Origin of the sequence: Streptomyces sp. NPDC015345 (genome assembly GCF_043078805.1) — a bacterium.
GTDB lineage: Bacteria > Actinomycetota > Actinomycetes > Streptomycetales > Streptomycetaceae > Streptomyces.
In genome coordinates this window covers 119494-175237 of record NZ_JBIBTX010000001.1, presented here as the reverse complement: position 1 = coordinate 175237, position 55744 = coordinate 119494, and the positions used below count along the sequence as shown (strand labels likewise).

At 71.1% G+C, this 55744-nt stretch carries 55 protein-coding genes (1 of these 55 cut by a window edge); 41 read left to right on the top strand and 14 right to left on the bottom strand.

Annotation, left to right across the window (positions count from 1 at the left end):
- On the bottom strand, positions 1-894 hold the 5' portion of the coding sequence (locus ACF062_RS00870; RefSeq protein WP_392133964.1) for a hypothetical protein. The gene continues 180 nt to the left of window position 1, outside the view; 894 of the gene's 1074 nt are visible here — the first part of the coding sequence; it begins with the start codon at positions 892-894; its stop codon lies beyond the left edge, outside the window.
- Between the two features lie 225 nt (positions 895-1119).
- On the opposite strand from ACF062_RS00870, the gene ACF062_RS00865 reads away from it, so the two are divergent.
- The 14 genes from ACF062_RS00865 (at position 1120) to ACF062_RS00800 (ending at position 17618) form a co-directional block, all read left to right on the top strand.
- Positions 1120-1785 (top strand): papain-like cysteine protease family protein, encoded by a 666-nt coding sequence (locus ACF062_RS00865; RefSeq protein WP_392133961.1) that lies wholly within the window; start codon positions 1120-1122, stop codon positions 1783-1785.
- Between the two features lie 5 nt (positions 1786-1790).
- A complete protein-coding gene (locus ACF062_RS00860) occupies positions 1791-2615 on the top strand; it encodes a hypothetical protein (protein ID WP_392136399.1) in 825 nt (274 codons plus the stop codon).
- A gap of 138 nt (positions 2616-2753) precedes the next feature.
- Entirely contained in the window at positions 2754-4985 is a 2232-nt protein-coding gene (gene uvrC / locus ACF062_RS00855; protein WP_392133959.1) for an excinuclease ABC subunit UvrC, read from the top strand.
- Positions 4982-5917, top strand: coding sequence for an RNase adapter RapZ (gene rapZ / locus ACF062_RS00850; protein ID WP_223773985.1), 936 nt, complete (start codon positions 4982-4984; stop codon positions 5915-5917). The genes uvrC and rapZ overlap by 4 nt, the downstream gene beginning before the upstream one ends.
- Complete coding sequence (gene yvcK / locus ACF062_RS00845; protein WP_356577551.1) at positions 5914-6936, top strand: uridine diphosphate-N-acetylglucosamine-binding protein YvcK; 1023 nt, start codon at positions 5914-5916, stop codon at positions 6934-6936. The genes rapZ and yvcK overlap by 4 nt, the downstream gene beginning before the upstream one ends.
- Positions 6927-7916 (top strand): DNA-binding protein WhiA, encoded by a 990-nt coding sequence (whiA, locus tag ACF062_RS00840; protein WP_030784145.1) that lies wholly within the window; start codon positions 6927-6929, stop codon positions 7914-7916. The genes yvcK and whiA overlap by 10 nt, the downstream gene beginning before the upstream one ends.
- A 194-nt stretch (positions 7917-8110) precedes the next feature.
- Positions 8111-11071 (top strand): M14 family zinc carboxypeptidase, encoded by a 2961-nt coding sequence (locus tag ACF062_RS00835; RefSeq protein ID WP_392133955.1) that lies wholly within the window; start codon positions 8111-8113, stop codon positions 11069-11071.
- Between the two features lie 188 nt (positions 11072-11259).
- Positions 11260-12270 carry a type I glyceraldehyde-3-phosphate dehydrogenase gene (gene gap / locus ACF062_RS00830; RefSeq protein WP_392133952.1) on the top strand — a complete coding sequence of 337 codons (1011 nt, stop codon included), beginning with the start codon at positions 11260-11262 and terminating at the stop codon, positions 12268-12270.
- A 106-nt stretch (positions 12271-12376) separates the two neighbouring features.
- Positions 12377-13588 (top strand): phosphoglycerate kinase, encoded by a 1212-nt coding sequence (locus ACF062_RS00825; protein WP_356577556.1) that lies wholly within the window; start codon positions 12377-12379, stop codon positions 13586-13588.
- A gap of 6 nt (positions 13589-13594) precedes the next feature.
- Positions 13595-14371, top strand: a complete 777-nt coding sequence (gene tpiA, locus ACF062_RS00820) for a triose-phosphate isomerase (protein WP_392133949.1) — start codon at positions 13595-13597, stop codon at positions 14369-14371.
- Positions 14372-14495: 124 nt separating this feature from the next.
- Positions 14496-14726: a preprotein translocase subunit SecG gene (gene secG, locus ACF062_RS00815; protein ID WP_030784160.1), complete on the top strand. Its 231-nt coding sequence runs from the start codon at positions 14496-14498 to the stop codon at positions 14724-14726.
- Between the two features lie 159 nt (positions 14727-14885).
- Positions 14886-15221, top strand: coding sequence for an RNA polymerase-binding protein RbpA (locus ACF062_RS00810; RefSeq protein ID WP_003957010.1), 336 nt, complete (start codon positions 14886-14888; stop codon positions 15219-15221).
- 168 nt (positions 15222-15389) lie between these two features.
- Entirely contained in the window at positions 15390-17042 is a 1653-nt protein-coding gene (gene pgi, locus ACF062_RS00805) for a glucose-6-phosphate isomerase (protein ID WP_392133947.1), read from the top strand.
- A gap of 312 nt (positions 17043-17354) precedes the next feature.
- Positions 17355-17618: a DUF2087 domain-containing protein gene (locus tag ACF062_RS00800; RefSeq protein ID WP_356577802.1), complete on the top strand. Its 264-nt coding sequence runs from the start codon at positions 17355-17357 to the stop codon at positions 17616-17618.
- A 53-nt stretch (positions 17619-17671) separates the two neighbouring features.
- Here ACF062_RS00800 and pgl read toward each other — a convergent pair whose 3' ends face one another.
- The 5 genes from pgl to tkt are packed head-to-tail and all read right to left on the bottom strand — an operon-like array spanning position 17672 to position 24263.
- Positions 17672-18451: a 6-phosphogluconolactonase gene (gene pgl / locus ACF062_RS00795; RefSeq protein ID WP_392133944.1), complete on the bottom strand. Its 780-nt coding sequence runs from the start codon at positions 18449-18451 to the stop codon at positions 17672-17674.
- Complete coding sequence (gene opcA, locus ACF062_RS00790; RefSeq protein WP_392133941.1) at positions 18448-19497, bottom strand: glucose-6-phosphate dehydrogenase assembly protein OpcA; 1050 nt, start codon at positions 19495-19497, stop codon at positions 18448-18450. The genes pgl and opcA overlap by 4 nt, the downstream gene beginning before the upstream one ends.
- Positions 19494-21026, bottom strand: a complete 1533-nt coding sequence (zwf, locus tag ACF062_RS00785; protein WP_223778969.1) for a glucose-6-phosphate dehydrogenase — start codon at positions 21024-21026, stop codon at positions 19494-19496. Before zwf ends, opcA begins: the two co-directional genes overlap by 4 nt.
- Positions 21023-22141, bottom strand: a complete 1119-nt coding sequence (gene tal, locus ACF062_RS00780; protein WP_223773976.1) for a transaldolase — start codon at positions 22139-22141, stop codon at positions 21023-21025. Before tal ends, zwf begins: the two co-directional genes overlap by 4 nt.
- Positions 22142-22175: 34 nt before the next feature.
- Entirely contained in the window at positions 22176-24263 is a 2088-nt protein-coding gene (gene tkt, locus ACF062_RS00775) for a transketolase (protein ID WP_320591300.1), read from the bottom strand.
- A gap of 419 nt (positions 24264-24682) precedes the next feature.
- On the opposite strand from tkt, the gene ACF062_RS00770 reads away from it, so the two are divergent.
- From ACF062_RS00770 to ACF062_RS00760, 3 genes are all read left to right on the top strand, one after another.
- Entirely contained in the window at positions 24683-25636 is a 954-nt protein-coding gene (locus ACF062_RS00770) for a heme o synthase (RefSeq protein WP_356577805.1), read from the top strand.
- Positions 25637-25726: 90 nt separating this feature from the next.
- Positions 25727-26074 (top strand): hypothetical protein, encoded by a 348-nt coding sequence (locus tag ACF062_RS00765; RefSeq protein ID WP_392133937.1) that lies wholly within the window; start codon positions 25727-25729, stop codon positions 26072-26074.
- Positions 26075-26198: 124 nt separating this feature from the next.
- Positions 26199-27278 (top strand): amidohydrolase, encoded by a 1080-nt coding sequence (locus tag ACF062_RS00760; RefSeq protein ID WP_392133934.1) that lies wholly within the window; start codon positions 26199-26201, stop codon positions 27276-27278.
- Between the two features lie 6 nt (positions 27279-27284).
- Here ACF062_RS00760 and ACF062_RS00755 read toward each other — a convergent pair whose 3' ends face one another.
- From ACF062_RS00755 to ACF062_RS00745, 3 genes are read right to left on the bottom strand one after another with little or no spacing between them, the layout of a single operon-like run.
- On the bottom strand, positions 27285-28307 hold the full coding sequence (locus ACF062_RS00755) for a heme A synthase (RefSeq protein ID WP_392133931.1): 1023 nt from the start codon (positions 28305-28307) through the stop codon (positions 27285-27287).
- Between the two features lie 53 nt (positions 28308-28360).
- The gene (locus tag ACF062_RS00750; protein WP_392133929.1) at positions 28361-29131 is read right to left on the bottom strand and encodes an ABC transporter permease; all 771 of its coding nucleotides are present in this window, start codon (positions 29129-29131) and stop codon (positions 28361-28363) included.
- Positions 29128-30051, bottom strand: a complete 924-nt coding sequence (locus ACF062_RS00745; RefSeq protein ID WP_392133926.1) for an ABC transporter ATP-binding protein — start codon at positions 30049-30051, stop codon at positions 29128-29130. Before ACF062_RS00745 ends, ACF062_RS00750 begins: the two co-directional genes overlap by 4 nt.
- Before the next feature lie 186 nt (positions 30052-30237).
- On the opposite strand from ACF062_RS00745, the gene ACF062_RS00740 reads away from it, so the two are divergent.
- From ACF062_RS00740 to ACF062_RS00705, 8 genes are all read left to right on the top strand, one after another.
- Complete coding sequence (locus ACF062_RS00740) at positions 30238-30984, top strand: helix-turn-helix transcriptional regulator (protein ID WP_392133923.1); 747 nt, start codon at positions 30238-30240, stop codon at positions 30982-30984.
- A complete protein-coding gene (gene sufB, locus ACF062_RS00735) occupies positions 30981-32402 on the top strand; it encodes a Fe-S cluster assembly protein SufB (RefSeq protein ID WP_219690164.1) in 1422 nt (473 codons plus the stop codon). The genes ACF062_RS00740 and sufB overlap by 4 nt, the downstream gene beginning before the upstream one ends.
- A 68-nt stretch (positions 32403-32470) precedes the next feature.
- A complete protein-coding gene (gene sufD, locus ACF062_RS00730; RefSeq protein ID WP_392133919.1) occupies positions 32471-33652 on the top strand; it encodes a Fe-S cluster assembly protein SufD in 1182 nt (393 codons plus the stop codon).
- Positions 33649-33978: a non-heme iron oxygenase ferredoxin subunit gene (locus ACF062_RS00725; RefSeq protein ID WP_127910318.1), complete on the top strand. Its 330-nt coding sequence runs from the start codon at positions 33649-33651 to the stop codon at positions 33976-33978. Before sufD ends, ACF062_RS00725 begins: the two co-directional genes overlap by 4 nt.
- Positions 33979-33985: 7 nt before the next feature.
- A complete protein-coding gene (gene sufC / locus ACF062_RS00720) occupies positions 33986-34750 on the top strand; it encodes a Fe-S cluster assembly ATPase SufC (RefSeq protein ID WP_125512037.1) in 765 nt (254 codons plus the stop codon).
- Positions 34747-36015, top strand: coding sequence for a cysteine desulfurase (locus ACF062_RS00715; RefSeq protein ID WP_392133916.1), 1269 nt, complete (start codon positions 34747-34749; stop codon positions 36013-36015). Before sufC ends, ACF062_RS00715 begins: the two co-directional genes overlap by 4 nt.
- Positions 36016-36031: 16 nt before the next feature.
- Positions 36032-36529, top strand: a complete 498-nt coding sequence (gene sufU, locus ACF062_RS00710) for a Fe-S cluster assembly sulfur transfer protein SufU (protein ID WP_392133913.1) — start codon at positions 36032-36034, stop codon at positions 36527-36529.
- Positions 36526-36873 (top strand): metal-sulfur cluster assembly factor, encoded by a 348-nt coding sequence (locus tag ACF062_RS00705; protein WP_392133910.1) that lies wholly within the window; start codon positions 36526-36528, stop codon positions 36871-36873. Before sufU ends, ACF062_RS00705 begins: the two co-directional genes overlap by 4 nt.
- Before the next feature lie 138 nt (positions 36874-37011).
- Here the strand turns inward: ACF062_RS00705 and ACF062_RS00700 are convergent, their stop codons facing one another.
- Both ACF062_RS00700 and ACF062_RS00695 read right to left on the bottom strand, forming a co-directional pair.
- Positions 37012-37248, bottom strand: coding sequence for a hypothetical protein (locus tag ACF062_RS00700; RefSeq protein ID WP_392133907.1), 237 nt, complete (start codon positions 37246-37248; stop codon positions 37012-37014).
- A 1-nt stretch (position 37249) separates the two neighbouring features.
- Positions 37250-38404 carry an oxidoreductase gene (locus ACF062_RS00695; RefSeq protein WP_392133904.1) on the bottom strand — a complete coding sequence of 385 codons (1155 nt, stop codon included), beginning with the start codon at positions 38402-38404 and terminating at the stop codon, positions 37250-37252.
- A 118-nt stretch (positions 38405-38522) separates the two neighbouring features.
- On the opposite strand from ACF062_RS00695, the gene ACF062_RS00690 reads away from it, so the two are divergent.
- From ACF062_RS00690 to ACF062_RS00670, 5 genes are all read left to right on the top strand, one after another.
- Complete coding sequence (locus ACF062_RS00690) at positions 38523-38843, top strand: multidrug efflux SMR transporter (RefSeq protein ID WP_223773962.1); 321 nt, start codon at positions 38523-38525, stop codon at positions 38841-38843.
- A complete protein-coding gene (locus ACF062_RS00685; protein WP_223773961.1) occupies positions 38843-39388 on the top strand; it encodes a TetR/AcrR family transcriptional regulator in 546 nt (181 codons plus the stop codon). The genes ACF062_RS00690 and ACF062_RS00685 overlap by 1 nt, the downstream gene beginning before the upstream one ends.
- A gap of 158 nt (positions 39389-39546) precedes the next feature.
- On the top strand, positions 39547-40548 hold the full coding sequence (dapD, locus tag ACF062_RS00680; RefSeq protein WP_223773960.1) for a 2,3,4,5-tetrahydropyridine-2,6-dicarboxylate N-succinyltransferase: 1002 nt from the start codon (positions 39547-39549) through the stop codon (positions 40546-40548).
- A 164-nt stretch (positions 40549-40712) separates the two neighbouring features.
- Entirely contained in the window at positions 40713-41273 is a 561-nt protein-coding gene (locus ACF062_RS00675; protein ID WP_392136393.1) for a SigE family RNA polymerase sigma factor, read from the top strand.
- On the top strand, positions 41270-42496 hold the full coding sequence (locus ACF062_RS00670) for a WD40 repeat domain-containing protein (protein ID WP_392133899.1): 1227 nt from the start codon (positions 41270-41272) through the stop codon (positions 42494-42496). The genes ACF062_RS00675 and ACF062_RS00670 overlap by 4 nt, the downstream gene beginning before the upstream one ends.
- On the opposite strand, the gene dapA is transcribed toward ACF062_RS00670, so the two are convergent.
- Positions 42436-43389, bottom strand: a complete 954-nt coding sequence (dapA, locus tag ACF062_RS00665; protein ID WP_392133896.1) for a 4-hydroxy-tetrahydrodipicolinate synthase — start codon at positions 43387-43389, stop codon at positions 42436-42438. The genes ACF062_RS00670 and dapA overlap by 61 nt on opposite strands.
- Positions 43390-43625: 236 nt before the next feature.
- On the opposite strand from dapA, the gene ACF062_RS00660 reads away from it, so the two are divergent.
- The 8 genes from ACF062_RS00660 (at position 43626) to ACF062_RS00625 (ending at position 48560) form a co-directional block, all read left to right on the top strand.
- A complete protein-coding gene (locus tag ACF062_RS00660; protein ID WP_392133894.1) occupies positions 43626-43787 on the top strand; it encodes a hypothetical protein in 162 nt (53 codons plus the stop codon).
- Positions 43784-44449, top strand: a complete 666-nt coding sequence (locus ACF062_RS00655) for a hypothetical protein (RefSeq protein ID WP_392133892.1) — start codon at positions 43784-43786, stop codon at positions 44447-44449. The genes ACF062_RS00660 and ACF062_RS00655 overlap by 4 nt, the downstream gene beginning before the upstream one ends.
- Positions 44450-44501: 52 nt before the next feature.
- Positions 44502-44942 carry a phage holin family protein gene (locus ACF062_RS00650; RefSeq protein ID WP_392133889.1) on the top strand — a complete coding sequence of 147 codons (441 nt, stop codon included), beginning with the start codon at positions 44502-44504 and terminating at the stop codon, positions 44940-44942.
- A complete protein-coding gene (locus ACF062_RS00645) occupies positions 44939-45610 on the top strand; it encodes a DUF3618 domain-containing protein (protein WP_392133886.1) in 672 nt (223 codons plus the stop codon). The genes ACF062_RS00650 and ACF062_RS00645 overlap by 4 nt, the downstream gene beginning before the upstream one ends.
- A complete protein-coding gene (locus tag ACF062_RS00640; protein WP_223773953.1) occupies positions 45607-45873 on the top strand; it encodes a DUF4235 domain-containing protein in 267 nt (88 codons plus the stop codon). Before ACF062_RS00645 ends, ACF062_RS00640 begins: the two co-directional genes overlap by 4 nt.
- Before the next feature lie 156 nt (positions 45874-46029).
- Positions 46030-46833 (top strand): SGNH/GDSL hydrolase family protein, encoded by an 804-nt coding sequence (locus ACF062_RS00635; RefSeq protein ID WP_392133882.1) that lies wholly within the window; start codon positions 46030-46032, stop codon positions 46831-46833.
- A 93-nt stretch (positions 46834-46926) separates the two neighbouring features.
- Positions 46927-47718: an antibiotic biosynthesis monooxygenase gene (locus ACF062_RS00630; RefSeq protein ID WP_392133879.1), complete on the top strand. Its 792-nt coding sequence runs from the start codon at positions 46927-46929 to the stop codon at positions 47716-47718.
- Between the two features lie 71 nt (positions 47719-47789).
- Positions 47790-48560 carry an SRPBCC domain-containing protein gene (locus tag ACF062_RS00625; protein WP_392133876.1) on the top strand — a complete coding sequence of 257 codons (771 nt, stop codon included), beginning with the start codon at positions 47790-47792 and terminating at the stop codon, positions 48558-48560.
- A gap of 30 nt (positions 48561-48590) precedes the next feature.
- On the opposite strand, the gene ACF062_RS00620 is transcribed toward ACF062_RS00625, so the two are convergent.
- Positions 48591-50429: an endonuclease/exonuclease/phosphatase family protein gene (locus ACF062_RS00620; protein ID WP_392133873.1), complete on the bottom strand. Its 1839-nt coding sequence runs from the start codon at positions 50427-50429 to the stop codon at positions 48591-48593.
- 295 nt (positions 50430-50724) lie between these two features.
- On the opposite strand from ACF062_RS00620, the gene ACF062_RS00615 reads away from it, so the two are divergent.
- Positions 50725-52185, top strand: coding sequence for a hypothetical protein (locus ACF062_RS00615; protein ID WP_392133871.1), 1461 nt, complete (start codon positions 50725-50727; stop codon positions 52183-52185).
- Between the two features lie 353 nt (positions 52186-52538).
- Complete coding sequence (locus ACF062_RS00610) at positions 52539-54047, top strand: alkaline phosphatase PhoX (protein WP_392133868.1); 1509 nt, start codon at positions 52539-52541, stop codon at positions 54045-54047.
- Between the two features lie 19 nt (positions 54048-54066).
- Here the strand turns inward: ACF062_RS00610 and ACF062_RS00605 are convergent, their stop codons facing one another.
- On the bottom strand, positions 54067-55062 hold the full coding sequence (locus tag ACF062_RS00605; RefSeq protein WP_392133865.1) for a protein kinase: 996 nt from the start codon (positions 55060-55062) through the stop codon (positions 54067-54069).
- 288 nt (positions 55063-55350) lie between these two features.
- Here ACF062_RS00605 and ACF062_RS00600 point away from each other — a divergent pair, with 288 nt between their 5' ends.
- On the top strand, positions 55351-55578 hold the full coding sequence (locus tag ACF062_RS00600) for a CarD family transcriptional regulator (protein ID WP_030784272.1): 228 nt from the start codon (positions 55351-55353) through the stop codon (positions 55576-55578).
- Positions 55579-55744 lie beyond the last annotated feature (166 nt).

The following is a 55744-nucleotide window of genomic DNA, read 5'->3' as shown; positions in this document are numbered from 1 at the left end:
GAGCGCGTACTGGCCGCCCGCGTAGGTGAAGCCCCGCACGTACTCGGTGGCCGTCCCCGCGGTGCCGTCATCGAAGCCGTAGGCGAACAGGTGGGTGTCGCCTGCCCGCAGCCGCGTGTCGAAGAGCAGTTCGGCGACCAGCACGCCCGCTCCCTCGTGCCACCGCACGCGGCCGGTCCGGCAGTTCTCCAGGGCGCGCACCCGCACCCGGTCGGGGGCGCAGCCGGGATCACCGTGGTGGATGGCGACGTAGCGGTCCACGCCGTCCCGATGGGCGCGCACAGCGTGCTGTGACTCCCGGCCGACCAGCTCACGCCGCGCGCCGATCCGCACCCGCTCGTGATGGCCGATGGTGTGCAGCCCGCCGTCCACCGGGGAGCCCAGCTCGACGAGGAGCGCGCGCAGCACGTCGGAGGCCTCCACGAGGGAGCGGTACGAACGGGCGGCGGGCCGTTCCCTGTCGGCGCGCTCGCCCGGCCGGGCCAGGAGCCGGATCAGCGACTCCTCGGGCAACTGGAGGATCTCCTCCAGGGCGCGTACGGCGCGCAGCGACTCGGCGCGCTGGGGGCGCCGGGCCCCCTGCTGCCAGTAACTCAGGCTGGTCACGCCGACGTGGATGCCGTACTGGGCCAGATGGTGCCGCACCCTCTGGAGCGGCAGCCGCCGGCTGGCGATCGCGGTGCGCAGCGCGATGTGGAAGGGGCCGGTGCGCAGGGCGGCCGCGAGGTCCGCCAGGTCCGCCGTGTCCACCGAGTCCGCCGGACGCGCCGGATCCGCCGGGTATCCGTCCGCCGTCCGGGCCGCGCCCGACGCGGGCGAGCGCCCCGCGGGCAAGCGCTCCGCGGGCACGCCCTCCGCGCGTACGCCCTCCGCCAACTGTGTGCCGTGCCGCATGCGGCCCTCCTGTGAACGTTCACTCCAGCCGCCCCGGCGTTCGTGCCGGTCGGAGCGGGTCGCCAGGTGGGCGTACGACGTCCGTTCACTTCCGTACGCCCGCCGTTCACGGCCCAGGTAATTCCGCATTGAAGCGTGTTGACCTGCACCCGACAACACTCGATGCTCAATCGCAGCGTCCGGACGCGCTCCTCCATACCCCACACCCCGCTCGGGAGGACCGCGATGCGCCCACCGATCAGCAGGAACAGCGGCATAGGCAGACGTAAGCGCCTGGCCACGCTCGCCGTCGTCGCGGCGGCGCTCCTCGCCGCCCCCACGGCCACGGCCACGGCGGCCCCCGCCCCCGTCCCCACCGCCGCGCCCGCCGCCGACAAGGCGAACGGCACCGCCGCCGACCCGTCCGCGCTCGCCGCCAGACGCCTGAACATCACCATGCAGGCGCAAGCGAAGACCAACTGGTGCTGGGCGGCCGGCGGCAACACCATCGCGGCCTTCATGGGCCGCAACTACAGCCAGAACCAGTTCTGCAACGCCGCCTTCGGACGCAGCCAGAACACCGAGTGCCCCAACAACCAGGCCACGCTCGGCAACGTCCAGAACGGCCTGCGCTGGGCGGGCATCAACCCGGGCTCGTACGTCACCGGCTGGCTCCGCTACCCCACGGTGAAGACGGAGATCGACTCCGGACGCCCGGTGGAGACCCGCATCCAGTGGTCCAACGGCGGCGGCCACATGCACGTCCTCTACGGCTACGACGACGCCAACAGCTGGGTCTACTGGGGCGACCCCTGGCCCTCGAGCGACCGTTACAACTGGGCCTCGCACGCCTGGTACGTCGACAACAACACCTTCTCCTGGACCCACTCGCTCTACCGGATCGGGGCGTGAGCGCGATGACCCGTCACCTTCCCCGCCACCTGGTCAAGGCCGCGCTCGCCGGTTCGGCCGCCACCCTCTTCCTGGGCCTCGCGGCCCCGCAGGCCTCCGCGGACACCGGCCCCGCCGCTCCCTCCGCGGCCTCCCGCGCCGCCGCGCACCAGGCCGCCGAGGCGCCGCGGACCCTCGACACGCTCTCCCGCTTCTTCGCCCGGGAGGGAGCGGTCACCAAGGCCGCCGCGGACCCGAGCATCGAGGGCAGGGCCGTGCCCGTGTACTACCTCTCCCCGGAGTTCGTCGCGGGCAAGAAGGGCGCTCCGGTCGCCCGCCTGGAGTTCCTCGCCAGCAAGGCCGTCTCCTCCGACGGCCAGAAGGCCTCCCTGTGGACCGTCGAGCGGGGCGGTTCCTGGCAGGTCGTGAACATCGCCACAGGGGACGACGAGACCCGCTACGCGCGCGTGGGCGCCGAGAAGCTGCCCGGCGGCACCGTCTTCCACGAGCCGCAGATCAACGCGTGGTACGTGCAGGGCCACGCGCGCGTGCTGCCCCTCGACAAGGACGCGGTCCGCGCGGTGGGCGCCGAAGGGACCTCGCTGGCCGCCTACCGCGAGCGCGTCCAGAAGGCGTACGGCGACAAGCTGCCGGGCTCCGCGTACGAGAAGTCCGGCAAGGCGGGCGGGTACGACGACGCGGCGAGGCCCGAGCAGGCATCCGGCCAAGGGCAGGATCAGGGCGGTCCCGTCACCGTCGCCTCCTCGCTGGCGGGCGCGGGCGCCCTGGCCGCCCTCGGCCTGTCCGGGGCGGCGCTGGTGAGGCGCCGCCGGTTCCGGCACCAGGGCTGATCGGGGGGAACGGCGGCCGGCACCCCGGCCGCCGTTTCGGTACGTCGTCCGGGCCGGGCGGCGGCCGCCGTTTCCGTACGTCCTCCCGCCCCGGCGGCGGCCCCCGGACTGTCAGCCCACGCCAGTAGGCTGTCCGACATGGCCGACCCTTCCAGCTACCGCCCCAAGCCGGGACAGGTCCCCGACGCCCCGGGGGTCTACAAATTCCGCGACGAGCACCGCCGGGTGATCTACGTCGGGAAGGCCAAAAGCCTGCGCCAGCGCCTCGCCAGCTACTTCCAGGACCTGGCGAACCTCCACCCCCGCACCCGCTCCATGGTGACGACCGCCGCCTCCGTCGAGTGGACGGTGGTGAACAACGAGGTCGAGGCGCTCCAGCTGGAGTACTCCTGGATCAAGGAGTTCGACCCCCGGTTCAACGTCAAGTACCGCGACGACAAGAGCTACCCCTACCTCGCGGTGACGATGAACGAGAAGTTCCCGCGCGTGCAGGTGATGCGCGGCCAGAAGAAGAAGGGCGTGCGCTACTTCGGGCCGTACGGCCACGCGTGGGCGATCCGTGACACCGTCGACCTCCTCCTGCGCGCCTTCCCGGTGCGCACCTGCTCCGCGGGCGTGTTCAAGAACGCCACCCGCACCGGCCGCCCCTGCCTGCTGGGCTACATCGGCAAGTGCTCGGCGCCCTGTGTGGAGCGCGTCACCCCCGAGGACCACCGCCAACTCGCCGAGGATTTCTGCGACTTCATGGCGGGCCGCACGGGGACGTACATCCGCCGCCTGGAGCGGCAGATGACGGACGCGGCCGAGGAGATGGAGTACGAGCGCGCGGCGCGCCTGCGCGACGACATCGACGCCCTCAAGAAGGCGATGGAGAAGAGCGCCGTCGTCCTCGCCGACGCCACCGACGCCGACCTGATCGCCCTCGCCGAGGACGAGCTCGAAGCCGCCGTCCAGATCTTCCACGTCCGCGGCGGCCGTGTGCGCGGCCAGCGCGGCTGGGTCACCGACAAGGTCGAGGCCGTCACCAGCGGCGACCTCGTCGAACACGCCCTCCAGCAGCTGTACGGCGAGGAGAGCGGCGACGCCGTGCCCAAGGAGGTGCTCGTCCCCGCCCTGCCCGAGCCCCTGGAGCCGGTCCAGGAGTGGCTGACCGAGCGCCGCGGGGCGAACGTCTCGTTGCGCATCCCGCAGCGCGGCGACAAGAAGGCCCTGATGGAGACCGTCGCGCGCAACGCCCAGCAGTCCCTGGTCCTGCACAAGACCAAGCGCGCCTCCGACCTGACCACCCGCTCCCGCGCCCTGGAGGAGATCGCCGCCGCCCTGGAGCTGGACAGCGCCCCCTTGCGCATCGAGTGCTACGACGTCTCGCATCTCCAGGGCGACGACGTCGTGGCGTCGATGGTCGTCTTCGAGGACGGCCTCGCCAGGAAGAGCGAGTACCGCCGCTTCCAGATCAAGGGTCGTGTCGGGGACACGCAAATCTGGCACGGCGAGGGCCAGGACGACGTCCGCTCCATGCACGAGGTGATCGCCCGCCGCTTCAAGCGCTACATCTCCGACAAGGAGAAGACGGGGGAGTGGTCGGACGAGGGGGCCGCCACGGACACCATCGACGCCAACGGCGAGGTGCCCGCGAGCGGTCTGACCGAGGAGGACGGCCGCCCCAAGCGCTTCGCGTACCCCCCGCAGCTCGTCGTCGTCGACGGCGGCCGGCCGCAGGTCGCGGCCGCCAAGCGGGCCCTGGACGAGCTGGGCATCGACGACATCGCGGTCTGCGGCCTCGCCAAGCGCCTGGAGGAGGTCTGGGTCCCCGGCGAGGACGACCCGGTCATCCTGCCGCGCACCAGCGAGGGGCTCTACCTCCTGCAACGCGTACGGGACGAGGCGCACCGCTTCGCGATCACCTACCAGCGGGCCAAGCGGGCCAAGCGCTTCAAGGCGGGGCCGCTGGACGACGTGCCGGGCCTAGGCGACGCCCGCAAGCGGACACTGATCAAGCACTTCGGTTCGGTGAAGCGGCTGCGATCCGCGACAATCGACCAGATCTGCGAGGTGCCCGGCATAGGCCGCAAGACCGCCGAGGCCATCGTGGCGGCCCTCGCCGGGGCGGTGCCCGCGGGCCCCGCCGTGAACATGGCGACCGGAGAGATCATGGAAGACGAGGAGCCCACCGCCGCGGGTGCCTCCGACAGCGAAGCCGAGGGGCCCACCTCCGTGGGTGCCTCGGGCAGCGAAGCCGAGGGGCCCGTGACGGTGGGGTTCCCCGGTAGCGAAGGCGAGGAGCCCGTGACCGCGGGTCCCTCCGGCAGTGCAGGCGAGGAGCCCGTGACCGCGGGCACCTCAGAGGAACGACGGGGGCAGGACACATGAGCGAGCACGACGAAGGTGGAGAGCAAGTGAGCGCGGGCACGCCGATCGAGACGCCAGGAGTCCCCGACACGGCGATCCCCGAACTGGTGATCATCTCCGGTATGTCGGGTGCCGGACGCAGCACGGCGGCCAAGTGCCTGGAGGATCTCGGCTGGTTCGTGGTCGACAATCTGCCGCCCGCGCTGATCCCCACCATGGTGGAGCTCGGCGCCCGCTCGCAGGGCAACGTCGCCCGCATCGCGGTCGTCGTCGACGTACGCGGCCGCCGCTTCTTCGACAACCTCCGCGAGTCCCTCGCCGAGCTGGAGTCCAAGAACGTCACGCGGCGCATCGTCTTCCTGGAGTCCTCCGACGAGGCCCTGGTCCGCCGCTTCGAGTCGGTCCGCCGCCCCCACCCGCTCCAGGGCGACGGCCGCATCGTCGACGGCATCGCGGCCGAGCGCGACCTGCTGCGCGAGCTGCGCGGCGACGCCGACCTGGTCATCGACACCTCCAGCCTGAACGTCCACGAGCTGCGCGCCAAGATGGACGCCCAGTTCGCGGGCGAGGAGGAGCCCGAGCTGCGGGCCACCGTCATGTCCTTCGGCTTCAAGTACGGCCTGCCGGTCGACGCCGACCTGGTCGTGGACATGCGCTTCCTCCCCAACCCGCACTGGGTCCCGGAGCTGCGCCAGTACACCGGCCTCAACGACGAGGTGGCCGCGTACGTCTTCAACCAGCCCGGCGCCAAGGAGTTCCTCGACCGCTACGCCGAGCTGCTCCAGCTCATCGCCGCCGGCTACCGCCGCGAGGGCAAGCGGTACGTGACGATCGCGGTCGGCTGCACGGGCGGCAAGCACCGCTCCGTGGCCATGTCGGAGAAGCTCGCGGCGCGCCTGGCGTCCGAGGGCGTGGAGACCGTCATCGTCCACCGGGACATGGGGCGCGAGTGAAGCCGACCCGCCGGACCGTCCGCCTGAGCCGTCTGGGCCGCAAGCGGGGCACCCAGCCGAAGGTGGTCGCGCTCGGCGGGGGCATGGGCCTGTCCGCCTCGCTCGCCGCGCTGCGCCGCATCACCGGGGCCGGTGACCTCACCGCTGTCGTCACCGTCGCCGACGACGGCGGCTCCAGCGGCCGGCTCCGCGACGAGCTGGGCGTGCTGCCGCCCGGCGACCTGCGCAAGGCGCTCGCCGCGCTCTGCGGCGACGACGACTGGGGCCAGACCTGGGCCCGCGTCATCCAGCACCGCTTCCAGTCCCGCGGCGACCTGCACGAGCACGCGGTCGGCAATCTGCTCATCGTCGCCCTGTGGGAGCAGCTCGGCGACCACGTCCAGGCCCTGGACCTGGTCGGCCGCCTGCTCGGTGCCCAGGGCCGCGTCCTGCCCATGTCCGCCGTGCCGCTGGAGCTCCAGGCCCTGGTCAAGGGCCACGACCCGAGCCGCCCCGACGACGTGGACACCGTCCGCGGCCAGGCCACGGTGGCCCTCACCCCGGGCGAGGTGCAGTCCGTCCACGTCGTCCCGCACGACCCGCCGGCCGTCCCCGAGGCGGTCGCCGCCGTCCTCGACGCGGACTGGGTGGTGCTCGGCCCTGGCTCCTGGTTCTCCTCGGTGATCCCGCATCTGCTGGTCCCCGAACTGCTCGACGCGCTCACCGAGACGAAGGCCCGCAAGGTCCTCCCGCTCAACCTCGCGCCGCAACCGGGAGAAACCGATGGCTTCTCTCCGCAGCGTCATTTGGAGGTTTTGGCCCGACACGCCCCTAAACTCGCCCTGGACGTGGTGCTGGCCGACGAGGCCGCCGTGCCCGACCGTGAGTCACTGACCGATGCCGCGAAGCGGCTCGGTGCCACGGTCGAGCTGGCGCCGGTGGCCCGGCCCGACGGGACTCCGAGGCACGATCCGGAGCTCCTGGCAGCCGCGTACGACCGTATTTTTCGGATGCATGGAAGGATCGGCCCATGGCGATGACGGCAGCGGTGAAGGACGAGATCTCCCGGCTCCCCGTCACCCGGACCTGCTGCAGGAAGGCAGAGGTCTCGGCGATCCTGCGGTTCGCGGGCGGCCTTCACCTGGTGAGCGGCCGCATCGTGATCGAGGCGGAGCTGGACACCGCGATGGCGGCGCGCCGCCTGAAGCGGGACATCCTGGAGATCTTCGGGCACAGCTCGGAGCTGATCGTGATGGCCCCCGGCGGCCTGCGGCGCGGCTCGCGTTACGTCGTCCGGGTGGTCGCGGGCGGCGATCAGCTTGCCCGCCAGACGGGCCTCGTGGACGGCCGCGGACGCCCCATCCGTGGTCTGCCGCCGCAGGTGGTCTCGGGGGCCACCTGCGACGCCGAGGCGGCCTGGCGCGGGGCGTTCCTCGCCCACGGCTCGCTCACCGAGCCGGGCCGCTCGTCCTCCCTGGAGGTCACCTGCCCGGGGCCGGAGGCCGCGCTCGCCCTCGTCGGCGCCGCGCGCAGACTCCAGATCGCGGGCAAGGCGCGCGAGGTACGGGGCGTGGACCGGGTCGTCGTACGCGACGGGGACGCGATCGGCGCCCTGCTCACCCGCCTCGGGGCCCACGAGTCGGTGCTGGCCTGGGAGGAGCGGCGGATGCGCCGCGAGGTGCGCGCCACCGCCAACCGCCTGGCCAACTTCGACGACGCGAACCTGCGCCGCTCGGCCCGCGCGGCCGTCGCCGCGGGCGCCCGTGTGCAGCGCGCCCTGGAGATCCTCGGTGACGAGGTGCCCGAGCACCTGGCGGCGGCCGGACGGCTGCGCATGGAGCACAAGCAGGCCTCCCTGGAGGAGCTGGGTGCCCTCGCCGACCCGCCGCTGACCAAGGACGCCGTCGCGGGCCGCATCCGCCGACTGCTGGCCATGGCCGACAAGCGGGCCCAGGACCTGGGCATCCCCGGCACGGAGTCCAATCTGACCGAGGAGCTCGCCGACAACATGGCGGTCTGATCTCGCGTACGTATGGTGGTCTGATCTCACGGGTCTGATCTCGCGACGTACCGAAAGCCGCCGACGCCCCACGGGGCGCCGGCGGCTTTTCCGTGCCCACCCCGCGCACCTTCACCCGCTGTATTGACTTGATCATGCACTGTCACGAGCCTGGCATCCCGCACAACTGTGCCGGACAACCGCAAGGGGGGCTCATGAGACGAAGAGCGAGCGCGAGATCGACCCTCGCCGCGAGCGCACTGCTCATCGGCGGCCTCGTCGCCGCACCGCACGCCCAGGCGAGCGGACCCGCGAAGACCCCGGCCGCCGACGACCCGGCGGCCGTGAAGGTCTACCAGGCCGACGTCACCAAGCAGCAGATACCGATCCTGGTCAAGGCAGGCCAGGACGCGCATGAGCTCGCGGGCCAGGCTCCCGAGCGCGGCACCGGCCCGGTCGAGCTGTACCTGACCGAGGGCCAGGCCAAGGCCATCGAGCGCCAGGGCATCGAACTGCGCGAGCACGAGATCTCCAGGGCCGCGCAGCGCAGGACCGAGGCCGCCGGGGACGGCGTCTACCGGCCCTACAGCGGCAAGGGCGGCCTCAAGGAAGAGATCGTCAGGACCGGACAGGCCCACCCCGGCCTCACCAAGGTCGTCTCCATCGGCAAGACCGTCCAGGGCAAGGACATCCTCGCCCTGAAGCTCTCCAAGAACGCGAAGAAGTCCGAGGACGGTTCCAAGCCCGCCACGCTCTACCTGTCCAACCAGCACGCACGCGAGTGGATCACCCCCGAGATGACCCGCCGCCTGATGCACCACTACCTGGACAACTACGGCAAGGACAAGCGCATCACCAAGCTCGTGGACTCCACCGAGCTGTGGTTCGTGCTCTCCGCCAACCCCGACGGCTACGACTTCACGCACGCCGCCGACGGCGAGCGCCAGTGGCGCAAGAACCTCCGCGACATCGACGGAGACGGGAAGATCGCGCCGGGCGACGGCGTCGACCTCAACCGCAACTTCGCCTACAAGTGGGGCTACGACAACGAGGGTTCGTCGCCCGACGCCTCATCGGAGACCTACCGCGGCACCGGACCGATGTCCGAACCGGAGACCAAGGCGCTCGACCGCTTCCAGAAGCGCATCGGCTTCGAGTACGGCATCAACTACCACTCCGCGGCCGAACTGATCCTCTACGGAGTCGGCTGGCAGGTCGCCACGCCCACCCCGGACGACGTGCTCTACAGGGCACTCGCCGGTACCCCCGAGAAGCCCGCGGTCGCCGGCTACCACCCGCAGGTCTCCTCCGAGCTGTACACCACCAACGGCGAGGCCGACGGCCACGCGGGCAACATCAACGGCATCGCGATGTTCACCCCGGAGATGTCGACCTGCCAGACCGCCTCGAACGTCGACCCGGACGACGCCTGGCGGCCGCAGGACTGCGCGTCGATCTTCACCTTCCCCGACGACGAGAAGCTGATCCAGCAGGAGTTCGCCAAGAACGTCCCGTTCGCGCTCGCCGTCGCCGAGACCGCGCTCCACCCCGACAAGCCGGTCTCCGTCAGCGGCGTCGACGCCCCCGACTTCACCCCGGACACCTTCTCCACCTCGTACGCGCGCGGGGGCGACCAGGAAGTCGCCGTCACCGCCCGCAAGTCCGTGCGCGACAAGGAGCTGAACTACCGGATCAACGGCGGCCGTACGCACGATGAGGACCTCAGGGCCTGGAAGGGCGGCGAGACCTACGGCGGCGAGGACAACCTCCACTTCGACCAGTACCGCGCCGAGATCGAGGACGCGCGCGTGGGCGACAAGGTCGAGGTGTGGTTCACCGGCCGGACCAAGAAGGGCCGCACCCACAGCGAGCACTTCACATACACGGTCGCCGAACGGCCGAGGGCGAGCACGCTCGTCGTCGCCGAGGAAGGCGCCACGGCCGCCCAGACCCAGAAGTACGTCGAAGCCCTGAAGGCCAACAAACGCTCCGCCGCCGTCTGGGACGTGGCCAAGCAAGGCGTCCCGCACCCGCTCGGCGTCCTGTCGCACTTCTCCGCCGTCGTGCACCACACGGGCGACGCCGTCCCCGGCGCCCCCACCCAGCTCGCCCTGCGCGCCTACCTCAACGAGGGCGGCAAGCTCATCGAGTCCGGCGAGCGGGCCGGCGGCACCGTCGACCTGGGCCAGGCCCTGACCGACGACTTCGCGCAGTACTACCTGGGGGCGTACGAACGTCTGCCCGCACCCGGCGCCAAGGGCTTCGAGGGCAGCGGCGCGCTCAAGGGAGTGAAGGGTCCGCTCGGCGACGCCGGCACCAACCCGCTCGACAAGGCCGGCCGCTTCACCGTCACCTCCGACAACCTGCCCGTCAAGCAGTTCCCGCAGTTCAAGAGCGCCGCCGCGGGCTCCTACCCGGGCATCACCAACCCGTACGCCCCCTTCGCGGGCCAGGGCATGGCCTCCGCCACCCACGCCGACCGGGACTACAAGCGGCTCACCCGCACCCTGGACCTCACCGGAGTCTCGGCCGCCGACAAGCCGGAGCTGCGGTTCGCGCTCAACTGGAGCCTGGAGTCCGGCTACGACCACGGGCTGCTCGAAGCCCGCACCCCGGGCGCCGACGACTGGACGACGCTGCCCGACAAGAACGGCCACAGCCGGGCCACCGTGCCCGCCGAGTGCGCGGCCGGGTTCTTCCTCAACGGCCACCCCTTCCTGCGCCACTACCTGACGCAGGAGGCGAGCGGCTGCACGGCCACCGGCACCAGCGGCTCCTGGAACAGCTTCACGGGCTCCTCCGGCGGCTGGCAGCCCGTCGCCTTCGACCTGAGCGCCTACGCGGGCAAGAAGGTCGAGATCTCCCTCAGCTCGGTCACCGACCCCTCCAGCGGCGGGCGCGGCCTCTTCGCCGACAACGCCCAGCTGGTCGTCGGCGGCGACGTCAAGGAGACCGAAGGCTTCGAGACCTCGCTCGGCGCCTGGGCCGTCACCGCGCCCCCGGCGGGGAGCCCCAATATCACAGGCGACTGGGCGCGGACCGGGGAGCTCCACCGACCCCACGCGGCGATTACAGCGCGTGACAGTGTGCTGCTCGGCTTCGGCTTCGAACACGTCCCCGGAAGGGCCGACAGAGCCGCTCTTATGGGCGCCTCCCTGGCACATCTGCGCAGCTGACGCCCATATTCGGGACCAAGGACCCGGTGGTTCGTGCCGCTACTGAGGGGTACGAGCCACCGAGTCGCTTCAGGGCCCTCTCAATGTCACCTCAGAGGCTTCAGAGAGGTAGGGTCGGAAGCGGTCGGGGACATCCCATACAACTCGCCGGCGTGCAAAACCGGCGTACCAACGAGGAGATCGGTTTCGTGACGATCCGCGTAGGCATCAACGGCTTTGGCCGCATCGGTCGCAACTACTTCCGCGCGCTGCTGGAGCAGGGTGCGGACATCGAAGTCGTGGCTGTCAACGACCTGGGTGACACCGCGACCACCGCGCACCTGCTCAAGTACGACACCATCCTGGGCCGCCTCAAGGCCGAGGTGTCGCACACCGAGGACACCATCACCGTCGACGGCCACACCATCAAGGTGCTGTCCGAGCGCAACCCCGCCGACATCCCGTGGGGCGAACTCGGCGTCGACATCGTGATCGAGTCCACTGGCATCTTCACGAAGAAGGCCGACGCCGAGAAGCACATCGCCGGCGGCGCCAAGAAGGTCCTCATCTCGGCTCCGGCCAAGGACGAGGACATCACCATCGTGATGGGTGTCAACCAGGACAAGTACGACCCGGCGAACCACCACGTCATCTCCAACGCCTCCTGCACCACCAACTGTGTGGCGCCGATGGCCAAGGTCCTCGACGAGAACTTCGGCGTCGTCAAGGGTCTGATGACCACGATCCACGCGTACACCAACGACCAGCGGATCCTGGACTTCCCGCACAAGGACCTGCGCCGCGCCCGCGCCGCCGCCGAGAACATCATTCCGACCACGACGGGTGCCGCCAAGGCCACCGCCCTGGTCCTGCCGCAGCTCAAGGGCAAGCTCGACGGCGTCTCGATGCGCGTCCCGGTCCCGACCGGTTCGGCCACCGACCTGGTCGTGGAGCTCCAGCGCGAGGTCACCAAGGACGAGGTCAACGCCGCGTTCAAGAAGGCCTCCGAGGACGGCGACCTCAAGGGCATCCTGTACTACACCGAGGACCCGATCGTGTCCTCGGACATCGTCAGCGACCCGGCCTCCTGCACCTTCGACTCCCTGATGACCATGGTCCAGGAGGGTACGTCGGTGAAGATCCTCGGCTGGTACGACAACGAGTGGGGCTACTCCAACCGCCTGGTCGACCTCACGGTCTTCGTCGGCGGTCAGCTCTAATATCCAGAGCAGGCATCTCGATGTGAGCACAGGGCCTGTCCCGCGCAACGCCGCGCCGGACGGGCCCTGTCGCGCGTCAGCCCAGCCCTCCCAAGGAGTCCAAGCAGTGAAGACGATCGACGCACTTCTCGCCGAAGGGGTCAACGGCAAGCGGGTGTTCGTCCGCGCCGACCTCAACGTGCCGCTCGCCGACGGCACCATCACCGACGACGGCCGCATCCGCGCCGTCCTGCCGACGGTCAAGGCCCTCGCCGAAGCGGGCGCCAAGGTCGTCGTGGCCTCGCACCTGGGCCGCCCCAAGGGTGCCCCGGACCCGGCCTTCTCGCTGCTTCCCGCCGCCGAGCGGCTCGGGGAGCTCCTCGGCGCGCCCGTCGCGTTCGCGCAGGACACCGTGGGCCCCGCCGCGCACGACGCGGTGGACGGCCTGGAACCCGGCCAGGTCGCCGTCATCGAGAACCTCCGCTTCAACGCGGGCGAGACGAGCAAGGACGACGCCGAGCGCGCCGAGTTCGCCGAGCGGCTCGCGGCCCTCGCGGACGTGTACGTGGGTGACGGCTTCGGCGCCGTGCACCGCAAGCACGCCTCCGTGTACGACCTCCCGGCCAAGCTGCCGCACTACGCCGGCTACCTCATCGCCACCGAGGTCGGCGTCCTGAAGAAGCTCACCGACGACGTCAAGCGGCCCTACGCCGTGGTCCTCGGCGGCGCCAAGGTCTCCGACAAGCTCGGCGTGATCGACCACCTCCTGGAGAAGGCCGACCGCATCCTCATCGGCGGCGGCATGGCCTACACCTTCCTCAAGGCCCAGGGCCACGAGGTCGGCATCTCCCTCCTCCAGGAGGACCAGATCCCGGCGGTGAAGGAGTACATGGAGCGGGCCGAGGCGAAGGGCGTCGAGTTCGTCCTCCCCGTCGACGTGCTGGTCTCGCCGGACTTCCCGGACCTGAAGACCAAGGCCCCGGCCAACCCGACCACGGTCGCCGCGGACGCCATCCCGGCCGACCAGGAGGGTCTCGACATCGGCCCCGAGACCCGTAAGCTCTACGCCTCGAAGCTCGCCGACGCGGCCACCGTCTTCTGGAACGGTCCGATGGGCGTCTTCGAGCACCCCGACTACGCCGAGGGCACCAAGGCGGTCGCCCAGGCGCTCCTCGACACCTCGGCCTTCACGGTCGTCGGCGGTGGCGACAGCGCCGCCGCTGTGCGGACCCTGGGCTTCGACGAGAACGCATTCGGCCACATTTCCACCGGTGGCGGCGCCTCCCTCGAGTACCTCGAGGGCAAGACGCTCCCCGGCCTCGCGGCACTGGAGAACTGACACCTGATGACTACGCGTACCCCGCTGATGGCGGGCAACTGGAAGATGAACCTCAACCACCTCGAGGCCATCGCCCACGTCCAGAAGCTCGCCTTCGCCCTGGCGGACAAGGACTACGAGGCCTGCGAGGTCGCCGTCCTGCCGCCCTTCACCGACCTGCGCTCCGTGCAGACCCTGGTCGACGGCGACAAGCTCAAGATCAAGTACGGCGCCCAGGACATCTCGGCGCAGGACTCCGGTGCCTACACCGGCGAGATCTCGGGCTCGATGCTGGCCAAGCTGAAGTGCTCCTACGTCGCCGTGGGCCACTCCGAGCGCCGCCAGTACCACAACGAGACCGACCAGATCTGCAACGCCAAGGTGAAGGCCGCCTACAAGCACGGTCTGACCCCGATCCTCTGCGTCGGCGAGGGCCTGGAGATCCGCAAGGCGGGCCAGCAGGTCCAGTACACGCTGAACCAGGTCGACGGCGGCCTCAAGGACATCCCGGCCGAGCAGGCCGAGTCCATCGTGATCGCCTACGAGCCCGTCTGGGCGATCGGCACCGGCGAGGTCGCCACCCCCGAGGACGCGCAGGAGGTCTGCGGCGCGATCCGCGTCCGCCTCGCCGAGCTGTACTCCCAGGAGCTCGCCGACAAGGTGCGCATCCAGTACGGCGGCTCGGTGAAGTCCGGGAACGTCGCCGCGATCATGGCCCAGCCGGACGTCGACGGCGCCCTGGTGGGCGGCGCCGCGCTCGACTCGGAGGAGTTCGTCAAGATCGTCCGCTTCCGCGACCAGTGAGTATGCGGTAGCGGCATTACGTCGTACCCTTGCGGGGGCCGGGCGGCCTCGGTCACCGAGGCTCCGGCCCCCGTCGTCGATACAGAGTCGATTCAGATCCGAGGAAGTTGGTCCAGCCGTGGTTATGGGGTTCTCGATCGCCCTCATCGTCTTCAGCGCTCTGATGATGCTGCTGGTGCTGATGCACAAGGGCAAGGGCGGCGGTCTCTCCGACATGTTCGGTGGCGGCATGCAGTCGTCCGTCGGTGGCTCCTCCGTCGCCGAGCGCAACCTCGACCGCATCACGGTCGTGGTCGGTCTGCTGTGGTTCGCGTGCATTGTGGCGCTGGGCCTGCTGATGAAGGCGAACAACTAGCGCCAGGCACTGCTCGCTTGTCCGGTGCGAGTCCGCGTGTGCGGCTTATCATGGGGCTTGCGTCCGGGGGTGGGGTGTAACTCCGCACACTGGACGCGCGTTGGGCCTTACGTAAACTGAGGCGCCCGCAGCAGCACCATCACGCAGGGAGTTACGACCGTGGCAAGTGGCAACGCGATCCGAGGAAGTCGGGTCGGGGCGGGGCCGATGGGCGAGGCCGAGCGCGGTGAGTCCGCGCCGCGACTGCGCATCTCCTTCTGGTGCTCCAACGGGCACGAGACGCAGCCGAGCTTCGCCAGCGACGCGCAGGTCCCCGATACGTGGGACTGTCCCCGCTGCGGCTTCCCTGCCGGACAGGACCGGGACAACCCCCCGGACCCGCCGCGCACCGAGCCGTACAAGACGCACCTGGCGTACGTACGTGAGCGGCGCAGCGACGCGGACGGCGAGGCGATCCTCGCGGAGGCGCTCGCCAAACTGCGGGGCGAGATCTGAGACTTGGCGATCGGCCGGGCACCGGAAAGGTGTCCGGCCGGTTTCTTGTTTCGGTACGTGTGCGGACAGACGGCTCCAGATATCTCATACCGCCCGCTGATCCATTAGGTTGGACAGTGCAGCGGGGCAAGGTACGTACGCAGGTACGAAAGAAGGCTGAAGTCCGAGATGAACGCAGAAAGCCGCGCCAGGCTCAATCAGACGCCCGAGTGGACGGCGCTCGCCCGTCACCGCGAGAAGCTCGGGGAGGTGCAGCTGCGCGAGCTGTTCGCCGCGGATCCCACGCGCGGCACGGCGTACACCCTCCAGGTCGGTGACCTGCACATCGACTACTCCAAGCACCTCGTCACCGATGAGACGCTGACGCTGCTGCGCGAGCTGGCCGCCGCCACCGACGTCTTCGGGCTGCGCGACGCCATGTTCCGCGGCGAGAAGATCAACACCACCGAGGACCGCGCGGTCCTGCACACCGCGCTGCGCGCCCCGCGGGACGCCGTCATCGAGGTCGACGGCGAGAATGTCGTGCCGGCGGTGCATGCCGTCCTCGACAAGATGAGCGCCTTCTCGGAGAAGGTCCGCTCCGGCGAGTGGACCGGGCACACCGGCAAGCGCATCAAGAACGTCGTCAACATCGGCATCGGCGGCTCCGACCTCGGCCCCGCCATGGCGTACGAGGCGCTGCGGGCCTTCACCGACCGCGACCTCACGGTCCGCTTCGTGTCGAACGTGGACGGCGCGGACCTGCATGAGGCCGTGCGGGACCTGGACGCCGCCGAGACGCTGTTCATCATCGCCTCGAAGACGTTCACCACCATCGAGACGATCACGAACGCCACGTCGGCGCGCGACTGGCTGCTGACCGAGCTGAAGGCGGGTCAGGACGCGGTCGCCAAGCACTTCGTGGCCCTGTCGACGAACGCCGAGAAGGTCTCGGAGTTCGGCATCGACACCGCCAACATGTTCGAGTTCTGGGACTGGGTCGGCGGCCGCTACTCCTACGACTCGGCGATCGGTCTCTCCCTGATGATCGCCATCGGGCCCGACCGCTTCCGCGAGATGCTCGACGGCTTCCACCTCGTCGACGAGCACTTCCGCACCGCGCCCGCCGAGTCCAACGTGCCCTTGCTGCTGGGCCTGTTGGGCATCTGGTACGGCAACTTCCACGACGCGCAGTCGCACGCGGTCCTGCCGTACTCGCACTACCTCTCCAAGTTCACCGCCTACCTCCAGCAGCTGGACATGGAGTCCAACGGCAAGTACGTCGACCGGGCAGGCCAGGAGGTCGACTGGCAGACCGGCCCGGTGGTGTGGGGCACGCCCGGCACCAACGGCCAGCACGCCTACTACCAACTCATCCACCAGGGCACGAAGTTGATCCCGGCGGACTTCATCGGCTTCGCCCGGCCGGTCGCCGATCTGCTGCCCGGCCTGATCGCCCAGCACGACCTGCTGATGGCCAACTTCTTCGCGCAGACGCAGGCGTTGGCGTTCGGCAAGACGCCCGACGAGGTGCGCGCCGAGGGCGTCGCCGAAGAGCTCATCCCGCACAAGACGTTCAAGGGCAACCACCCGACGACGACGATCCTCGCCAAGGAGCTGACCCCCTCCGTCCTCGGCCAGCTCATCGCGCTCTACGAACACAAGGTGTTCGTCCAGGGCGCCGTGTGGAACATCGACTCCTTCGACCAGTGGGGCGTCGAGCTCGGCAAGGTCCTCGCCAAGCGCGTCGAGCCCGCCCTCACCGAGGGCGCCGAGGTGCCCGACCTGGACGGATCGACGACGGCTCTCGTCGCCAAGTACCGGGATCTGCGCGGCCGTTGAGCCGCACGGGGCGTTAATCGGATGCGTTCCCAAGGCCCGGCGGGTGACACTGCTTCGGCTCTGTCACCCGCCGGGAGGGACCCCGTCATGGACCAGCTGCTCGCCGCGCTCGCCGACCCCGAGAGACTGCGGCTGTACGCGCGCATCGTCCTCGACGACCTGCCGCCGCGCGAGGCCGACTCCGCCACCGCCCGCAAACACCTGGGCCGGCTGCTCGCCACCGGGCTCGTGGAGCGGCTGCCCGACGGATCGCTGCGGGCCGACCCGGCCGTCTTCCGGCGGGCGCCGGGCGCCCTCGACGCCCATCCCACCGTGCCGCGCCGCCTCACCGGCTTCTTCGCGCACGGCCGCCTCACGGCCATCCCCGTACGCCCCGTCGTACGCCACGAACTCCTCGTCCACCTCACGGACACCCTCTTCGACGCCGACCGCACCTACAGCGAGCGCGAGGTCAACGACGCGTTCCGCACCGTGCACGACGACACCTCGGCGCTGCGCAGGTACTGCGTCTCCGACGGCCTGCTGGTGCGCGAACGGGACGGCAGCAGCTACCGCCGCGTCCACGCCCACGCCTAAGGGCCCCGCACCGAACGGTGCGGGGCCCTCATACGTACGACAGGCCGGGGCGGCTAGGCCACAGCCGGCGGATACAGCTCCGGAGGGAGCTGCGAGGCCGCCGCCGCGTCCAGCAGCCACAGCGTGCGCGAGCGGCCTCGGGCGCCGGCCGCGGGGGCCTGCACCTCGCCCGCTCCGGACAGGGCGATGGCCGCGGCCCCCGCCTTGTCCTCGCCCGCGGCGAGCAGCCACACCTCGCGCGCCGCCCTGATCGCCGGGAGCGTCAGGGAGATGCGGGTCGGCGGGGGCTTCGGCGCGCCGTGCACGCCGACCACCGAGCGCTCCGTCTCGCGCACCGCCGGGTGCTCCGGGAAGAGCGAGGCGACATGCGTGTCCGGGCCGACGCCGAGCATCAGGACGTCGAAGGCCGGCACCTGGCCGTGGTCCTCCGGGCGCGCGGCGGCGGCGAGTTCGGCGGCGTAGACCTCGGCGGCGGCGTCCACCTCGTAGGGGCCGTCCGAGGCGGGCATCGGGTGCACCCGCGCCGGGTTGACCGGCACCGAGTCGAGCAGCGCCGCGCGGGCCTGGGTGTAGTTGCGCTCCGCGTCGCCGTCCGGCAGGAAGCGCTCGTCGCCCCACCACAGGTCGAGGCGCGACCAGTCGACGGCGTCCCGGGCCGGGGAGGCGGCGAGCGCCGCCAGCAGGCCGTTGCCGTTGCGGCCGCCGGTGAGGACCACCGACGCGTAGCCCTTCGCGGACTGCGCGTCGACGATCTTCGTGATGAGACGGGCCGCCGCGGCCCGTGCCATCAGCTCCTTGTCGCGGTGGACGACGAGCTGCGGGGCCCCGGTCACTTGGCCGCCGCCTTCTTCGTGGCGGCCTTCTTCGCCGGGGCCTTCTTCGGCTCGGGGGCGGCAGGGGAGCCACCGGGCTCCCTGGCGGCCTCGGCCGTCTCCGTCACCGGCTCCGACGGCGTCTCCGCCAGCCGGTCCACGCCGTACTTGAGCGCGGAGGCGTAGGTGTCGTCCGGGTCGAGGCGCCGCAGCTCCTCGGCGATCAGCTCGGCCGTCTCGCGGCGCTTGAGCGCCACCGCGCGGTTGGGCTGGCCCTCGATGTGCAGCGTGGCGAGCGAGCCGTCGGCACGGTCGAGCACGATGGGGCCGCAGTCGGTCTCCATGCGTACGCCGGTCAGGCCGGGGCCCGGCGAGATCGCCCGCCGCACCGGTACGTCGAGCCGGTCCGCGAGCCACATGGCGAGCAGCTCACAGCTCGGGTTGAACTCCTCGCCGTCGACCTGCACCGACTTCACCTTGCAGGTGATCTGGTCCAGCGCCGCGGCGAGCATGGAGCGCCACGGGGTGATGCGGGTCCAGGCCAGGTCCGTGCTACCGGGGTGGTAGGACTCGGCGCGGGCGGTCAGCTCCCGGATCGGATCCTCCGCCGTGTACGAGTCCGTGACGCGGCGCTGCGCCAGGGCGCCGAGCGGGTCGTTGGCGGCGTCGGCCGGTGCGTTCACCGGCCACCAGACGACCACCGGGGCGTCGGGCAGCAGCAGCGGAAGCACGACCGACTGGGCGTGGTCGATGACCTCGCCGTACAGCCGCAGGACCACCGTCTCGCCGGTACCCGCCTCCACGCCGACCCGCACCTCGGCGTCGAGCCGCGAGGTGGTGCGGTCACGGGGCGAGCGCGCGGCCCGCTTGATGACCACGAGGGTGCGCGAGGGGTGCTCGCGGGACGCTTCGTTGGCGGCCCTCAGGGAGTCGTAGGCGTTCTCCTCGTCGGTGACGATGACGAGGGTCAGGACCATGCCGACGGCCGGGGTGCCGATCGCCCTGCGGCCCTGCACGAGCGCCTTGTTGATCTTGCTGGACGTGGTGTCCGTAAGGTCGATCTTCATGGCCGACGCCAGCTCCGTCCGTCTCGTGCGAGCATTTCGTCCGCCTCGGTCGGGCCCCAGGTGCCTGCCGGGTACTGCGCGGGCTTGCCGTGCTTGTCCCAGTACTCCTCGATCGGGTCGAGGATGTTCCAGGACAGCTCGACCTCCTCCGTGCGTGGGAAGAGGTTGGCGTCGCCGAGCAGGACGTCCAGGATCAGGCGCTCGTACGCCTCGGGGCTGGACTCGGTGAAGGACTCGCCGTACGCGAAGTCCATCGAGACGTCCCGGATCTCCATGGAGGTGCCGGGGACCTTCGAGCCGAACCGGACCGTGATGCCCTCGTCGGGCTGGACGCGGATGACGATCGCGTTCTGCCCGAGCTCCTCGGTCGCCGTGTGGTCGAACGGGGAGTGCGGCGCGCGCTGGAAGACGACCGCGATCTCCGTGACGCGGCGGCCCAGACGCTTGCCGGTGCGCAGGTAGAAGGGGACGCCCGCCCAGCGGCGGTTGTCGACCCCGAGCTTGATCGCCGCGTAGGTGTCGGTCTTCGACTTGGGGTCGATGCCCTCTTCCTGGAGGTAGCCGACGGCCTTCTCGCCGCCCTGCCACCCCGCGGCGTACTGCCCGCGGACCGTGCTGGCGCCGAGGTCCTTCGGCAGTCGGACGGCGCCGAGCACCTTCGCCTTCTCGGCGACCAGCGCGTTCGCGTCGAAGGAGGCGGGCTCCTCCATCGCGGTCAGCGCCATCAGCTGGAGCAGGTGGTTCTGGATGACGTCGCGGGCGGCGCCGATGCCGTCGTAGTAGCCGGCGCGGCCGCCGATGCCGATGTCCTCGGCCATCGTGATCTGGACGTGGTCCACGTACGACCGGTTCCAGATCGGCTCGAACATCTGGTTGGCGAAGCGCAGCGCCAGGATGTTCTGGACGGTCTCCTTGCCGAGGTAGTGGTCGATCCGGAACACCTGGTCCGGGGCGAACACCTCGTGCACGATCGCGTTCAGCTCGCGGGCCGATGCCAGGTCGTGGCCGAACGGCTTCTCGATGACCGCGCGGCGCCAGGCACCCTCGGGGGCATCGGCGAGGTCGTGCTTCTTGAGCTGCTGGACGACCTGCGGGAAGAACTTCGGGGGCACCGAGAGGTAGAAGGCGAAGTTGCCGCCGGTGCCCTGCGCCTTGTCCAGCTCCTGGATGGTGGCCTTGAGCTGCTCGAAGGCCTCGTCGTCGTCGAAGTTGCCCTGGACGAAGCGCATGCCCTGGATGAGCTGCTGCCAGACCTCCTCGCGGAACGGCGTACGCGCGTGCTCCTTGACCGCGTCATGGACGACCTGGGCGAAGTCCTCGTCCTCCCAGTCGCGGCGGGCGAAGCCGATGAGGGCAAAACCCGGCGGCAGGAGGCCTCGGTTGGCGAGGTCGTAGACGGCGGGCATCAACTTTTTACGGGACAAATCGCCCGTGACGCCAAAAATGACCAGGCCCGACGGCCCCGCGATACGCGGGAGCCGTCGGTCTGCGGCGTCACGCAGCGGATTGCTGCTTGACAAAGTGGTCAGCCCTTCGCAGGAGCGAGGCGCTTGAGCTCGGCCTCGGTCGACTTGAGCAGGTCGGTCCAGGAGGCCTCGAACTTCTCGACGCCCTCGTCTTCAAGGAGCTGCACGACGTCGTCGTACGCGATGCCGAGCTTCTCCACGGCGGCGATCTCGGCGCGCGCGTCGTCGTACGTGCCCGCGATGGTGTTGCCGGTGATCTGACCGTGGTCGGCGGTCGCCTCCAGGGTCGCCTCGGGCATCGTGTTCACCGTGTTGGGCGCGACGAGCTCGTCGACGTACAGGGTGTCCTTGTACGCCGGGTCCTTGACGCCGGTCGAGGCCCACAGCGGACGCTGCTTGTTGGCCTGCGCCTTGTCGAGGGCGGCCCAGCGGTCCGAGGAGAAGACCTCCTCGTACGCCTCGTAGGCCAGGCGGGCGTTGGCGAGGGCGGCCTTGCCCTTGAGGGCCTTGGCCTCGTCCGTGCCGATGCCGTCCAGGCGCTTGTCGATCTCGGTGTCCACGCGGGACACGAAGAAGGACGCCACCGAGTGGATCTTCGACAGGTCCAGGCCGCGCTCCTTGGCCTTCTCCAGGCCCGCGAGGTAGGCGTCCATGACCATGCGGTAGCGCTCGAGGGAGAAGATCAGCGTGACGTTGACGCTGATGCCGAGGCCGATGACCTCGGTGATCGCCGGGATGCCCGCCTGGGTGGCGGGGATCTTGATGAGCGCGTTCGGCCGGTCCACCAGCCACGCGAGCTGCTTGGCCTCGGCGACCGTGGCCTTGGTGTTGTGCGCGAGGCGCGGGTCGACCTCGATCGACACGCGGCCGTCCTGGCCGTCCGTCGCGTCGAAGACCGGGCGCAGGATGTCGGCGGCGTCACGGACGTCCGCCGTCGTGATCATGCGGATGGCCTCTTCGACCGTGACCTCACGGGCCGCCAGGTCGGAGAGCTGCTGGTCGTAACCGTCGCCCTGCGAGATGGCCTTCTGGAAGATCGACGGGTTGGTCGTGACGCCCACGACGTGCTGCTGGTCGATCAGCTCGGCGAGGTTGCCGGACGTGATCCGCTTGCGCGACAGGTCGTCCAGCCAGATCGCGACGCCTTCTTCGGAGAGGCGCTTGAGTGCGTCTGTCATGGAATTACATCTCCTACTTGGTCGTATATGGGCGTCAGCGCTGAGCGGCGGCGATCGATTCCCGCGCCGCCTGGGCCACCGCGTCGGCGGTGAACCCGAACTCGCGGAAGAGGACCTTGCCGTCGGCCGAGGCACCGAAGTGCTCCAGCGAGACGATGCGTCCGGCGTCGCCCACGTAGCGGTACCAGGTCAGGCCGATGCCCGCCTCGACCGCCACGCGCGCCTTCACGGACGGCGGCAGCACGCTCTCGCGGTACCCCTGGTCCTGCTCCTCGAACCACTCGACCGACGGCATCGAGACGACGCGCGTCGGAACGCCGGCGGCCTGGAGCTGCTCGCGCGCCTCGACGGCGAGCTGCACCTCGGAGCCGGTGCCGATGAGGATGACCTCCGGAGTGCCGCCCTCGGCCTCGAACAGGACGTAACCGCCCTTGGCCGCGTCCTCGTTGCGGTCGTACGTCGGTACGCCCTGGCGGGTCAGCGCGAGGCCGTGCGGGGCGCCCTTGCCGAACTCCTTGGTGAACCGCTTGAGGATCTCGCGCCAGGCGATGGCGGTTTCGTTCGCGTCGGCCGGGCGTACGACGTTCAGGCCCGGGATGGCGCGCAGCGACGCCAGGTGCTCGACCGGCTGGTGCGTCGGGCCGTCCTCGCCGAGACCCACCGAGTCGTGCGTCCACACGTACGTCACCGGCAGGTGCATCAGCGCGGACAGACGGACGGCGTTGCGCATGTAGTCGGAGAACACCAGGAAGGTGCCGCCGTAGATGCGGGTGTTGCCGTGCAGCGCGATGCCGTTCATCTCCGCGGCCATGGAGTGCTCGCGGATGCCGAAGTGGATCGTGCGGCCGTACGGGTCGGCCTCCGGCAGCGGGTTGTCCGCCGGGAGGAACGACGACGTCTTGTCGATCGTCGTGTTGTTCGAGCCCGCGAGGTCGGCGGAGCCGCCCCACAGCTCGGGGATGACCGCGCCGAGCGCCTGGAGGACCTTGCCGGACGCGGCGCGCGTGGCGACGCCCTTGCCGGTCTCGAAGACGGGGAGGTGCTCCTCCCAGCCCTCGGGCAGCTCGCCCGCGGCGACCCGCTCGAAGGTGGCGGCGTGCTCGGGGTTCGCGGTGCGCCAGGCGGCGAAGCCCTTCTCCCACTCGGCCTTGGCCTCGCGGCCGCGGTCGAGGGCCTTGCGGGTGTGCGTGATGACCTCGTCGGAGACCTCGAAGGTCTGCTCCGGGTCGAAGCCGAGGACCCGCTTGGTGGCGGCCACTTCCTCCTCGCCGAGCGCCGAGCCGTGGGCGGCCTCGGTGTTCTGCGCGTTCGGGGCGGGCCAGGCGATGATCGAGCGCATCGCGATGAAGGAGGGACGCTCGGTCTCGGCCTTGGCGGCCTGGATCGCGGCGTACAGGGCGGCCGGGTCGAGGTCGCCGTTCTCCTTGGGCTCCACGCGCTGGACGTGCCAGCCGTAGGCCTCGTACCGCTTGAGGGTGTCCTCGGAGATCGCGGTGGCGGTGTCGCCCTCGATCGAGATGTGGTTGTCGTCCCACAGCATCACGAGGTTGCCGAGCTTCTGGTGCCCGGCCATCGAGGACGCCTCCGCGGAGATGCCCTCCTCCAGGCAGCCGTCACCGGCGATGACGTAGATGTGGTGGTCGAACGGCGACTCGCCCGCGGGGGTCGCCGGGTCGAACAGACCGCGCTCGTAGCGGGCGGCCATCGCCATGCCCACGGCGTTGGCGACGCCCTGGCCCAGCGGGCCCGTCGTCGTCTCCACGCCGGTCGTGTGCCCGTACTCCGGGTGACCCGGGGTCTTCGAGCCCCAGGTGCGGAAGGCCTTCAGGTCATCCAGCTCCAGGCCGAAGCCGGCCAGGTAGAGCTGAATGTAGAGGGTCAGGGACGAATGGCCCGCGGAAAGGACGAACCGGTCGCGACCGGTCCACTCCGCGTCCGCCGGGTCATGGCGCATCACCTTCTGGAAAAGGGTGTACGCGGCGGGCGCGAGGCTCATGGCCGTACCGGGATGGCCGTTGCCGACCTTCTGTACGGAATCCATGGCCAGGACGCGAGCGGTGTCAACGGCTCGCTGGTCCAGTTCGGTCCACTCGAGGTCTGTGGTGGTCGGCTTGGTGCTCACCCTGAGTCAGGGCTCCTCTCCACATGTCGAATGCCGGCGATGTGAATCTCACCGGCCGTTGTCGAGCCTACCGCTGCCAGAACGTGCATTTTTTCGAGCCATTCCAGACTGCCGGGACAAGCGGGGATCCGCCTCCTGAAAGGAATGCACGGCGATTCGCCATGTGAATAACGAAGCGCTCATATGTCCGCTCAATGGTCGTTCGGTATCGCTCATGTGTCCGCTCAAAGGACGCTCCACGCCGCTCACGCGACCGGCCGCCCGACCCTCGGTACCCCGCCTCCGGACGCCCAACACGAACCCACCCCCGCGAAGGGCGAGGTATGGGCAACGTCTACAGTGGCGTGGTACGCGCGAGCCTTTACCGGATCTTCATGTCAGAAGGTGCCGGTCGGCTCGCTGGGATGTCTCTGTCAGGGGTGTGCGTGACGGCCGTTGAATCCCGTCCAGCGGGGGTTTCCGGGACGGACCTTAGCCCGAGCCATCGGCCGTTCGGGGCCCGTGTCAAGGCGTTCGTGGCGCTGACCAAGCCGCGGATCATCGAACTCCTCCTCATCACCACCGTTCCGGTGATGTTCCTCGCCGAACAGGGCGTGCCGGACCTCTGGCTGGTCTTCGTGACCTGCCTGGGCGGCTACCTCTCGGCGGGCGGCGCCAACGCGCTGAACATGTACATCGACCGCGACATCGACGCCCTCATGGACCGTACGTCGCAGCGGCCGCTGGTCACCGGAATGGTGAGCCCCCGCGAGTGCCTCGCCTTCGGCATCGGCCTCGCGGTCGTCTCCACGCTGCTCTTCGGCCTCGCCGTGAACTGGCTCTCCGCCTGGCTCGCGCTCGGCGCGCTGCTCTTCTACGTGGTCGTCTACACGATGATCCTCAAGCGGCGCACCTCGCAGAACATCGTCTGGGGCGGCATCGCGGGCTGCATGCCGGTCCTCATCGGCTGGTCCTCGGTCACGAACTCCCTGTCGTGGGCGCCGGTCATCCTCTTCCTCGTCATGTTCTTCTGGACGCCGCCGCACTACTGGCCGCTCTCCATGAAGGTCAAGGACGACTACGCGCGCGTGGGCGTGCCGATGCTGCCGGTCATCGCCTCGAACAAGGTCGTCGCCCGGCAGATCGTCCTCTACAGCTGGGTCATGGTCGCCGTCTCGCTGCTCCTCCAGCCGCTCGGCTACACCGGCTGGTTCTACACGGCGGTGGCGCTGGTGACCGGCGGCTGGTGGCTGTGGGAGGCGCACGGCCTCCAGAACCGCGCCAAGGCGGAGGTCACGGGCGGCCAGCTCAAGGAGATGCGGCTCTTCCACTGGTCCATCACGTACGTGTCGCTGCTCTTCGTCGCGGTGGCGGTGGACCCCTTCCTGCGGTAGCGCCGCGCCCCTGATGGGGCGCTCGGCCGTGGCCGATGCCACGTCGTCCGGCTGTCGCCAAGTGATCTACCCGTCGGTAGCATCCTGTCCATGGCAGACACGCAGCAGGTGGACGAGAGCAAGCAGGCCGCTCGTGCGGAGCGGAAGGCGGCCAGGCTCGCCAAGGAGATCGGCGCCTTCGCCCGCGAGCACGGCGGGGCCGAGGGGCAGATCGCGTACCTCGGCCAGAAGGGCGCGCGCATCGTCCTCGTCGGCGAGGACGGCGGCTGGGGCGACCTGGTGGCGCCCACCCACGCCGTCGCGCTCAGCGCCGTCGAGAAGTCCGGGATCACCGTCCACGAGGACTTCGACGGGGACTTCGCCGCGAAGGTGCGGACCGGGCCATACGAGTGGACCCGCATGGCCGGCATCCAGCTCGGCGGACCGAAGAACGCCTGAGTCGCGCTGCCGGACGCCTGAACCGTGCTGTTGTTCGACCCGCCGAGACCGGCCGAAAGCAACACCTGACACGCGGGTCACCCGTTAGGACCGTAGGAGCAAGGTCCATTCAGCGGGAGTCCGCATGATCGAAACGCCGTACCTGGTGGACCAGTACTGCCATGGCGTCCTCCGTACGGAGCTGGGCCTCGGCACCATCGAGGCCCACCTCGGCCGGGGCGAGGGACCGCCCGCCCCCGGCACCACCTTCTTCGACACCCAGACCGGCTTCGCGGTGCGCCGCTGGTGCCCGCCGCTGCTGGGCCTCGAACCGCACTGCCCGCCGGCCCGCTACCTCGCCCGGCGCCGCGATCTCGGCGTCTTGGAGTCGGGGCGGCGGCTGCTGCGGGGCAGCGGCATCACGACGTACCTCGTCGACACGGGGCTGCCGGGGGATCTGACCGGGCCCGGTGAGATGGCGTCCACCGGCGACGCGGAGGCCCGCGAGATCGTGCGCCTGGAGCTCCTCGCCGAGCAGGTCGCCGACACCTCCGGGACCGCCGACTCCTTCCTCGCCAACCTCGCCGAGTCCGTGCACGGCGCGGCCGCGCACGCCGTCGCCTTCACCTCGGTCGCGGGGGTGCGCCATCCGCTCGCCCTCGCGGCGCGGCCGCCGGGGCCGGGGGAGGTGCGGGGCGCGGTGGGGCGCTGGCTCGCGGGGCGGCAGGTGGGCGGGGAGCTCGCAGACCCCGTGCTGCTGCGGCATCTGCTGTGGATCGCGGTCGCCTCCGGCCGGCCGCTCCAGCTGCACGCGGGCGCCGGTGACCCCCAGGCGCACTTCGGGGACTTCGCCCGCGCCACCGCGGGCCTCGGCACCGATCTGGTGCTCCTGCACGGCTATCCGTACCACCGCGGCGCCGCCCACCTCACGGCCGTCTTCCCACATGTGTACACCGACCTGGGGCCCGCGCTGGTACGCACCGGGGCGCGGGCGGCGGCCGTGCTCGCGGAGATCCTCGAACTCGCGCCCTTCGGCAAGGTGCTGTTCTCCAGCGGCGCGCACGGGCTGCCCGAGCTGCATGTCGTGGGGGCCCGGCTGTTCCGCGAGGCGCTCGGGCGCGTCCTCGGCGGCTGGGTCGCCGAGGGGGCCTGGTCGCTCACCGACGCGCAGCGCGTGGCGGGCCTGATCGCGGCGGGCAACGCCTGCCGCGTATACGGCCTCTAGAGGCCTCTAGACCGCCGAGAGCCGCGAGTCGTCCGCCGGCGCGGGCACCCCGGCCGTGGGCAGCGGCCGCTCCCGCAGGGACAGCAGCACGCGCAGCACGGCGATCCACACCAGGCACGAGCCGAACATGTGCAGGCCGACCAGGATCTCCGGCAGGTCCGTGAAGTACTGGACGTAGCCGATGGCGCCCTGCGCGAGGAGGATCAGGAACAGGTCGCGGGTGCGGGCCAGCGGGCCGCGTGGCGCGTCCACCGCCTTGAGGACGAACCACAGGGCGAAGGTCAGCGTCACCACGATCCAGGCGAGCACCGCGTGCAGCTTGGTGACGCCCTCCCAGTCCAGACCGACCGGGGCGAGGTTCATCCGCGGCACGTCGCTGGAGTCGCCCGCGTGCGGCCCGGCACCGGTCACGACCGTGCCGACCGCGATCAGCAGCACCGAGGCCGCCACCAGGAACCAGACCAGCTGCGCCACGGCCTTGCCGACCAGCGGGCGCGGCTCGGTGTCGCCCTCGCGGGAGCGCTGCCACATGGTGGCGGCGACCGCGATCAGGGCCGAGGAGAGCAGGAAGTGCGCGGCGACCGTGTAGGGGTTCAGACCGACGAGTACGACGATGCCGCCGAGCACGGCGTTGCCCATGACGAGCCAGAACTGCGTCCAGCCGAGCCGGGTGAGGCTGCGCCGCATCGGCTTCTGCGCGCGCGCCGCGATGATCGCCCAGCCGACGGCCGCGCACAGCACGTACGTCAGGACGCGGTTGCCGAACTCGATGTAGCCGTGGAAGCCCATCTCGCTCGTCGCGGTGAGGGAGTCCTCCGTGCACTTGGGCCAGGTCGGGCAGCCGAGCCCCGAACCGGTCAGCCGGACGGCTCCGCCCGTCACCACGATGACCACCGTCATGGCGAGGGAGATGAAGGCCGCCCGCTGGACGGTCCGCTGGGTGGGGGTCCAGCGCTCGGCGATGAAGGCGAGCGGGTTCCGCGCGGCTTGAGCGAGGTCGGCTCGGGTCACGTTTGGCACGCGACCCATCGTAGGGGGCCGCTTGTGCACGGCTTCACGAGGGGGACGTATCCGGCGCCCGGCTACTCCCAGCGGAAGAACTTCGCCGCCGCGCCGAGCCCGAGGACCGCCCACACCGCGAGGATCCCGAGCTCCGCCCACGGCATGCCCGCGCCGTGCTGGAGGACGTCGCGCAGCCCCTCCGAGAGCGCCGAGATCGGCAGCAGGCCGAGGGCCGACTGGACCGCCCCGGGGAACTTGTCGAGCGGCACGATCACGCCGCCGCCCACGAGGAGGAGCAGGAAGACGAGGTTCGCGGCCGCCAGCGTCGCCTCGGCCTTGAGCGTGCCGGCCATCAGCAGGCCGAGCCCGGAGAAGGCCGCCGTGCCGAGGAGCAGGAGGAGCAGGACGGAGACGGGGTCGCCGTGCGGCGACCAGCCGAGCGCGAACGCGATGGCCGTCAGCAGCGCGACCTGGAGGATCTCGGTGACCAGCACGGAGAGGGTCTTGGCCGCCATCAGCCCCCAGCGGGGCAGCGGAGAGGCGCCGAGCCGCTTGAGCACGCCGTAGCGCCGCTCGAAGCCGGTCGCGATGGCCTGGCCGGTGAAGGCCGTCGACATCACGGCGAGCGCGAGAATGCCGGGCGCGAGGAAGTCCACGGCCTCGCCCTTGCCCGTGTCGATGATGTCCACGGCGCTGAACAGCACGAGCAGCAGGGTCGGGATCACGACGGTGAGGAGCAGCTGCTCGCCGTTGCGCAGCAGCATCCTCGTCTCCAGGGCCGCCTGCGCGGCGATCATGCGGGGGAGCGGGGCGGCGCCCGGCTTCGGCGTGTACGTACCGGCGGCGCTCATCCGCGCAGCTCCTTACCCGTGAGCTCCAAGAAGACGTCTTCCAGAGTGTGGCGTTCGACCGAGATCCGGTCCGGCATCACCCCGTGCTGGGCGCACCAGGAGGTGACGGTGGCGAGCAGCTGCGGGTCTACCGTGCCGCTCACGCGATAGGCGCCGGGGGTCAGTTCGGCCGCGGCCGAGTCGGGGGGCAGCGCCTTGAGCAGCGAGCCGACGTCGAGGCCCGGGCGGCCGGTGAACCGCAGGGTGTTCTCGGCGCCGCCGCGGCACAGCTCGTCGGGGCTGCCCTGGGCGATGACCTTGCCCGCGTCGATGATCGCTACGTCGTCGGCGAGCTCCTCGGCCTCGTCCATGTGGTGCGTGGTGAGGATGACGGCGACCCCGTCGCGGCGCAGATCGCGGACGAGCTCCCAGGTGGCCCGGCGGGCCTGCGGGTCGAGGCCGGCGGTCGGCTCGTCCAGGAAGACCAGCTCGGGCCTGCCGACCACGGCCAGGGCGAGCGCGAGGCGCTGCTGCTGGCCGCCGGAGAGCCGCCGGTAGGTGGTGCGGCCGCAACTGCCGAGCCCGAGGCGCTCGATGAGGGCGTCCACGTCCAGCGGGTGCGCGTGCAGCTTGGCGACGTGGCGCAGCATCTCGTCCGCGCGGGCGCCGGAGTAGACGCCGCCGGACTGGAGCATCACCCCGATGCGGGGCCGCAGCGCATCGGCCTCGCGGACCGGGTCGAGACCAAGGACGCGGACCGTGCCGGAGTCCGGCTTGCGGTACCCCTCGCAGGTCTCGATCGTGGTGGTCTTGCCGGCGCCGTTGGGGCCGAGGACGGCGGTGATGCCCGCCCCGGCCGTCAGGTCGAGGCCGTCGACCGCGGTCTTGGTTCCGTACCGCTTGACCAGACCCTGGAGCTGGACGACGGGCTCGTTTCGCATGGTGGGCAAGTCTAGGGACATGGCGCGGGCGCCGGGTCGGCGGGGCGCGGTCGGTTCCCCGGCAGCCGGTGGTCCCCGGTGATCGTTTCCGCAGGTCAGCTTAGGTATGCCTAAGTGATGTAGTGCACGGGGCCGTGATCCGGACGCGGGTTGTCAGGGTCTGAGGAATTACGCAACAATGGCGTTGTGAAAAACGTTGGCGAGGCTCCGCAGGAGGAACTCGCGGCCGGGTTGCGGTCGGACCGATCCACACGCAACCGGGTCGCGCGCTCCATCCTGGACCACGGCCCCTCCACCGTCGCCGACCTCGCGAAGCGGCTCGGTCTCACCCAGGCGGCCGTCCGCCGGCACCTCGACTCCCTCGTCCACGAGAACGTCGTCGAGCCCCGCGAACAGCGTGTCTACGGCGCGCGGACCCGGGGCCGCCCCGCGAAGGTCTTCGCCCTGACCGACTGCGGCCGCGACGCCTTCGACCAGTCCTACGACAAGCTCGCCGCCGAGGCCCTGCGCTGGATCACCGAGCGGCACGGCGAGGGCGCGCTCGTCGCCTTCGCCCGCGAGCGGCTCGCCGCGCAGGCCGAGGCGTACCGGGAAGCGATCGACGCCGCACCACCCGAACAGCGCACCGAGGCTCTGGCCAAGGCGTTGACCGCCGACGGGTACGCTGCTACGGCGCGCAGCGCACCGGTCGGCGAGCAGCTCTGCCAGCACCACTGCCCGGTCGCCCACGTCGCCGAGCAGTTCCCGCAGCTTTGCGAGGCCGAGACGGAGATGTTCTCCACGCTGCTCGGCACGCACGTGCAGCGCCTCGCCACCATCGCCCACGGAGACGGCGTCTGTACGACGTTCATCCCGCGCAGCGGCAGCGGCGGCGGCAGCACACAGACCACCACATCAGCATCAGCAAGTACGGCCGGGAGGAACCCCGCATGACGCTCCCCACGGAGACTGCCCACCCCGAACTCGAGGGTCTGGGCACGTATGAATACGGCTGGGCCGACTCCGACGTCGCCGGTGCCTCCGCCAGGCGCGGCATCAGCGAGGACGTCGTCCGGGACATCTCGGCCAAGAAGTCCGAGCCGGAGTGGATGACCAAGCTCCGCCTCAAGGGCCTGCGCCTCTTCGACAAGAAGCCCATGCCGAACTGGGGCTCGGACCTCTCGGGCATCGACTTCGACAACATCAAGTACTTCGTGCGCTCCACGGAGAAGCAGGCGGAGTCCTGGGAGGACCTGCCCGAGGACATCAAGAACACGTACGACAAGCTCGGCATCCCCGAGGCGGAGAAGCAGCGCCTCGTCTCCGGTGTCGCGGCCCAGTACGAGTCCGAGGTCGTCTACCACCAGATCCGCGAGGACCTGGAGGAGCAGGGCGTCATCTTCCTGGACACCGACACGGCGCTCAAGGAGCACCCGGAGCTGTTCAAGGAGTACTTCGGCACGGTCATCCCCGTCGGCGACAACAAGTTCGCGTCGCTGAACACCGCCGTGTGGTCCGGTGGCTCGTTCATCTACGTGCCCAAGGGTGTGCACGTCGACATCCCGCTCCAGGCCTACTTCCGCATCAACACGGAGAACATGGGCCAGTTCGAGCGGACGCTGATCATCGTCGACGAGGACGCCTACGTCCACTACGTCGAGGGCTGCACCGCGCCGATCTACAAGTCGGACTCGCTGCACTCCGCCGTCGTCGAGATCATCGTGAAGAAGGGCGGCCGCTGCCGCTACACGACGATCCAGAACTGGTCGAACAACGTCTACAACCTGGTCACCAAGCGCGCCGTGGCGTACGAGGGCGCGACCATGGAGTGGATCGACGGCAACATCGGCTCCAAGGTGACGATGAAGTACCCGGCCGTCTACCTCATGGGTGAGCACGCCAAGGGCGAGACCCTGTCCATCGCCTTCGCGGGCGAGGGCCAGCACCAGGACGCCGGCTCCAAGATGGTCCACATGGCGCCGAACACCTCCTCCAACATCGTCTCCAAGTCGGTGGCGCGCGGTGGCGGTCGCACGTCGTACCGCGGCCTCGTCGAGATCGGTGAGGGCGCCGCCGGATCGAAGTCGAACGTGCTCTGCGACGCGCTGCTCGTCGACACGATCTCCCGCTCGGACACCTACCCCTACGTGGACGTCCGCGAGGACGACGTGTCGATGGGCCACGAGGCGACCGTCTCCAAGGTCTCCGACGACCAGCTCTTCTACCTGATGAGCCGCGGCATGACCGAGTTCGAGGCCATGGCGATGATCGTCCGCGGCTTCGTGGAGCCGATCGCCAAGGAGCTGCCCATGGAGTACGCCCTGGAGCTGAACCGGCTGATCGAGCTCCAGATGGAGGGTTCGGTCGGTTAGGACCGGACACCGTCCCGCAGCGAGCAGACTTCTTACGCAGAGCGCAGAGAGAGAGCACGACGACAGCCATGGCTGAGGCTCAGAACATCCCGGTGGGCTCCACTACCGCCGGATCGATCGCGGTGGCCGCCGAGTCCACCGTCGCCACCCGCATGAGCGCACCCCCCTCCTACGACGTGGCGGACTTCCCGGTCCCCCACGGCCGCGAGGAGGAGTGGCGGTTCACGCCGCTGGAGCGCCTTCGCGGGCTGCACGACGGCACGGCCGTCGCCGATGGCGGCATCCGCGTCGAGGTGAGCGCCCCCGAGGGCGTCACCCAGGAGACCGTCGGCCGGGACGACGCGCGCGTCGGCAAGGCGGGCAAGCCCGTCGACCGCATCGCCGCGCAGGCCTACTCGTCCTTCGAGAAGGCCTCGGTCGTGACGGTCCCCAAGGAGGCCGTGCTCACCGAGCCCATCCGTATCGCCGTCCACGGCGAGGGCGGCACCGCCTTCGCGCACCAGGTGATCGAGCTGGGCGCCTTCGCCGAGGCCCTGGTCGTCATCGACCACACCGGTGACGCCGTGCTCGCCGCCAACGTCGACTTCATCGTCGGCGACGGCGCCAAGCTGACCGTCGTCTCCGTCCAGGACTGGGACGACACGGCGGTGCACGTCGCCCAGCACAACGCCCTGGTCGGCCGCGACGCCTCCTTCAAGTCCGTCGTCGTCACCTTCGGCGGTGACCTGGTCCGCCTGCACCCCCGTGTCGAGTACGCGGGCACCGGCGGCGAGGCCGAGCTCTTCGGCCTCTACGTCACCGACGCCGGCCAGCACCAGGAGCACCGCCTCCTGGTCGACCACAACACCCCGCACTGCAAGTCGAACGTCGTCTACAAGGGCGCGCTCCAGGGCGACGACGCCCACGCGGTGTGGATCGGCGACGTCCTCATCGAGGCCGCCGCCGAGGGCACGGACACGTACGAGATGAACCGCAACCTCGTGCTGACCGACGGCGCCCGCGTGGACTCGGTTCCGAACCTGGAGATCGAGACCGGCGAGATCGTCGGCGCGGGCCACGCCTCGGCGACCGGCCGCTTCGACGACGAGCAGCTGTTCTACCTCCAGTCGCGCGGCATCCCGGAGGACGAGGCGCGCCGCCTGGTCGTCCGCGGCTTCTTCGCCGAGCTGGTCCAGCAGATCGGTCTGCCGGACGTCGAGGAGCGCCTCATCGCGAAGATCGAAGAGGAGCTGGAGGCGACGGTCGCATGACCTTCGTACGCGTCTGCGGACTGGGCGAGCTGGAGGAGGACACCCCCAAGCGGGTGGAACTCGACGGCACGCCGGTCTCGGTCGTCCACACCGAGGGCGAGGTGTTCGCGATCCACGACATCTGCTCGCACGCGAACGTCTCCCTCTCCGAGGGCGAGGTGGAGGACTGCCAGATCGAGTGCTGGCTGCACGGCTCCGCGTTCGACCTCCGCACCGGCAAGCCGTCCGGCCTTCCCGCGACGCGCCCCGTCCCCGTATACCCCGTAAAGATCGAAGGGGGCAGCGTCCTCGTTGACGTACGCGCCCCCCTCTCCCAGGAGTCCTGAGGCACCCATGGCAACGCTTGAAATCAAGGACCTGCACGTCACCGTCGAGGCCGACAACTCCACCAAGGAGATCCTCAAGGGCGTCGACCTGACCGTGAAGCAGGGCGAGACCCACGCCATCATGGGCCCGAACGGCTCCGGCAAGTCGACGCTCGCCTACTCCATCGCGGGCCACCCCAAGTACACGATCACCCAGGGCAGCGTGACCCTCGACGGCGAGGACGTCCTGGAGATGTCCGTCGACGAGCGCGCCCGCGCCGGCATGTTCCTCGCCATGCAGTACCCGGTCGAGGTTCCCGGCGTCTCGGTCTCCAACTTCCTGCGTACGTCGGCGACGGCGATCCGCGGCGAGGCCCCCAAGCTGCGCACCTGGGTGAAGGAGGTCAAGTCCGCGATGGAGCAGCTCCAGATGGACCCGGCCTTCGCCGAGCGCAACGTGAACGAGGGCTTCTCCGGCGGTGAGAAGAAGCGCCACGAGATCCTCCAGATGGAGCTCCTCAAGCCGAAGATCGCGATCCTCGACGAGACGGACTCCGGTCTGGACGTCGACGCGCTGCGCCAGGTCTCGGACGGCGTCAACCGCGTCCGGGAGACCGGCGAGGTCGGCACGCTCCTGATCACGCACTACACGCGCATCCTGCGCTACATCAAGCCCGACTTCGTGCACGTCTTCGCGAACGGCCGCATCGCCGAGTCCGGCGGCGCCGAGCTCGCCGACAAGCTCGAGGCCGAGGGCTACGAGGCTTACACGAAGGGCGGCGCATCCGCGTGACAGTGGCCCACCAGGGGCTTTCCGGCCTCCTCGACACCGAGGCGATCCGCAAGGACTTCCCGATCCTGGATCGCACGATCCACGACGGCAAGAAGCTCGTGTACCTGGACAACGCGGCGACCTCGCAGACGCCGCGCCAGGTCCTCGACGTGCTGAACGAGTACTACGAGCAGCACAACGCCAACGTCCACCGCGGTGTGCACGTCCTCGCCGAGGAGGCCACGGCGCTGTACGAGGGCGCCCGTGACAAGGTCGCCGCGTTCATCAACGCGCCCAGTCGCGACGAGGTGATCTTCACCAAGAACGCCTCCGAGTCGCTCAACCTCGTGGCCAACATGCTGGGCTGGGCCGATGAGCCCTACCGCGTGGACCACGAGACCGAGATCGTCATCACGGAGATGGAGCACCACTCCAACATCGTGCCGTGGCAGCTGCTCTCGCAGCGCACGGGCGCGAAGCTGAAGTGGTTCGGCCTCACCGACGACGGTCGCCTGGACCTCTCCAACATCGACGAGATCATCACCGAGAAGACGAAGATCGTCTCCTTCGTGCTGGTGTCGAACATCCTGGGCACGCTCAACCCGGTCGAGGCCATCGTGCGCCGCGCCCAGGAGGTCGGCGCGCTCGTCCTCATCGACGCCTCGCAGGCCGCCCCGCACATGCCGCTGGACGTGCAGGCGCTCCAGGCCGACTTCGTGGCCTTCACCGGCCACAAGATGTGCGGCCCGACGGGCATCGGTGTGCTGTGGGGACGCCAGGAGCTCCTGGAGGACCTGCCGCCGTTCCTCGGCGGCGGCGAGATGATCGAGACCGTGTCGATGAACTCGTCGACGTACGCTCCCGCGCCGCACAAGTTCGAGGCGGGCACGCCGCCGGTCTCCCAGGCCGTGGGCCTGGGCGCGGCCGTCGACTACCTCACCGCCATCGGCATGGACAAGATCGCCGCGCACGAGCACGCGATCACCGAGTACGCGGTCAAGCGCCTCCTCGAAGTCCCGGACCTCAGGATCATCGGTCCGACGACGGCCGAGGACCGCGGCGCCGCGATCTCCTTCACGCTCGGCGACATCCACCCGCACGACGTGGGCCAGGTCCTGGACGAGGAAGGCATCGCGGTCCGCGTGGGTCACCACTGCGCCCGCCCCGTCTGCCTCCGCTACGGAATTCCTGCGACCACGCGAGCGTCGTTCTATCTGTACTCCACGCCCGGCGAGATCGACGCCCTCGTCGACGGCCTGGAGCACGTACGGAACTTCTTCGGCTGAGGGGCTGGCTGGGAACGTGAAGCTGGATTCGATGTACCAGGAAGTCATCCTGGACCACTACAAGCACCCGCACGGGCGTGGTCTGCGCGATGGCGACGCCGAGGTGCACCACGTCAACCCGACGTGCGGGGACGAGATCACCCTGCGCGTGAAGTACGACGGGTCGACCATCGCCGACGTGTCGTACGAGGGCCAGGGCTGCTCCATCAGCCAGGCCAGCGCGTCCGTCCTGAACGACCTCCTGGTCGGCAAGGAGCTCGCCGAGGCGCAGAAGATCCAGGAAGTGTTCCTGGAGCTGATGCAGTCCAAGGGGAAGCTGGAGCCGGACGACGCCATGGAGGAGGTCCTGGAGGACGCGGTCGCGTTCGCCGGGGTATCCAAGTACCCGGCGCGCGTCAAGTGCGCGCTGCTGAGCTGGATGGCGTGGAAGGACGCGACGGCGCAGGCGCTGGGCGAGACCGACGGCGCCGCGGCCGCTGCCGCGAACACCGTCGCCGAGAGGAAGACCGCATGAGCGAGAACGGTACGCAGGAAACTCTGTCCACGAAGCCGGCTTCCGAGGAAGAGGTCCGCGAGGCGCTCTACGACGTCGTCGACCCCGAGCTGGGCATCGACGTCGTCAACCTCGGCCTGATCTACGGCATCCACGTCGACGACGCCAACATCGCCACGATCGACATGACGCTGACGTCCGCGGCCTGCCCGCTGACCGACGTCATCGAGGACCAGGCGAAGTCCGCGACGGACGGCATCGTCAACGAACTGCGGATCAACTGGGTCTGGATGCCGCCGTGGGGTCCGGACAAGATCACGGACGAGGGCCGCGAGCAGCTGCGGGCGCTCGGATTCAACGTCTGAGTCGAGTTCAACGTCTGAGTCGAGGCTTTGCCGAGCGGTTGATCGGCTGAGCGGTCGTTTTGCTGTGCGGCTGTGTCGCGAAGCCCCCCGGAGGATTCTCCGGGGGGCTTCGTCGTGTCGTCGTCGCGTTCCGCGCCCTCAACCGTGCCGACACGTGCAGGTGCAGGTGCCATTGCGGCGTGCCGCGTCGGCCATGGCGCCCGGGAAGCCCTGGAGAGCCGCCAAGAGTGCTTCGAGCTGTGCCACTTGGGCGGCGAGCCGTGCGGTTCGCTGCCCGGCGTACTGGAGGGCGTAAAGAGCCTCCAGCCTGCGCGTCAGTGCCCTGACCTCAGCCGCCCGCTCGCGTGCCGACTCGCGTCCGGAGGTGTCTTCCATGTCACCGTGGCTCCGCAGAAGCCTCCGCCAAGGTGTGGGCCAAGTCCTCCTTGCGGATGCGGCGGTCCACGTAGAGGAGGGCGGTGATCAAGGGGAGGAAGACCGCGGCCGCCAGCTGGGTGAGGAGGGTGCCGAGCAGGGCCACCACCGCGTACAGGCCGGTCTGCGAGCGCAGCTGGTCCAGCATCACTTCGGACGCGGAGGTGTCCGGGGTGACCACGGGTGGCTCGGGCGCGGCGAGTTGCATGGGCAGTTGGTATCCGAGGGACACGATCATCACCATCGCGCCGGCGAGCAGCGAGATGCCGAACGTGCGCCACCAGGCGCCCCGGACGAGGTGTACCGAGCGGCGCAGCGCGGTGAGCGGGCCCGCCGATTCGAGGACAGTGGCCGCGGGGGCGAAGGCGAACAGGACGTACAGCCAGGCCGACAGGGGGATCACGAGGAGGAAGAGGAGGAAGAGCAGGCCGAGGGGAGCGGTCGCGTCGGTCAGGACCGTCACGAAGACGGCGACGAAGAAGAGAGCGAACAGGGCGAGCGGCAGGAGCAGGATGAGCGCGAGCGGCAGCGTCACGGCCGCCACCGCCGGGGTCCGCGACCAGGCCCTGCGTGTCACGGCGCGCAAGGTCGTGGGGCGGCCGAGTACCGCCTCGTGCAGGGTCGCCGCGACCGAGGCCTGCACGAAGGAGTTGACGGCGAGCGCGCCGACCAGGCCGGCCGCCCAGACGGCGCCGAACGCGACCAGCACCGGCTTGCCGTGCTCCCAGGTGAACTCCGCCCCGTCCGCTGACAGGGCCGCGTAGTGGTCCCGGGCGACGGCGTACGCGATGCCGAGCGCGGCCCCCAGCACGGCGGCGTACAGCGCGTACGCGGCGAGGGCGGCGCCGAAGAGCGGCTTGGCGTAGCGCCGCATCGTGGCGAAGGCGCCGCCGAGGACGTGGTCGACGCCGAGCGGGGCGAGCGGGATGACGCCGGGCTTGGGCGGGGGCGGAGGCGGCGGGCCCCAGGGACCCTGCTGTCCCCAGCCGTACGGCGGCGGGTACGGGGCTCCGGCTCCGTACGGGGGTGCTCCGTACCGCGCTGTCCCGTGCCCCGGCCCGTCGTGTCCTGGTCCTGTCCGCGGGCCCTGAGGTCCCCACCCCGGTGTGTCCGGCATCTGCTCTCGCGCTCCATGGTGTGTCGTGCGTGCGTCCTGTGGCCCCCCACAGTGATCGCGTCACCTTAGCCCGCCGAGTTATGTACGGTCGTACGCAACGATATGTACACTCGTACGCATGGGATACGCACTGCTGGCCGCGGCGATCGCGGCGGAAGTGGCCGGCACCACGGCCATGAAGTACAGCGAGGGGTTCAGCAAGCTGTGGCCCTCACTCATCACCGTCGTGGGCTACCTGCTCGCCTTCACGCTGCTCGCGCAGACCCTCAAGACGCTCTCCGTGGGCACCGCCTACGCGATCTGGGCGGGCATCGGCACCGCCGCCGTCGCGGCGATCGGAATGCTGTTCATGGGGGAGCCGGCCGGGCTGCTCAAGGTCACCGGGATCGTGCTCGTCATCGCGGGCGTCGTCGTGCTCAATCTCGGCGGTGCGCACTGATGCCCCGTCGCTACGACCCCGAGCGCCGCCAGCGGATCATCGACGCCGCGATCCGGGTGGTCGGCGCGAAGGGGATCGCCGGGCTCAGCCACCGGTCGGTCGCCGCCGAGGCCGACGTGCCGCTCGGGTCGACGACGTACCACTTCAAGACGCTCGACGAGCTGCTGGTGGCCGCGTTGCGGCAGAGCAACGAGGGCTTCGCGAAGGTGATGGCCGCGGGCGGCGCCTTCGAGGACCCGGACGCCGACGTCGCGGGGGAGCTGGCCCGGCTCCTCGGCGAGTGGTTCGCGGGGGAGCGGACCGGCCTCGAGCTGGAGTACGAGCTCTATCTCGCCGCCCTGCGCAGGCCCGCGCTGCGCCCCGTGGCCGCCGAGTGGTGCCAGGGGCTCACCGAGGTACTGGTGCCGCGCACCGATCCGGTCACCGCGCGCGCCCTCGTCGCCCTGATGGACGGGATCAGCCTGCAAGTGCTGCTCACTGGGGGTGAGTACGACGAGGCGTACGCGCGGGACGTGCTCAGTCGGCTGCTGGTGCCGGGTTCCTGAGCGCGGGGGATGAGGCGGGACGGGGGCGGCCGTGACCGGCGGTGGCGCGCGGCCGCGTGGCGTCCGGTGCTCCACTGCGGTCGCCGCGCCGCGGCACCGGCGGCCCGTACCCTGAGACCGGTTCGCCCGCGCGAGGCCCCTCCGGTTAGGTTTCACCCATGACCGACACGAACGCACCCCGCACCACCGGCGCCATCGCCGCAGGCCTCGCCACCGTCGCCGCCGACGGCACCGTCCTCGACACCTGGTTCCCCGCGCCCGAGCTCGTCGCTGTCTCCGCCGAGGAGCACGGCCCCGCCGGCAGCGAGCGGCTGACCGCCGAGCGTGCCGTGGAGCTGCTCGGTGACGGCGCCGCCGAGGCGATCGGCCCGGACGCCCGCCGTGGCGTGGAGATCGTCGCCGTGCGTACGGTCATCGCGTCCCTCGACGACAAGCCGCTGGACGCCCACGACGTCTACCTGCGCCTGCACCTGCTCTCGCACCGCCTGGTCAAGCCGCACGGCGTGAACCTGGACGGCCAGTTCGGCTTCCTCGCCAACGTCGCCTGGACCTCGCTCGGCCCGGTCGCCGTCGACGACGTCGAGAAGGTGCGGCTGAACGCCCGCGCCGAGGGGCTGCACCTCGCCGTGACGTCCGTCGACAAGTTCCCGCGCATGACGGACTACGTCACGCCGAAGGGCGTCCGCATCGCCGACGCCGACCGGGTCCGCCTCGGCGCGCACCTCGCCGAGGGCACCACGGTCATGCACGAGGGCTTCGTGAACTTCAACGCGGGCACCCTCGGCACCTCCATGGTCGAGGGCCGCATCTCCGCCGGGGTCGTCGTCGGCGACGGCTCGGACATCGGCGGCGGCGCCTCCACGATGGGCACCCTCTCGGGCGGCGGCAACGTCCGCATCGTCATCGGCGAGCGCTGCCTGGTCGGCGCCGAGGCGGGCGTCGGCATCGCGCTGGGCGACGAGTGCGTCGTCGAGGCGGGCCTGTACGTCACCGCCGGTACGCGCGTCACCATGCCCGACGGCCAGATCGTCAAGGCCCGAGAGCTCTCCGGCGCCTCGAACATCCTCTTCCGCCGCAACTCGGTCACGGGCACCGTCGAGGCCCGCCCGAACAACGCGGTCTGGGGCGGTCTGAACGAGATCCTGCACAGCCACAACTGACGAGTCGGCGCAGAGCTGTAGATCTGTAGAGCCGTACAGGAGCGGTCGCCTCCCCTCTGGGGGCGGCCGCTTCTTTTTTCTGCGCACAGGCATAGCGGGGGGCGTCCGGACCCGTCCTCACTCATGCGGGAGGGCAACAGGCCCCCCAGGGAGCGAAGGTGACGATGGATGCCCAGGAGCAGGAGAGTTTCCGGGAGTTCGTGGAGACGAGATCGTCGGCGTTGTTGAAGACCGCCATACTGCTCAGCGGGGGCGACCGGCACGCGGGCGAGGACCTGCTGCAGAACGCGCTCGTCAAGGCGGCGGGGCGGTGGCGGCGGATCGACGAGCCGGAGGCGTACGTCCGGCGGATCCTGTATCGGCAGCAGGTCAGCCGCTGGCGGCTGAAGTGGCCGCGGCGCGAACTGGCCGTCGCCGAGCCGCCGGAGCGCGCGGCGTCCGGGGACGGCACGTCCGCCGCGGAGCTGCGGATCGTGATGCGCGGTGCGCTGGCCAAGCTCACCACGCGCCAGCGCACCGTGCTCGTGCTGCGCTACTTCGAGGACCTGCCGGAGGCGGAGGTGGCCGCCGTCCTCGGCTGCTCCGTCGGCACCGTGCGCAGTACGACGCACCGCTCCCTCGCCCGGTTGCGCGGCCTCGCGCCCGAGCTGGCGCGGCTCGACCGGCAGGACGTGGCCGAGCGGCCCTCTTCCCCCGACTTCTCGCCGATGGAGGTACGACCGTGAAGGTGGCAGATCTGGTCCGTGAGTCGCTGCGGGAGCAGGCCGACCAAGGGGCGCCCGTGCCGGGGAACTTCGCCGACCGGGTGCTGGCCGCGCGCAGGCGGCGAAGGACCCGGACGATGGTGGGCGCCTCGCTCGCGGTGGTGACGGCCACCGTCGTGGCGGTGGCGGTACCGGGCCTCGGCCCGGACTCCGCGGACGGCGGCCCGCGCCCGGCCAGTGAGCTGCGCAGCGGCGACGTCCTCGCTCACCCCGGCCAGACACCGCCCCGGGAGCTGATCGCCGCGGGCGACACGGCGCTCGCCGCGTACAGCACGAACAAGCGCGTCAAGCGATCCGACGGCGAGGCCGTCATCACCCGCACGTACCGGCTCCTCGACCAGAAGACCGGCACCTACCGCGAGGCTCCCCGCTGGTCGTGGCTCGACGTCGCGCCCGGGATGCGGACCGCCGCCGTCCTGGAGCGAGAACTCCCGACCAAGCGGATCGGACTGCTGAACCTGATGACGGGCAAGGTCGAGCGCTGGATCCCGGTGGACCGCGGAGTCGGCGGCGTCGAGTTCTCGCCCGACGGCAGGAAGCTCGTCGCGACGACGTACGCGGAGAATCCGGACCTGCTCGACATGGACAATCCGATGAGCGACGGCAAGCACGAGGAGCCGGGCCCCGCCGACCCGAGCAGGACCGGCTTCTACGTCCTCGACGTGGCGTCGGGGGACGGCGGTTGGAGCGAGGTGAAGACGGAGACCGGCGGGTTCGGCATCGCGGAAATCAACACCCGTCAGGACTTCACCTTCAGCCATGACGGCTCGCTGGTCTACACGGGCCTCACCTCCGCGCCGCACCAGCAGTACTACGACTTCAAGGGCCGCAAAGCGAGCACGCCCGCGAAGGAGAAGCATCTGCACTGGTTCGTCGAGGCCGGACTCTCCCCGAACGGAAAGCTCGCCGCCGGTGACTTCGCGGGCGGTGCCAAGACCACCGCGACCGAAATCAACGACCCCCTCACCGGCAAGCGCGTCGCCAAGATCCCCGGCCAGCAACTCCTGGCCTGGGCCGACGACAAGCGGCTCATCGCCTGGGACATCGCGCCCGGCACGAGCGAATACCGCAACCGTCTCGTCCTCGTCACCATCGGGAGCAAGAAGACCGTCCCGCTCAGCGGTTACCGCTCGCCGAAGGAGCCTTCCGACGGGCGCTGGACCCCGCTCTTCGCCGACCGGTAGGCGGCGAGCAGCCCGTCGGTCGCCTCGCGGCCGGCGGGCAGCAGTGGTGCCCGCACCGGACCCGCGGGCAGGCCGAGCCCGCCGAGCAGCGCCTTCGCCGTGACCGCGCCGGGCAGACCCGAGGCCATCATCAGCTCGATCAGCGGGGTGGCGGCCAATTGGCCCTCGCGGGCGGCCGCCGTGTCGCCCGCGTCGAAGGCGTCGAGGACCGCGCGGAGCCGGGCGGGGATGACGTTGGACACCGTGCTGATGTAGCCGGCGCCGCCCACCGCGTACAGCGCGAGGTTGTACTCGTCGCAGCCCGCGTAGTACGCGAGGTCCGTACGGGAGATGACGTGCTGGCTGCCGAGGATGTCGTAGGCGCAGTCCTTCACACCGACGATCCGCGGATGGCCCGCGAGGCGCAGGAGGGTCCGCGGCTCGATGCGGGTGCCGGTGCGGCCCGGGATGTCGTAGAGCAGCGCCGGGAGCCCGCAGGCGTCGGCGACCGTGCGGAAGTGCGCCTCGACGGCGTCCTGCGGGGGCTTGCTGTAGTACGGCGTGACCACCAACAGGCCGTGTGCGCCCGCCTTTTCCGCGTCGCGTGCCTGCTCGACGGTGCGGCGGGTGTCGTTGCTGCCGACGCCCGCGACGATGTGGGCGCGCTCACCCACCGCGTCGGCCACCGCCCGGATGAGCGCCGCCTTCTCGGCGTCGGAGGTGGTCGGCGACTCACCGGTCGTGCCGGACAGGACGAGCCCCTCGCAGCCGTCGCTCACCAGCCGGTCGGCGAGGCGCTGGGCCCCGTCGAGGTCCAGGGCACCGGTGTCCGTGAAGGGCGTGATCATCGCGCACAGGGCGCGGCCGAAGGGGGGCCGTGCGGGCGGCGCGGGGCGGGTGGGCGTGTGGGTCATGCGAGCAGTCTCAGGCCGCGGACACTGAAGCTCCACTTAATTCTTCTACACGGTAAGGCGCAGCAGTGCTAAGTGATGGGGAGCGGTGTGCGGAGATACGGAGGTGATTTCAAGGCGGGTTCCGGGCGAGACGCCGGTGAATTCGCGACTGATTGAGGCGAGTTGAGGCATGCGGTGGTGCCAATTCGGCCTCTTGTGGGTCACCATGGCGGGACAGTCGGTCCCTAGGAGGCGTCATGAGGCTCGGCAAGGCACTCGCCACCGGAATCGCCGAAGAGCAGCCGCGACAGGAGGATCCGGCGCGGCCGTACGAGACGACGGCCATGCCCGAACCCGGCCCCGCGACCGCTGAGCCGGCGGCGGAGCCCCGGCCGGTCGAGGCCACGGCAGGCCGATGAGGCTGCGGCTCCCCGAGGAACGCCCGACGGAGCCGCCGACCGGTTACAAGATCGCCCGCCCGGTGCTGTCCCACGACGGCACCCGGGCCGCCTTCACCGGCGTCTCCCTCGGCGCGGGCCTGCCGTACGCGGTCCTCGACGAGGCGGGCTGCGTCTACGGCAGACGGCACAGCGCCCCCAACCGCCGCTGCGACTGCGGGTTCCACTGCGTGCACGACCGGGCCACCGCCGAGGGGCTCCTGTGCACCGCCGAGCATCGCAGGGCGGTGCTCCTCGAAGTGACGGTGCTCGGCGTGTACATCCGCTTCGAGCGCGGCTTCCGGTACGCCAGGCAGCGGGTCCGGGAGGCCACCGTGCCGCCGTGCGACTGCGGCGGCGCCGCAACGCTCCTCGCCGACGCCGGGTGGGGCAGGCCGGGGTGGCGGGCCCTCGAACCGGCGTGCGGGCTGTGCAGGGGGGCGCGGCAGGCCGTGTCCGTGGTGGAGTTCGCGCGGCTCGCGGGGGAGGGGCTGAGGGTCGTCACGCCCGCCCCGCCCGCCTCCGCGGGCGGGCCCCTGACGCTCGGCATGCCCGAACTGATGGCCGAGGCCGCGCTCCTCCAGGCCCGCCTCGACTGGTTCCAGGCGGAGCTGGCGCGGCTGACCGGGGATCAACGGGGATAGCGCGGCCAGGCGCGGGTACCCGGCCCTCCCAGGCAGAAGGGAGGCGGCACCCGTGACCGGGACCACGCACGAGCAGTCGACGCGCGACCACGCGCGGCACAGCGACGATCCGCAGCACTCGGTGGGCCAGCTCGTCGAGCGAGCCACCGCGCAACTGTCGGACCTCGTACGCCAGGAGATGCGGCTCGCCGCCCAGGAGATGGCCGCCAAGGGCAAGCGCGCGGGCCGCGGCGGCGGGCTCCTCGGGGCGGCCGGCGCGATCTCGTACATCGGACTCATGGCGCTGGCGGCCACGGCCATCGCGGCGCTCTCTCTCGCCCTGCCCGTCTGGGCGGCCGCCCTCATCGTCACCGGCGTCCTCTTCGCCGTGGCGGGGGTGCTGGCCGTGATGGGGCGCAAGCAACTGGCCCAAGCGGTACCGCCCGTGCCGCAGGAGGCCATCGAGAGTGTCCGGGCGGACGTCGAGGAGATCAAGGGAAGGGCGCACCGATGACGAACACGCCGAAGAACCCCCAGGACCCCAAGGGCGGCCAGGAGCCGGAGAGTTCTACGGACACCGGCGCGCAGGGGCCGGACGAACTGCGCAGGCAGATCGAGGACACCCGCGGGCGGCTCGGCGTGACCGTGGAGGAACTGGCGGCGAAGGCGGACGTGAAGTCCCGCGCGAAGGAAAAGGCCGAAGCGGTAAAGGGTCAAGTACGTGGAACGGCGGCACAGGTGAAGGACAAAGTGACGGAGCAGGCGGCCCGCGCGAAGGGCAAGGCGGCGGACGAGGCGGGGCACGCGAAGAACGCGGCCGCCGGAAGCACGGCACAGGCGAAGGAGAAGGCGATCGAGGGCGCGGCGCAGGTCAAGGGCAAGGCCATCGAGGGCGCCGCCCTGGCGAAGGGCAAGGCCGTGGAGGGCGCCGCGCGGGCCAAGGATGCCGTGCTCGGCGCGAAGGCGCGCGCGGAGGAACACCAGGCCGTGGCCCAGGCCGAGGAGAAGGTCACCGAGGTGGCGCGGCGCGTGCAGGACAACACGCCGGAGCCGGTAAGGGACGTCGCGACCGGCGTCGTACGGGCCGGCCGCCGACGCCCCGGGGCGTTCGTCGCGGCGGGGGCGGGCGCGTTGCTCGCGTACGTCGCGTTCCGGCGCCGTAAGGGAGGTGGCCGCCGATGAGCAAGACCAACGTGCTCTACAAGCCGCTCGGGATGGCCTTCGGCATGCTCGGCGGTATGGCCGCGAGCGCCCTGTTCAACCGCACCTGGAAGATGGTGGCGGGTGAGGACGACGCCCCCGACGCCCACGACGAGGACCGCGCCTGGCGCGAGATCCTCGCCGCGGCCGCGCTCCAGGGCGCGATCTTCGCCGTGGTCAGGGCGGCGGTGGAACGCGGCGGGGCGGTGGGCGTCCGCCGTGTGACGGGCCGCTGGCCGGATTGACGGGGGTGGAGGGCGGCCCTGGGCTGCCCTGTGGGCTCCAGGGTGCGGCCGGGCGGAGAACCGCGGACAATGACATGCCGCGGAATCCCGCCCGGCCGCCGCGCGCCGCCCGAAGGCCGCGTTGACGAGGTCAGGTGCCCGGAGGAAGCTCGGCCCATGACCACCACGCAGCACCATCCGTACGCACGCTACGTCGCGATCGGAGACAGCCAGACGGAGGGCGTCGGGGACGGTGACGAGGCGCGCGGCTACCGGGGCTGGGCCGATCGGCTCGCCGAGATCCTCGCCGCGGTGAATCCCGACCTCCTGTACGCCAACCTCGCCGTCCGCGGCCGGCGGACCGCGCTGATCAAGGCGGAGCAGCTCGGCCCCGCGCTCGCGATGAAGCCGGACCTGGTGACCGTCATGGCGGGCATGAACGACCTGGTGCGGCCGAGCGGCTTCGACGCGGCCCGCGTCGCCGCCGACATCGAGGAGATGTTCACCGAACTCACCGCGGCCGGCGCCCACGTGGCCACCGTGACCTTCCCGGACATCGGGCGGATCTCCCCGCTCGCGCGGCGCGCGCTGCCCCGCGTCCTGGACCTGAACGCCCGGATCCGGGCCGCCGCCGACCGGCACGGCGTGACGGTGCTCGACACCTTCCCGCACCGGATCACCAGCGACCCGCGGCTGTGGAGCGGCGACCGCATGCACGCGAGCCCGCTGGGCCACGCCAGGATCGCCGCCGGGATGGCGGACGCCCTCGGCCTGCCCGGCCACGAGGGCTGGCTGGCCACGCTGCCGCCGCTCGCGCCGGTGTCGGTGTGGGGGGAGGCGACGGCGCACGCACGCTGGTTCACCGGGTTCATGGGCCCGTGGCTGTGGCGGCGGGTGCGGGGCCGCTCCTCGGGCGACGGCCGGGAGGCGAAGCGCCCCGTCCTCGGCGCGGTGACCGTACCGGATCCCGAACGCGCTTGACCTGAACCATGGTTGATGTCCGAGCGTAAGGCGTGCACGGAGCCGGGCCCGTACCGGCTCCGGACCTACCCGCATCGAGACGGACGGACAGCCATGTCTGAGACCACTGAGACCACTGAGACCTCTGAGACCACTGCGACCTCTGCGACCACGGCCCAGAGCACCGGCACCCACCCCGACCCCGCCCGCCCCGACGCGGGCCTCACCTTCCTCAGCACCTGGAGCACCGGCTCGCCCGAACGGCAGCGCGCCACCCTGGACACCATCGCGCGGGTCTGGCGGAGCCGCCCCTGGCCGCATGAGGGACTCCTGTCCTACACGGTGTACGCGGGCTCCGACGGTTCGACGGTCCTGCACCACTCGCAGTGGCGGGACGAGCAGGCGTACCAGGAGTTCTTCGCGAGCGCGGAGAACGGCAGGGACGCGCGCAACGCCGACATCGACGCCGCCGTGCCGGGCATAGAACGCCTCGCCCTCGCCAAGACACGGCTGTACCGCAGCTGGCCGGACGGCGCGGGACGCTCGGGGCGCTCGGGGCGCGAGCCCGGCGCCGTCGTGATCGTGGAAGTGGACTTCGAGGGCCCTGACGTCGAACGCCAGCGCGCCTGGGTGGACGGCGTGCTGGACGCCCTGAACAGCGATCCGGTCCCGGGCGAGGCGCTGATCTCCGCGCACTTCCACGTCAGTACGGACGGCACGAAGGTCGTCAACTACGCGGAGTGGGAGAGCGAGCAGGCCCACGTCGACGCGCTCGCCGCCGCCGGCGACGGCGTGGGATCACCGACGCCCGAGTGGCGGCGCGTGCAGGAGTTCCCCGGGGTCGCGAGCGGCGACTCGATAGCCCGGTACCGGCCGGCGTACAACTTCGTACCGAGCCATGCGTAGATTCAGGGCGCCCCGCCACCGACGGCTCCGCCCGCCTGGACAGGGGTAGGGGGCGGCGAGACGGTGGGGGGATGCTGGACGTCCCCGCGAAAGGCCCCGCCGACGGCGGCAAGCGCTTCGAGATCGCCCGGGAGTTCGAGGTCGAGGGTTCCCCCGCCGAGGTCTGGGCCGCCCTCACCACCGGCACCGGCGGCTGGCTGTGGCCCATGAAGTACGAGCCGCGCGAGGGCGGCGCCGCCCCCTTCGGCGGCACCGTCACCCGCTGGGAGCCGCCGCACCGCCTCACCGCCCGCGTCCAGGGCGCCGACCACGGGCCCGGCCGGCCCCCCGACCGGCTGGACCAGCTCGACCACACCATAGAGCCGCGCGACGGCGGTCGGCGCTCCTGGCTGCGCTATGTCCAGCGGGGCTCCTTCGCCGACGACTGGGACCGCCGATACGACGACGCCATCAGGCACACCGACTTCCACCTGCACACGCTGTGCCAGTACATGGCGTACTTCGCGGGCCGCCCCGCCGTCTTCTCCGCGCTCAACGGCCCGCCCACCTCGGTCGCCCCGGACGCCTTCACGCGCCTCGCCCGCGCCCTCGGCCTGCCGGACGACGCGGCCGAGGGCGCCCGGGTCCGCGTGGAGGCCCCCGGCGAGGAACTCGACGCGGTGATCGACTTCCGCAGCCGGTACTTCATCGGCCTGCGGACGGACGACGCCCTGCACCGCTTCTTCGGCCGCAACCACTCCGGCGCGCCGGTGCGCGTCAGCGTGCACGACTTCGGCCCGCAGGCGGACACCAAACGCACCGAACTGGCCTGGCAGGACTGGCTGCACCACCTCTACGGGTGAGCGAGCCGGCCCCCGCCCGGCCTTCCCCGGTCACGGTTTGAAGCGCAGCACCTGCGGGTCGTGATCGCTGTTCTGCTCGGTGAACTCCGCGTTGATGTGCACACTGTCGTAGGAGAAGTCGTCCTCGTCCCCCACCCCGGGGCTGGTCAGGATCTGGTCGAGGACCTGCGAGTTGCCCTGGTAGACGTACGAGTAGCGCTCGCTCTTGGGCAGCGACGTGACGGCCGCGCGCAGCGCCCCGCCGTCTGTCAGCGTCTTCGTGGTCGCCGAGAACTCGAAGTCGTTGATGTCGCCGAGCACGACGACGTCCGCCTTCCGCTCCACCGCGCGGATGTCCTTCACGAAGTCGTTCACGGCCTGCGCCTGCTTCAGCCGCTGCGTCTCCGAGGAGCGCACCGGCGGCTGGTGGTGCGAGGTGAGCCCCTCGTCGCCGCCCTTGGACCCGAAGTGGTTGGCGATCACGAAGACCGTGCGGCCGCGGAAGACGAATTCGCCGGCCAGCGGCTTGCGGCTGTTGGTCCACGCCGCGTTCTGCGGGTCGATCCGGCCGGGGGAGTGGCTCAGCGCGGCGCGCTTGCCCGACCGTACGACCTCGGTGGCCGTCGTCGCGTCGCCGCCCGCGCGCTCGGTGAAGGAGACCCGCTCCGGGTTGAAGAGGAAGACCTGGCGGATGTTACCGCCGGGCTCGCCGCCGTCCTTGTTGTTCACCGGGTCGATGGACCGCCACTCGTAGCGCGGCCCGCCCGCCGCGACGATCGCGTCCGTGAACTTCTTCAGGGTCGCGCCCGCCGAGACCGTGCCGTCGTTCTTCGCGCCGTTGTCGTCCTGGATCTCCTCCAGGGCGAGGATGTCGGGCGAGGCCAGGTTCGTCACGACCGCCCCGGCCAGCACGTCGAACTTCTCCTGCGGGTCGGTCGGGTCGAGGTTCTCCACGTTGTACGTGGCCACCGCCAGCTCGCTCTTGGCCTGGCGCCGCGTCTTCTCGCGCACGAGACCCTTGTCGCGGACCTCGCCCAGCTCACGGGCGACGAGGGTGTAACCACCGAACTGGTTGAAGTCCAGGGGCCCTTCGGCGCCGCCCTTCAGGACGTCGCCGACGTTCGCCTTCGGGAAGGGGTGCTCGGAGACGGGCGCGAGCTGCTGGATCTGGAGCCGCCCGCCGTTCTGCGCGTCGTAGGAGCCGTAGACGGTGCCGCCGCGCCGGTTGCGGTTCTCGTGCGGCTTCACCGTCACCCACAGCCCGTTGTACGCGTCGGTCGCCCCGACCACACGCGAGCTGCCGACGCTCACGTTCATGCCCTCCAGGGACTCGTACAGGTCCAGGGCGTACGTACGGGGCTTCAGCGGCAGGCCGTTGACGCTGCCATCCTGCGCGGGGTCACCGGCGGGCGCGTACCGGGCAGGCACCGACTTCGCGTCGACGCGGACCGGCGCGGGCACCGCGTTGCCGGACGACTCGACGGTCACCGTCGGCTTGGTGATCTGCGTGAGGGACTGGTTGCCGGACTTGGCGCCGCCCGGGATGTACTCCCCGACCGTCCCGGACACCCGGACCGCGTCGCCGGGCTTGACGGTGAGCGGCGCCGAGCCGGTGTAGACGAAGACGCCCTCGCTGGTGGCGGGGTCGCCGTCCGCCTTCGTGTCCTGGATCCAGAAACCCTTGGAGCCGTAGCCGCGGACACCGGTCACGATGCCGCGCACGTCCGTGACCTGCTGCCCGGCCAGTGGCGAGAGCCGGGTGGTGCCCTGGATGTCGTGGACGCGGACCTCGTCGGCCGAGGCGGCGGGGGAGGAGACGGCGAGCAGGCCGGCCGCGAGGGCGGTGGTGACGACGGCACCGACGGCGGCGGATCTCTGTATGTGAGGCATCAGGGAACTCCGGATGAGGGGTGAGGGAAGACAGGCAAGACAGGTAAGACAGGTTGGACAGGGCGGACAGGGAAGACAGGGAGGACACGGAGGGTGAGAGGCATCCCGAGCGGGCGCTCTACGCGCGTCAATCTCGTGTGTGACCAGGGGAGTTGTCAAGGTTCCGCGGGTGCCCGTCGCCTGTACGTCTTCTGACAGGGACATGAACCGGGCGGCATACGGCCAAATCCGTCTAGGCTTGCGCCTTGCCGACCCGTACCCTCGGCGCCCCGCACCCTCGGAGGAGAACCAGCCGATGTCCGTAAGCCCCGCCACCCTGCCGCCGGTGCTGCTGCACTCCGAAGCGGAGCTCGCGCGGGCCGCGCTCGCCACACCGCTGCTCTCCCGCGCCGTGCGGCTCGCCCGCTGGGCAGGTCCTGAGACCAGGGTCGGCGCGGGCGGCGAACTCGTCGAGGCCCAGCTCCCCGCGGCCGCCGCCGAGCTGGGGCTCGACGCGGGTGACCCCGACGCGGCGGCGTACGCGAGCGAGGCCTGGCGGATCGCCGTGGACACCGGCCTGGTGGAGGTCACGGACGCGGAGGAGGAGGGCGGGGAGGGCACCGTCACCCAGGGCGAGGAGCTCGCGCTGCTCTCCTCCGGCGGCCCGCGGGACGTCCTCGGCATCTGGCTCGGCGCCCTCGACACCGTGTACGCGGACGCCACCGTGCCCGACATGGAGGACCTCCTCGACGTCCTGGAGGAGAAGGGCGAGGTCGACTTCGGCGAGCTCGGCTGGGACCCGCAGGCCGAGGCGGACTTCCTGGACGGCGTCCTCGGCAACCTCTACCTGCTCACCGTGGGCGACGCCGCGGGCGGTGAGGGCCCGGTGCCGCTGCCCGCGCTCGCCGCCTCGATGATCGTCCCCGACGACATGGGCGAGCCCACGGACGACGTCCTGGAGCAGGTGTCGGACGCGATGATGAAGCTCGACGACCAGTTCCGCCTCTTCGAACCGCTCGGCCTGGTCGAGTACCAGCCGGTCGACGAGGCCCTCATGGCGGAGATCGACGAGACGGGCCCGGTGGCCGAGCCCGCGCCGGTCGACGACGAGGACGTCACCCGCTACGGCATGGTGCGGCTCACCCCCCTCGGCCTCTACGGCATCCGCGCCCGCATGCTGGAGGCCGGCGTCGACGCGCCGGCCGTCGGCGAACTCGCCGACAAGGGCGCGGACGTGCTCCTGGAGGGCACCTCCGGCTTCCCGCAGGCCGCCGCGCAGGCCGAGATCGAGCAGTGGCTCGCCCGGCACGAACCGCTCGGCGCGGCACGGGAGTTGCTGGCCGCGGCGCGCGGCGGCGACGAGGGCGCGCCGCTGCGCAGGCTCCGCTGCCAGCAGGCGCTGTCCCTGGTCGGCGACGAGGCGGAGCCCGCGCTGCGCGAAGTGCTCGACGATCCGGAGCTCGGCGGGCTCGCCCGGGTGTGGCTCGCCGAGCACGGCGCCGCCGACGTGCCCGCGCCGTCGGAGGCGCTCGTCTTCTGGCTGACCATCGACACGATCGCCGCGCAGCTCGCCGCCGAGGGCAACTCCGAGGAGCTCCAGGGCCTCGTCGAGGGCCTCGCCCAGCAGCACAGCGGCTTCTTCGCCACCGCGTGGCGCGTGGAGCACCCCGCCACGGCGGACGTCCTCGAAGCGATGGGACGGCTGCACCCCGACAAGAAGGTGGCCAAGGAAGCCCGGAAGGCCGCCTTCAAGGCGAGGTCGCAGCAGGGCCTCTGAGCCGGCCGCGGGGACCGAGGGGGCGGCGCGCCCCGCCGGCCCCGCGCGCCCGGCGTCCAGCCGCGTCGTGTCGCCGATCGTGCCGCCCGTGACGTCCCACGGGGCGCTGCGGACGCCAGGTGGGCTGCCCGCCGGACCACTTCACGCCGGGGCCGAAGCCGACGGTCGGCGAGCGGCCGCTGGGGGCGCAGGGTGAGGGTCCCGGGCGCCGGCCGGGCAGGTTCACGGAAGGTGGCCCTTGGGCGTCGGACGGCGTTCAACCGCCGTTCAAGCGGAAGCGGGACCGTTTCGCCGACGGCAGCCGGTGGCCGGTCCGGTCCTACGTATTCCGCCTTCGCGCCCCAGGAGAGACCATGTCGCTCACCCGCAGGGACTTCGCCAGACGCTCCGCGATGACCGGGGCGGGGATCGCCCTGGCCGGCAGCGTCGGCGCACTCGCCACCGCGCCCGGGGCCCTCGCCGCCACGGAGTTCGACGGCATCGACGGCGCCGACGCCGACGCCGCGGACGGTACGCACGCGCGCGGCCACGGCGGCCCCGGTTACGGCCCGCTGATCCCCGACCCGAAGGGCCTGCTGGCCCTGCCCGCGGGATTCTCCTACCGCGTCCTCACCCACAGCGGGAAGACCCGGCTGGAGAGCGGCGAGTACACACCCTCCAACCACGACGGGACCGCCGCCTTCGCGGGCCCGCGCGGCACCACCCTCCTCGTCAACAACCACGAGCTGAGCGGCCCTCGCAACAAGTGGAAGCACCCCGTCCCGCTCGCCGAGGGACTCGTCTACGACCCCGCCGCGTCCGGCGGCTGCACCGTCGTCGAGGTCCGCCGCGACGGGCAGGTCGCCGAGTGGGTCGGCATCGCGGGCACCGCCACCAACTGCGCCGGTGGCAGCACCCCCTGGGGCACCTGGCTGACCTGCGAGGAGACCGAGGACAGGGCCGGCCAGAACGGCATGACCAAGGACCACGGCTACGTCTTCGAGGTCGATCCTTCCCCAAGCTCTCAACTGCGTTCGAGCAGGGGAGGCCCCAATGACCGCCGGGCCAACCGCGCCCCCCACCCCATCAAGGCGCTGGGCCGCTACGCCCACGAGGCCGTCGTCGTCGACCCTCGGCGCGGCCACCTCTACCTCACCGAGGACGCCTCGGGGCCCAACGGCCTCCTCTACCGCTGGACCCCGCCGCACGGCTTCGAGCACGGCCCCGGCAGGCTGGGCACCCTCGCCGACGACGCGGGCGTCCTGAAGGCGCCCAAGTGCTTCGACTCCGGCGGCCGCTTCGTCGACGACCTCTCCCGCGCCACCAGGATCGGCACGGTGTACGGCGTCGACTGGGTGGAGGTGCCCGACCGCGACGCGCGGACGGTGCCCGTGCGCCAGCAGTTCGACGACGGCGACATCACGCGCGCCCGCAAGCTCGAAGGCATGTGGTGGGGCGACGGCGGCGTCTACATCGTGGCCTCCTACGCCCGCGGCGAGAGCCCCGTCCAGCACGACGGACAGGTGTGGTTCTACCACCCCGGCCGCCGCACCCTCACCCTGAAGGTCCTGCTCGGCGTCAACGCCGACCCGGACCGCGACGGCGCCCTGGACGGCCCCGACAACATCACCGTCTCGCCGTACGGCGGCCTGGTCGTCGCGGAGGACGGCGACGGCGTCCAGCACCTCTTCGGCGCGACGGAGCGCGGCCGGACGTACCCCATCGCGCGCAACGAACTCAACGCCGGTACGGCGGAGGACCCGAAGTACAGCGAGTTCGCGGGCGTCACCTTCTCGCCCGACGGAAGGACGCTGTACGCGAGCATCCAGTCGCCCGGCATCCTGCTGGCGATCACGGGCCCGTGGAAGCGACAGCGCCGCTGACGCCCCCTGGCCCCCGCGGTCACCAGGGGGAACGGGGATCCGTCGGGACGGCGGCGGGGGCGGCGGGCCGCTCTCGCGGGACGGCGCCGAAGGCGCCCAGGAGGCCGAGGTCGACCACCTCGTCACCGGGGGCCTCGCCGCCCTCCGTGTCCCACGCCGACAGCTCCGTCATCTCGTCCTCCTGGAGGCGGATCAGGCCGGCGATCGGCTCCGTCTCCCACCACGGGGGCGTGGCCGCCCGCCCCGCGCACCAGGCCAGTGCCTCCGCGACCGACGGGCGGCCCGCGGGGTCGCGCGCCAGGCAGCGGCCGAGGAACCAGGGCCAGGCGTCGCCCGGCACGCCGAGCAGGTCCGGCTCCTCGTACAGCGTGCGGGAGAGCACCTCGGGCGCGCGCCCCGAGCCGAACGGGCCGCGGCCGGTCGCCGCCACCGCGAGGACCGCGCCGAGCGCGAACACGTCGGCGGCGGGCCCCGGCCGGGCGTCGCCCGTCAGCAGCTCGGGGGCGAGGAAGCCGGGCGAGCCGGGGGGCCGCCCGGCCGCAGCGAGGCTTCCGGCGGCCGCGCGCTCGGCGACGCCGAAGCCGAGGAGCTTCGGACCGTCCCGGGTGACGACGACGTTCGAGGGCTTCACGGCACGGTGCAGGACGCCCGCCGCGTGCACGCCCGCGAGGGCCTCGGCGAGCGCCGCGCCCAGCGCGCCCAGCTCGGCGTCGCCCAGCGGACCGTAGGTGCCCACCGCTTCCGGCAGGCCGGGCCCCGCGCAGAACTCGATCGCCACCCACGGCTCCGCCGCGTCCGGACCGGCGTCGAGCACGGCGGCCGAGTACCGCCCGGTCACGGCGCGCGCGGCGGCCGCCTCGCGCCGGAAGCGCTCACGGAAGCCCGGGTCGGCCGCGAGCCGCGCGTGGACCGTCTTGACGGCGACCGGCCGCCCGGACGCGGACCGCGCGAGGTGGACACGGCCCATGCTGCTCTCGCCGAGCAGCGAAACGATCCGGTACCCGCCGACGTCCACGGGAGCTCCTTCCAGCGGGCCCCGGCGGGGCTCTTCCGATACAGGGCGATCTGGCTGACAGGGCGATCTGTCGGTCTGTGCGACGCCTGTGAGGCATCGTACGGTTGCGGCCGCCGGGGGCCGCGCGGGCCGACCGGGCACCGTGATCCCCGTTACCCCGTTCGGGTCGCTTAGGGGCCCCGCGACGGCCGTCGGTATAGGGGTTTGTGTGTCTGTTCCATACCGATGTGAGGGCGGTGTGAGCTCGGAGCATGGTGCGGGGGGTGTCCGGGGGCGCATACTTCGAATATGACGAGGCCCGCCGGCTCGCGCCGCCACCTGCCGAACAGTCCCTTCAACGTGCCCGCTCCGCCCGCCCCACCCGTAGAGCAGTTCGCCGTGGGTGACCGGGTCTCCCACGACCAGTACGGACTCGGGAGGATCGTCGGCGTCGAGGGAGAGGACGCGGTCGTCATCGACTTCGCGGGCCGTCAGGGACGGTTCCTGAGTCCCTACCCGAAGCTCGCCAAGCTCTGACTCCCGAAGACCTGATCCGACACACGTGAGGGGCGGGGGGCCCCCCCCCCCCCGCCCCCCCCCCCCCCCCCCCCCCCCCCCCCCCCCCCGGCCCCCCCCCCCCCCCCCCCCCCCCCCCCGGCGCCCCCCCCCCCGCCCCCCCCCCGCCAGACGCGGGGCGCCCCAC

What these genes read in the sequence shown, in the direction of transcription:
- ACF062_RS00865 (WP_392133961.1), top strand. Translation starts at nt 1,120, where the DNA reads ATGCGCCCACCGATCAGCAGGAACAGCGGCATAGGCAGACGTAAGCGC.
- ACF062_RS00860 (WP_392136399.1), top strand. Translation starts at nt 1,791, where the DNA reads ATGACCCGTCACCTTCCCCGCCACCTGGTCAAGGCCGCGCTCGCCGGT.
- uvrC (WP_392133959.1), top strand. Translation starts at nt 2,754, where the DNA reads ATGGCCGACCCTTCCAGCTACCGCCCCAAGCCGGGACAGGTCCCCGAC.
- rapZ (WP_223773985.1), top strand. Translation starts at nt 4,982, where the DNA reads ATGAGCGAGCACGACGAAGGTGGAGAGCAAGTGAGCGCGGGCACGCCG.
- whiA (WP_030784145.1), top strand. Translation starts at nt 6,927, where the DNA reads ATGGCGATGACGGCAGCGGTGAAGGACGAGATCTCCCGGCTCCCCGTC.
- ACF062_RS00835 (WP_392133955.1), top strand. Translation starts at nt 8,111, where the DNA reads ATGAGACGAAGAGCGAGCGCGAGATCGACCCTCGCCGCGAGCGCACTG.
- tpiA (WP_392133949.1), top strand. Translation starts at nt 13,595, where the DNA reads ATGACTACGCGTACCCCGCTGATGGCGGGCAACTGGAAGATGAACCTC.
- secG (WP_030784160.1), top strand. Translation starts at nt 14,496, where the DNA reads ATGGGGTTCTCGATCGCCCTCATCGTCTTCAGCGCTCTGATGATGCTG.
- pgi (WP_392133947.1), top strand. Translation starts at nt 15,390, where the DNA reads ATGAACGCAGAAAGCCGCGCCAGGCTCAATCAGACGCCCGAGTGGACG.
- opcA (WP_392133941.1), bottom strand. Translation starts at nt 19,497, where the DNA reads ATGAAGATCGACCTTACGGACACCACGTCCAGCAAGATCAACAAGGCG.
- tal (WP_223773976.1), bottom strand. Translation starts at nt 22,141, where the DNA reads ATGACAGACGCACTCAAGCGCCTCTCCGAAGAAGGCGTCGCGATCTGG.
- ACF062_RS00765 (WP_392133937.1), top strand. Translation starts at nt 25,727, where the DNA reads ATGGCAGACACGCAGCAGGTGGACGAGAGCAAGCAGGCCGCTCGTGCG.
- ACF062_RS00760 (WP_392133934.1), top strand. Translation starts at nt 26,199, where the DNA reads ATGATCGAAACGCCGTACCTGGTGGACCAGTACTGCCATGGCGTCCTC.
- ACF062_RS00755 (WP_392133931.1), bottom strand. Translation starts at nt 28,307, where the DNA reads ATGGGTCGCGTGCCAAACGTGACCCGAGCCGACCTCGCTCAAGCCGCG.
- ACF062_RS00750 (WP_392133929.1), bottom strand. Translation starts at nt 29,131, where the DNA reads ATGAGCGCCGCCGGTACGTACACGCCGAAGCCGGGCGCCGCCCCGCTC.
- ACF062_RS00745 (WP_392133926.1), bottom strand. Translation starts at nt 30,051, where the DNA reads ATGCGAAACGAGCCCGTCGTCCAGCTCCAGGGTCTGGTCAAGCGGTAC.
- sufB (WP_219690164.1), top strand. Translation starts at nt 30,981, where the DNA reads ATGACGCTCCCCACGGAGACTGCCCACCCCGAACTCGAGGGTCTGGGC.
- sufD (WP_392133919.1), top strand. Translation starts at nt 32,471, where the DNA reads ATGGCTGAGGCTCAGAACATCCCGGTGGGCTCCACTACCGCCGGATCG.
- ACF062_RS00725 (WP_127910318.1), top strand. Translation starts at nt 33,649, where the DNA reads ATGACCTTCGTACGCGTCTGCGGACTGGGCGAGCTGGAGGAGGACACC.
- sufC (WP_125512037.1), top strand. Translation starts at nt 33,986, where the DNA reads ATGGCAACGCTTGAAATCAAGGACCTGCACGTCACCGTCGAGGCCGAC.
- ACF062_RS00705 (WP_392133910.1), top strand. Translation starts at nt 36,526, where the DNA reads ATGAGCGAGAACGGTACGCAGGAAACTCTGTCCACGAAGCCGGCTTCC.
- ACF062_RS00700 (WP_392133907.1), bottom strand. Translation starts at nt 37,248, where the DNA reads ATGGAAGACACCTCCGGACGCGAGTCGGCACGCGAGCGGGCGGCTGAG.
- ACF062_RS00695 (WP_392133904.1), bottom strand. Translation starts at nt 38,404, where the DNA reads ATGCCGGACACACCGGGGTGGGGACCTCAGGGCCCGCGGACAGGACCA.
- ACF062_RS00690 (WP_223773962.1), top strand. Translation starts at nt 38,523, where the DNA reads ATGGGATACGCACTGCTGGCCGCGGCGATCGCGGCGGAAGTGGCCGGC.
- ACF062_RS00685 (WP_223773961.1), top strand. Translation starts at nt 38,843, where the DNA reads ATGCCCCGTCGCTACGACCCCGAGCGCCGCCAGCGGATCATCGACGCC.
- dapD (WP_223773960.1), top strand. Translation starts at nt 39,547, where the DNA reads ATGACCGACACGAACGCACCCCGCACCACCGGCGCCATCGCCGCAGGC.
- ACF062_RS00675 (WP_392136393.1), top strand. Translation starts at nt 40,713, where the DNA reads ATGGATGCCCAGGAGCAGGAGAGTTTCCGGGAGTTCGTGGAGACGAGA.
- dapA (WP_392133896.1), bottom strand. Translation starts at nt 43,389, where the DNA reads ATGACCCACACGCCCACCCGCCCCGCGCCGCCCGCACGGCCCCCCTTC.
- ACF062_RS00660 (WP_392133894.1), top strand. Translation starts at nt 43,626, where the DNA reads ATGAGGCTCGGCAAGGCACTCGCCACCGGAATCGCCGAAGAGCAGCCG.
- ACF062_RS00655 (WP_392133892.1), top strand. Translation starts at nt 43,784, where the DNA reads ATGAGGCTGCGGCTCCCCGAGGAACGCCCGACGGAGCCGCCGACCGGT.
- ACF062_RS00645 (WP_392133886.1), top strand. Translation starts at nt 44,939, where the DNA reads ATGACGAACACGCCGAAGAACCCCCAGGACCCCAAGGGCGGCCAGGAG.
- ACF062_RS00640 (WP_223773953.1), top strand. Translation starts at nt 45,607, where the DNA reads ATGAGCAAGACCAACGTGCTCTACAAGCCGCTCGGGATGGCCTTCGGC.
- ACF062_RS00635 (WP_392133882.1), top strand. Translation starts at nt 46,030, where the DNA reads ATGACCACCACGCAGCACCATCCGTACGCACGCTACGTCGCGATCGGA.
- ACF062_RS00630 (WP_392133879.1), top strand. Translation starts at nt 46,927, where the DNA reads ATGTCTGAGACCACTGAGACCACTGAGACCTCTGAGACCACTGCGACC.
- ACF062_RS00625 (WP_392133876.1), top strand. Translation starts at nt 47,790, where the DNA reads ATGCTGGACGTCCCCGCGAAAGGCCCCGCCGACGGCGGCAAGCGCTTC.
- ACF062_RS00620 (WP_392133873.1), bottom strand. Translation starts at nt 50,429, where the DNA reads ATGCCTCACATACAGAGATCCGCCGCCGTCGGTGCCGTCGTCACCACC.
- ACF062_RS00615 (WP_392133871.1), top strand. Translation starts at nt 50,725, where the DNA reads ATGTCCGTAAGCCCCGCCACCCTGCCGCCGGTGCTGCTGCACTCCGAA.
- ACF062_RS00610 (WP_392133868.1), top strand. Translation starts at nt 52,539, where the DNA reads ATGTCGCTCACCCGCAGGGACTTCGCCAGACGCTCCGCGATGACCGGG.
- ACF062_RS00600 (WP_030784272.1), top strand. Translation starts at nt 55,351, where the DNA reads ATGACGAGGCCCGCCGGCTCGCGCCGCCACCTGCCGAACAGTCCCTTC.